The organism is Ensifer sp. ZNC0028 (genome assembly GCF_000799055.1).
Classification (GTDB): domain Bacteria; phylum Pseudomonadota; class Alphaproteobacteria; order Rhizobiales; family Rhizobiaceae; genus Ensifer.
Map to the genome: position 1 here is coordinate 115,343 of NZ_JTLA01000030.1, position 57,671 is coordinate 173,013.

General features: G+C 63.5%; 51 protein-coding genes (2 of these 51 running past the window's edge). 18 read left to right on the forward strand and 33 right to left on the reverse strand.

The annotated features are described in order from the left end of the window. From L981_RS07540 to L981_RS07570, 7 genes are all read right to left on the reverse strand, one after another. On the reverse strand, positions 1–374 hold the start of the coding sequence (locus L981_RS07540; protein ID WP_043613505.1) for an ABC transporter ATP-binding protein. It extends 391 nt beyond the left edge of the window; the window shows 374 of its 765 coding nt (coding positions 1–374); it begins with the start codon at positions 372–374; its stop codon lies beyond the left edge, outside the window. 35 nt (positions 375–409) lie between these two features. Then, positions 410–1,111: an ABC transporter permease gene (locus L981_RS07545; protein WP_043613507.1), complete on the reverse strand. Its 702-nt coding sequence runs from the start codon at positions 1,109–1,111 to the stop codon at positions 410–412. Then, the gene (locus L981_RS07550; RefSeq protein ID WP_043613509.1) at positions 1,111–1,824 is read right to left on the reverse strand and encodes an ABC transporter permease; all 714 of its coding nucleotides are present in this window, start codon (positions 1,822–1,824) and stop codon (positions 1,111–1,113) included. The genes L981_RS07545 and L981_RS07550 overlap by 1 nt, the downstream gene beginning before the upstream one ends. Before the next feature lie 164 nt (positions 1,825–1,988). Continuing rightward, a complete protein-coding gene (locus L981_RS07555; protein WP_043613512.1) occupies positions 1,989–2,789 on the reverse strand; it encodes a transporter substrate-binding domain-containing protein in 801 nt (266 codons plus the stop codon). Positions 2,790–2,817: 28 nt separating this feature from the next. Next, complete coding sequence (locus L981_RS07560; protein WP_043613513.1) at positions 2,818–3,621, reverse strand: dimethylarginine dimethylaminohydrolase family protein; 804 nt, start codon at positions 3,619–3,621, stop codon at positions 2,818–2,820. A 31-nt stretch (positions 3,622–3,652) separates the two neighbouring features. Then, a complete protein-coding gene (gene ctlX, locus L981_RS07565) occupies positions 3,653–4,624 on the reverse strand; it encodes a citrulline utilization hydrolase CtlX (protein WP_043613514.1) in 972 nt (323 codons plus the stop codon). A gap of 1 nt (position 4,625) precedes the next feature. Continuing rightward, complete coding sequence (locus L981_RS07570) at positions 4,626–5,708, reverse strand: ornithine cyclodeaminase (RefSeq protein ID WP_043613604.1); 1,083 nt, start codon at positions 5,706–5,708, stop codon at positions 4,626–4,628. 92 nt (positions 5,709–5,800) lie between these two features. On the opposite strand from L981_RS07570, the gene L981_RS07575 reads away from it, so the two are divergent. The 5 genes from L981_RS07575 to L981_RS07595 all read left to right on the forward strand — a co-directional run bounded on the left by L981_RS07575 (position 5,801) and on the right by L981_RS07595 (position 9,284). Beyond that, on the forward strand, positions 5,801–6,226 hold the full coding sequence (locus tag L981_RS07575) for an Lrp/AsnC family transcriptional regulator (protein ID WP_043613515.1): 426 nt from the start codon (positions 5,801–5,803) through the stop codon (positions 6,224–6,226). A gap of 50 nt (positions 6,227–6,276) precedes the next feature. Beyond that, positions 6,277–6,798 (forward strand): hypothetical protein, encoded by a 522-nt coding sequence (locus tag L981_RS07580; RefSeq protein WP_043613605.1) that lies wholly within the window; start codon positions 6,277–6,279, stop codon positions 6,796–6,798. Continuing rightward, a complete protein-coding gene (locus L981_RS07585) occupies positions 6,788–7,339 on the forward strand; it encodes a GNAT family N-acetyltransferase (RefSeq protein WP_245281602.1) in 552 nt (183 codons plus the stop codon). Before L981_RS07580 ends, L981_RS07585 begins: the two co-directional genes overlap by 11 nt. Before the next feature lie 68 nt (positions 7,340–7,407). Next, positions 7,408–7,803 (forward strand): MarR family winged helix-turn-helix transcriptional regulator, encoded by a 396-nt coding sequence (locus L981_RS07590; RefSeq protein WP_043613607.1) that lies wholly within the window; start codon positions 7,408–7,410, stop codon positions 7,801–7,803. A gap of 185 nt (positions 7,804–7,988) precedes the next feature. Next, positions 7,989–9,284, forward strand: coding sequence for an MFS transporter (locus L981_RS07595; protein WP_043613608.1), 1,296 nt, complete (start codon positions 7,989–7,991; stop codon positions 9,282–9,284). A gap of 84 nt (positions 9,285–9,368) precedes the next feature. Here L981_RS07595 and L981_RS07600 read toward each other — a convergent pair whose 3' ends face one another. The 3 genes from L981_RS07600 to L981_RS07610 all read right to left on the reverse strand — a co-directional run bounded on the left by L981_RS07600 (position 9,369) and on the right by L981_RS07610 (position 12,206). Next, positions 9,369–9,797, reverse strand: a complete 429-nt coding sequence (locus tag L981_RS07600) for an OsmC family protein (RefSeq protein WP_043613516.1) — start codon at positions 9,795–9,797, stop codon at positions 9,369–9,371. Positions 9,798–9,922: 125 nt separating this feature from the next. Next, positions 9,923–11,512, reverse strand: coding sequence for an ABC transporter substrate-binding protein (locus L981_RS07605; RefSeq protein ID WP_043613609.1), 1,590 nt, complete (start codon positions 11,510–11,512; stop codon positions 9,923–9,925). A 10-nt stretch (positions 11,513–11,522) separates the two neighbouring features. Next, positions 11,523–12,206, reverse strand: coding sequence for a helix-turn-helix domain-containing protein (locus tag L981_RS07610; protein ID WP_043613517.1), 684 nt, complete (start codon positions 12,204–12,206; stop codon positions 11,523–11,525). Between the two features lie 212 nt (positions 12,207–12,418). Here L981_RS07610 and L981_RS07615 point away from each other — a divergent pair, with 212 nt between their 5' ends. The 5 genes from L981_RS07615 to L981_RS07635 all read left to right on the forward strand — a co-directional run bounded on the left by L981_RS07615 (position 12,419) and on the right by L981_RS07635 (position 16,471). After that, a complete protein-coding gene (locus L981_RS07615) occupies positions 12,419–13,408 on the forward strand; it encodes an ABC transporter permease (RefSeq protein ID WP_043613520.1) in 990 nt (329 codons plus the stop codon). Positions 13,409–13,421: 13 nt separating this feature from the next. Then, on the forward strand, positions 13,422–14,327 hold the full coding sequence (locus L981_RS07620) for an ABC transporter permease (protein WP_043613522.1): 906 nt from the start codon (positions 13,422–13,424) through the stop codon (positions 14,325–14,327). Next, complete coding sequence (locus L981_RS07625) at positions 14,327–15,160, forward strand: ABC transporter ATP-binding protein (protein WP_043613524.1); 834 nt, start codon at positions 14,327–14,329, stop codon at positions 15,158–15,160. The genes L981_RS07620 and L981_RS07625 overlap by 1 nt, the downstream gene beginning before the upstream one ends. Further along, a complete protein-coding gene (locus L981_RS07630; RefSeq protein WP_043613610.1) occupies positions 15,157–15,897 on the forward strand; it encodes an ABC transporter ATP-binding protein in 741 nt (246 codons plus the stop codon). The genes L981_RS07625 and L981_RS07630 overlap by 4 nt, the downstream gene beginning before the upstream one ends. 67 nt (positions 15,898–15,964) lie before the next feature. Next, positions 15,965–16,471, forward strand: coding sequence for a GAF domain-containing protein (locus tag L981_RS07635; protein ID WP_043613525.1), 507 nt, complete (start codon positions 15,965–15,967; stop codon positions 16,469–16,471). 148 nt (positions 16,472–16,619) lie between these two features. Here the strand turns inward: L981_RS07635 and L981_RS07640 are convergent, their stop codons facing one another. The 15 genes from L981_RS07640 to L981_RS07710 all read right to left on the reverse strand — a co-directional run bounded on the left by L981_RS07640 (position 16,620) and on the right by L981_RS07710 (position 34,654). Beyond that, positions 16,620–17,711 (reverse strand): ABC transporter ATP-binding protein, encoded by a 1,092-nt coding sequence (locus L981_RS07640; protein WP_043613527.1) that lies wholly within the window; start codon positions 17,709–17,711, stop codon positions 16,620–16,622. Positions 17,712–17,795: 84 nt separating this feature from the next. Beyond that, positions 17,796–19,253: an extracellular solute-binding protein gene (locus L981_RS07645; protein ID WP_043613529.1), complete on the reverse strand. Its 1,458-nt coding sequence runs from the start codon at positions 19,251–19,253 to the stop codon at positions 17,796–17,798. A gap of 40 nt (positions 19,254–19,293) precedes the next feature. Beyond that, complete coding sequence (locus tag L981_RS07650) at positions 19,294–20,322, reverse strand: carbohydrate ABC transporter permease (RefSeq protein ID WP_043613530.1); 1,029 nt, start codon at positions 20,320–20,322, stop codon at positions 19,294–19,296. Next, complete coding sequence (locus tag L981_RS07655) at positions 20,319–21,194, reverse strand: carbohydrate ABC transporter permease (RefSeq protein ID WP_043613533.1); 876 nt, start codon at positions 21,192–21,194, stop codon at positions 20,319–20,321. Before L981_RS07655 ends, L981_RS07650 begins: the two co-directional genes overlap by 4 nt. Next, positions 21,191–22,123, reverse strand: coding sequence for a ribokinase (rbsK, locus tag L981_RS07660; protein ID WP_043613535.1), 933 nt, complete (start codon positions 22,121–22,123; stop codon positions 21,191–21,193). Before rbsK ends, L981_RS07655 begins: the two co-directional genes overlap by 4 nt. Before the next feature lie 101 nt (positions 22,124–22,224). Next, the gene (locus tag L981_RS07665; protein WP_043613536.1) at positions 22,225–22,677 is read right to left on the reverse strand and encodes an RbsD/FucU family protein; all 453 of its coding nucleotides are present in this window, start codon (positions 22,675–22,677) and stop codon (positions 22,225–22,227) included. A 135-nt stretch (positions 22,678–22,812) separates the two neighbouring features. After that, the gene (locus tag L981_RS07670) at positions 22,813–25,197 is read right to left on the reverse strand and encodes an aldehyde dehydrogenase family protein (protein ID WP_043613539.1); all 2,385 of its coding nucleotides are present in this window, start codon (positions 25,195–25,197) and stop codon (positions 22,813–22,815) included. Positions 25,198–25,202: 5 nt separating this feature from the next. Continuing rightward, on the reverse strand, positions 25,203–26,216 hold the full coding sequence (deoC, locus tag L981_RS07675; protein WP_043613541.1) for a deoxyribose-phosphate aldolase: 1,014 nt from the start codon (positions 26,214–26,216) through the stop codon (positions 25,203–25,205). Positions 26,217–26,389: 173 nt separating this feature from the next. Continuing rightward, entirely contained in the window at positions 26,390–27,121 is a 732-nt protein-coding gene (locus L981_RS07680; protein WP_043613542.1) for a DeoR family transcriptional regulator, read from the reverse strand. A 232-nt stretch (positions 27,122–27,353) separates the two neighbouring features. Beyond that, on the reverse strand, positions 27,354–29,156 hold the full coding sequence (locus L981_RS07685; protein ID WP_082005929.1) for an aminopeptidase P family protein: 1,803 nt from the start codon (positions 29,154–29,156) through the stop codon (positions 27,354–27,356). 24 nt (positions 29,157–29,180) lie between these two features. Next, positions 29,181–30,188, reverse strand: a complete 1,008-nt coding sequence (locus tag L981_RS07690) for an ABC transporter ATP-binding protein (protein WP_371258845.1) — start codon at positions 30,186–30,188, stop codon at positions 29,181–29,183. Positions 30,189–30,190: 2 nt separating this feature from the next. Continuing rightward, positions 30,191–31,204 (reverse strand): ABC transporter ATP-binding protein, encoded by a 1,014-nt coding sequence (locus L981_RS07695; RefSeq protein ID WP_043613545.1) that lies wholly within the window; start codon positions 31,202–31,204, stop codon positions 30,191–30,193. Position 31,205: 1 nt separating this feature from the next. Continuing rightward, the gene (locus L981_RS07700) at positions 31,206–32,075 is read right to left on the reverse strand and encodes an ABC transporter permease (RefSeq protein ID WP_043613547.1); all 870 of its coding nucleotides are present in this window, start codon (positions 32,073–32,075) and stop codon (positions 31,206–31,208) included. After that, positions 32,072–33,013 carry an ABC transporter permease gene (locus L981_RS07705; RefSeq protein ID WP_043613549.1) on the reverse strand — a complete coding sequence of 314 codons (942 nt, stop codon included), beginning with the start codon at positions 33,011–33,013 and terminating at the stop codon, positions 32,072–32,074. Before L981_RS07705 ends, L981_RS07700 begins: the two co-directional genes overlap by 4 nt. A gap of 63 nt (positions 33,014–33,076) precedes the next feature. Then, entirely contained in the window at positions 33,077–34,654 is a 1,578-nt protein-coding gene (locus tag L981_RS07710) for an ABC transporter substrate-binding protein (protein WP_043613551.1), read from the reverse strand. Positions 34,655–34,881: 227 nt separating this feature from the next. Here L981_RS07710 and L981_RS07715 point away from each other — a divergent pair, with 227 nt between their 5' ends. Next, positions 34,882–35,502 carry a helix-turn-helix domain-containing protein gene (locus tag L981_RS07715; protein WP_082005931.1) on the forward strand — a complete coding sequence of 207 codons (621 nt, stop codon included), beginning with the start codon at positions 34,882–34,884 and terminating at the stop codon, positions 35,500–35,502. Positions 35,503–35,572: 70 nt separating this feature from the next. Here L981_RS07715 and L981_RS07720 read toward each other — a convergent pair whose 3' ends face one another. Beyond that, on the reverse strand, positions 35,573–36,604 hold the full coding sequence (locus L981_RS07720; RefSeq protein ID WP_043613553.1) for a proline racemase family protein: 1,032 nt from the start codon (positions 36,602–36,604) through the stop codon (positions 35,573–35,575). Between the two features lie 290 nt (positions 36,605–36,894). On the opposite strand from L981_RS07720, the gene L981_RS07725 reads away from it, so the two are divergent. The 3 genes from L981_RS07725 (at position 36,895) to pbpC (ending at position 45,318) form a co-directional block, all read left to right on the forward strand. Beyond that, positions 36,895–37,560: a GntR family transcriptional regulator gene (locus L981_RS07725; protein ID WP_052201650.1), complete on the forward strand. Its 666-nt coding sequence runs from the start codon at positions 36,895–36,897 to the stop codon at positions 37,558–37,560. Between the two features lie 217 nt (positions 37,561–37,777). Beyond that, positions 37,778–43,228, forward strand: coding sequence for an alpha-2-macroglobulin family protein (locus tag L981_RS07730; RefSeq protein WP_043613614.1), 5,451 nt, complete (start codon positions 37,778–37,780; stop codon positions 43,226–43,228). 8 nt (positions 43,229–43,236) lie between these two features. Then, positions 43,237–45,318: a penicillin-binding protein 1C gene (gene pbpC, locus L981_RS07735; RefSeq protein WP_043613557.1), complete on the forward strand. Its 2,082-nt coding sequence runs from the start codon at positions 43,237–43,239 to the stop codon at positions 45,316–45,318. Here pbpC and L981_RS07740 read toward each other — a convergent pair. Then, on the reverse strand, positions 45,308–47,017 hold the full coding sequence (locus L981_RS07740; RefSeq protein ID WP_245281603.1) for an ATP-binding protein: 1,710 nt from the start codon (positions 47,015–47,017) through the stop codon (positions 45,308–45,310). The genes pbpC and L981_RS07740 overlap by 11 nt on opposite strands. Positions 47,018–47,177: 160 nt before the next feature. On the opposite strand from L981_RS07740, the gene L981_RS07745 reads away from it, so the two are divergent. The 3 genes from L981_RS07745 to hpaH all read left to right on the forward strand — a co-directional run bounded on the left by L981_RS07745 (position 47,178) and on the right by hpaH (position 49,541). After that, on the forward strand, positions 47,178–47,837 hold the full coding sequence (locus L981_RS07745; protein ID WP_043613561.1) for a response regulator transcription factor: 660 nt from the start codon (positions 47,178–47,180) through the stop codon (positions 47,835–47,837). A gap of 213 nt (positions 47,838–48,050) precedes the next feature. Next, positions 48,051–48,665: a LysE family translocator gene (locus L981_RS07750; RefSeq protein WP_043613564.1), complete on the forward strand. Its 615-nt coding sequence runs from the start codon at positions 48,051–48,053 to the stop codon at positions 48,663–48,665. A 72-nt stretch (positions 48,666–48,737) separates the two neighbouring features. After that, a complete protein-coding gene (hpaH, locus tag L981_RS07755; protein ID WP_043613567.1) occupies positions 48,738–49,541 on the forward strand; it encodes a 2-oxo-hept-4-ene-1,7-dioate hydratase in 804 nt (267 codons plus the stop codon). 42 nt (positions 49,542–49,583) lie between these two features. On the opposite strand, the gene L981_RS07760 is transcribed toward hpaH, so the two are convergent. From L981_RS07760 to gcl, 4 genes are all read right to left on the reverse strand, one after another. Next, positions 49,584–50,852: a glycerate kinase gene (locus L981_RS07760; RefSeq protein ID WP_043613569.1), complete on the reverse strand. Its 1,269-nt coding sequence runs from the start codon at positions 50,850–50,852 to the stop codon at positions 49,584–49,586. 173 nt (positions 50,853–51,025) lie between these two features. Continuing rightward, positions 51,026–51,910 carry a 2-hydroxy-3-oxopropionate reductase gene (locus L981_RS07765; protein WP_034799385.1) on the reverse strand — a complete coding sequence of 295 codons (885 nt, stop codon included), beginning with the start codon at positions 51,908–51,910 and terminating at the stop codon, positions 51,026–51,028. A gap of 5 nt (positions 51,911–51,915) precedes the next feature. Beyond that, complete coding sequence (hyi, locus tag L981_RS07770; protein WP_043613571.1) at positions 51,916–52,731, reverse strand: hydroxypyruvate isomerase; 816 nt, start codon at positions 52,729–52,731, stop codon at positions 51,916–51,918. A 76-nt stretch (positions 52,732–52,807) separates the two neighbouring features. Continuing rightward, positions 52,808–54,592, reverse strand: coding sequence for a glyoxylate carboligase (gene gcl / locus L981_RS07775; protein ID WP_043613573.1), 1,785 nt, complete (start codon positions 54,590–54,592; stop codon positions 52,808–52,810). A 170-nt stretch (positions 54,593–54,762) separates the two neighbouring features. Between gcl and L981_RS07780 the strand changes: the two genes are divergently transcribed. Next, entirely contained in the window at positions 54,763–55,584 is an 822-nt protein-coding gene (locus tag L981_RS07780; RefSeq protein WP_043613575.1) for an IclR family transcriptional regulator, read from the forward strand. Positions 55,585–55,677: 93 nt separating this feature from the next. On the opposite strand, the gene guaD is transcribed toward L981_RS07780, so the two are convergent. Continuing rightward, positions 55,678–57,030, reverse strand: coding sequence for a guanine deaminase (gene guaD / locus L981_RS07785; RefSeq protein ID WP_043613577.1), 1,353 nt, complete (start codon positions 57,028–57,030; stop codon positions 55,678–55,680). Further along, positions 57,027–57,671, reverse strand: partial view of a urate hydroxylase PuuD gene (locus tag L981_RS07790; protein WP_043613579.1) — the 3' portion only. 594 nt of this gene lie beyond the right edge of the window; the window shows 645 of its 1,239 coding nt (coding positions 595–1,239); the start codon falls outside the window, past its right edge; its stop codon occupies positions 57,027–57,029. Before L981_RS07790 ends, guaD begins: the two co-directional genes overlap by 4 nt.

A 57,671-nucleotide genomic window follows, 5' to 3' on the forward strand; every position in this document is an offset into this window, starting at 1 on the left:
TTCGTCATGCCGAGAACATGGATCGGCCCTTCGATGATGTTTTCAAGGATGGTCTTGTGGGACCAGAGATTGAAGCTCTGGAACACCATGCCGAGACGGGTGCGGATGTGTTCGAGCTGTCGCTTGTCGACGGCATGGAACTTGCCGTCCTTACCTTTGGCTGTCCTGATCACCTCGCCCGAGACGGAGATCTCCCCCTCGTCCGGCGTCTCCAGATAGTTGATGCAGCGCAGAAGCGTGCTCTTGCCGGAGCCGCTGCTGCCGATCAGCGAGATGACGTCGCCGGACTTTGCCTCGAAGGAGACGCCTTTCAGCACCTCGACGGACCCGAAGCTCTTGTGAATATTCTTCACCGAAAGCGCTGATGCGACCATGTTCGTTCCTCTCGCGCGCCTTGGCGCGCCTCCTCTTATGCCTTCGCCGTGCGGTAGCGGGTGAGCCGCTTCTCGACGACGCCCATGATGCGCGTCAGGATGAAGACGACGGTGAAATAGATGATGCCGGCGGCAATCAGCGGCTCGAAGGTCAACAGCGACTGGCGCTGCAGGATGCGGGCGGTGCCCATCACCTCAAGCACGGTGATCGTCGAGGCGAGCGACGTCGTCTTCAGCAGGATGATCAGGTCGCCCGTCAGCACCGGCAGGCAGGAGCGGAACGCCTGCGGCAGGGTGATGCGGCGAAGGATCATCGACGAGCGCATGCCGATCGATTTTGCCGCTTCGATCTGTCCGCGCGGGATTGCCTTGATCGCGCCGCGGATAACCTCTGCGTTATAGGACGCCTGGTTGAGGCTGAGCGCAAAGATCGCATACCACAGACCATCACGCAGATAGGGCCAAAGGAAGCTGTGGCGCACCCAGGTGCCGGGCAGGACCTGCCCGAGGCCATAGTAGATCAGATAGATCTGCACGAGCAGCGGCGTGCCGCGGAAAGCGAAGGTGAAAACATAGGCCGGGACCGAGAGCACACGGCGGCCGGACAGCCGTGCGAGCGCGACCAGCGTGCCGAGGACGAGACCGAAGACGCCGGCGACCGCCGTCAGCAGCAGCGTCAGCGGGGTGGCCTTGAGCAGCGCCGGCAGAAAGCCGAGGACGTTGGAGATCGTATCCATCAGTGGTGCCCCCGGTTGAGGCGGCGTTCGATCTGCGCGATCACCAGCACGGAAACGAGCGTGATCGCCAGGAACAGGATGGCCGTCAGCCCATAGAAAAAGATGTACTGCTTGGTGCCGGCAGCAGCGCGATAGCCGGTGTAGAGCAGCTCGCTGAAGGAGCCGAGCACGCTGATGATGGCGCTTTCCTTGGTGATCGACAGCCAGAGATTGCCCATGCCGGGAACCGCGTGGCGCATCATCTGCGGGAAGACGATACGGGTGAAGATCTTCTGCCTGGACATGCCGATCGAGACCGCCGCCTCGATCTGGCCCGGCGGCACCGAAAGGAAGGCGGAGCGCAGCACCTCGGTCATGAAGGCGCCGGAAACGAAGGCGAGCGCGATGATCGCCGCCCAGAACGGGCTGAACTGGAAGCTCTCGGCAACGAGGCCGAAGTGTTTCAACAGCCGTTCGGCGCCGCTTGCGACCGAGAAATAGAGAAGCAGAATGACGAGCAGCTCAGGAAGCGAGCGCACGACTGTCGTGTAGATGTCGGCGAGAAACCGCGGGACGCGGTGTTTCGACAGTTTACCGGCAGCCCCGAGGAAACCGAAGAGAACCGCAACCGCATAGGCGACCACGGATACCTGCAAGGTCATCAGCAGGCCCCAGGCGAAATCGTCGCCCCAGCCCTCGCCGCCCCAGGCAAGCAATTGCCAGTAATAGTCCATCCGTCGTTACCTGTTCCCGAGTGTCTCGTCAGCCCAGGCGCCGCCCGCCCTCAGGTCGGGAAGGTGCTGTCGCGCCTGCTGCGATGGTGCCCCGACGCTGCGGCCGGTTTGGCGATCGAGGCCGGCAGCGATCCAAGACCGCCGCCGGCTTCCAAGTCATGCGATCACTTCTTGCCGAAGATCCACTTGTCGACGAGCTTCTGCGTCGTGCCGTCCTTTTCGAGCGCTGCAAGGCCGGCATTGACCTTGTCGAGCGTTGCGGCATCGCCCTTGCGCACGGCATAGGCGACACCTTCGCCGAGCGTGACGTTCTTCGGCACTTCGACCTTGACCTCGTAGTCCGCACCTTCAGGCGTCTTGAGGAACGTCTGGATGTAGAGGTCGGGGATCAGCACATAGTCGACGCGACCGGCAATGAGGTCTGCGACCGAATTGTCGGCGGTATCGTAGCTCTTGGCTTCGGCGCCGGTCAGGTACTTGGTGACATAGGCCGACTGGACGCTCGACGCCTGCACGCCGATGATCTTGCCCTCGACGCTTTCCGGATCGATGATCTTGCCGGAACCGTCAGCCGCGTCGATCGTCTTGATCTCGCTGGTATCACCCTTGGAGCCGACGAAAGACGTGCCCTCGGTGTAGTACGGCGCCGAGAAATCAACGACCTGACGACGCTCGTCGGTGATCGAGAAGGCGCCGATGATGAAGTCGATCTTGTTTTCCTTGAGCGACGGGATCAGTCCGTCCCAGGCCATCTGGTTGATGTCGCACTTGACGGCCATCTTCTCGCAAAGCGCACGGGAAAGATCGGCTTCCAGGCCCTCCCACTCACCGCCGGCGTTGACCTGGGTGAAAGGCATGTAAGGCTCCGGCGTCATGCCGAGGCGTAGCGTGTCCTCGGCAAGGGCGCTGCCCGCAGCCATGGAAAGGGCGATCCCTGCGAACAGGGCGGTCTTCAACGTCTTCATAATGTTCCTCCTCGGGGATTGCGTCGGATCAGAGCGTGTTGCTGAACCAGCGCAGCGACATGCAGGACAGACCCGCGTCGATCTTGCCGATCTCCGTCGTCTTCATGGGCACGACCTTGTAGCCGAGCTTGTCGAGCATCTCGATCGTGCGCGGGAAGTCCGAGCCGACCATGACGACGTCGTTGACGCGCAATGCATTGGCCGCAGGCTCTTCGCCCTCGGGAATGATCACCTGCTTGAAACGCTCAAACGCGCCGGACTTGGCAAGGCGCGCGGTCGACAGCACGGTCTCGTCGTCGAGCAGCGAGCAATCGGTCTTGAAGTGCAGCACGCCTTCCGGCGTCGCGACGATCTCGCTCTTGCGGCCAAGCTTGGTGAGGCAAGCCTGAAGGGCTTCGGCGCCGACCTTGTTGGTGCGGGCCGAAAGGCCGATCATCACGCTTTCGCGGGTGGTCAGCACGTCGCCGCCATCGGCAAAGCCTTCGCCCGGCAGATCGAGCACAGTCTCGAACATGGCGCGCAGCGTCGGCTCGATCTCCGGCGTTTCCTTGACGCGGGTCTCGGCGCCCGGACGCAGAAGGATTGCGCCTTCGGTAAAGACCAGCGCCGGATCCTCGACGAAGATCGAGTCCGGGAAGGCTTCGAGCGCCGGCAGCACCGTGACCTTCACGCCAGCATCCTTCATCGCCGCGATATAGGCGTCATGTTCAGCCTTCACGCCCTCAAAGGTTGGGTTGCCGCGGTCGTCGGCACGCAGGCCGTTGACGACCGACTTCGACGGGGTGCGCACGATGATGTTGTTGAACTGGTAGACAGGGCGTGACTGCGACATTTGTAATACCTTTGGCTTGGATGAGGTGCTTCTAGCGATCGGACATGGCGGCGTAAAGCGGTTGCTTGTTCACGTTTTCCCGACGGGACAGGTGAACGCCAGCGAGCATGCAGCGCACGGACCCGCCGGCAAGTTCGATGGTCGGAACGTCGAAGGCGAGAACACGCGCCGAGACTTCCAGCGCCTTGATCTGTTCGGCGCGCAGCGAAGCGAGTGCGCGGGCCGACATGACGACGACGCGGCCGTCGGCCCCATCGAGTTCGATGGCATTGCCGGCAAAGTTCTCGATCTGCTTCAGCGTCAGATCGATGACCTGGCGGCCGGTCTCTTCCAGGCGGGCGCAGATTTCCTGGCGGCGGGCCGCATCCGGGATCATGCTCGTGCCGATCAGCGCAAACTCGGTGCCGATGCACATCAGCACGTTGGTATGGTAGATCGAGTTGCCCTGGCGATCGACCGCGCCGAAGATCATCGGCTCGAAATTGAAGTGGGTGCAGAAACGTTCCAGCGCCACTTCATTGGTGCGGTTAGAGCGCGCCGCATAGGCGACGCGGCCGATATGGTCGAGCACCATCGCGCCCGTGCCCTCAAGGTAGACGCCATCCTTTTCGAGGCCGGAATAGTCGATCACGTCCTGAACACGGTATTCGTTCTTCAGCATCTCGATGATGTCGGCGCGGCGCTCGCTCTGGCGGCTTTCCGAATACATCGGATAGATCGCGACGTGACCGCCCGAGTGGGTCGAGAACCAGTTGTTCGGGAAGACAGAATCTGGACGGGTCGTCGTTTCGTCTTCGAAGAGATGGACCGCGACGCCAGCATCGGCGAGCCCGTCAGCCATGCGGCTGACTTCGTCATAAGCCTCCTTGGCGATTGCCGATGGCTGGCGCGCCGCGTCGGTTGCCTGGAAGGCGTTGTCCTCGGCCGTCATCGGGTTTGGGCCGAAATGGTGCGGACGGATCATCACGACGCCCTTCGGCGCCTGTACGGACAGTCTCTTCATCTTACGCAGCGCTCCGCTCGACGGGGGCCGTCGGCTGCTGCCGGAACAGGCCATAGAGATCGCGCGGATGCTCGGGCTGCGTCGTCAGATCGAGCTCGGTGTAGAACGGGGTGCCCTGGATCTTGTCGCGCAGGAAACGCAGCGCCGAGAAGTCCTCGGTGGCAAAGCCGACGGAATCGAAGATGGTGATCTGGGCGCTCGAGCGACGGCCTTCGGCCTCGCCGGCAATGACCTGCCAGAGTTCGGTGACCGGGAAGTCCGGCGCCATCTGCTGGATCTCGCCTTCGATGCGGGTCTGCTCCGGATATTCGACGAAGACGTCGGCGCGGCGCAGGATATCGCCCTGCAGTTCAGTCTTGCCGGGGCAATCGCCACCGACCGCATTGATGTGCACGCCGGCGCCGACCATGTTGTCGGAGAGGATCGTGGCGTTGCGCTTGTCGGCCGTGACGGTCGTGATGATGTCGGCGCCGGATACGGCTTCTTCCGCGGTCGCGGCGACGACGATGTCGAAGTCCATATCCGAGAGGTTGTTGCAGAACTTGGTCGCCGCTTCGCTGTCGATGTCGAAAACCTGCAGCCGCTTGACGCCGAGAAGGGCGCGGAAGGCGAGCGCCTGGAATTCGGACTGGGCGCCGAGACCGATGATCGCCATCGAGCGGGCGTCCGGACGAGCGAGGTACTTCGCGGCCAGCGCCGAGGTCGCCGCCGTGCGAAGACCCGTCATAATCGTCATTTCGGAGACCAGGCAGGGGTAGCCAGTGCTGACATCGGAGAGAACGCCGAAGGCGGTCACCGTCTGCAGGCCGACATTTGGGTTTTTCGGGTGGCCGTTGACGTATTTGAAGCCGTAATGCTCGCCATCGGAGGTCGGCATCAACTCGATGACGCCCGTCTTCGAGTGGCTCGCAAGCCGCGGGGTTTTCTCGAATGCGTTCCAGCGGCGGAAATCGTCCTCGATATATTCCGCAAGACCCACAAGGAACGTCTCAATGCCGATCGATTTGACCAGCTCGATTACGTTGCCGACACCGACATACTGAACCACGTTTAAAACTCCATCGGAGAAATTCGATGAAGTCAGCGTAGGCTCGCAAGAAGTGAGTTGAAATTTTAAACTTGCGTAAAATTGAGGGGCATATTGAGCAATTTGCGCAATCGTAATATACATCTTTCATGCATATCTTCGATGACCTCGATCACCAGCTCATCTCGCTCCTGCGAGAAGACGGCCGCGCGCCCTACTCCAAGATCGCTGCGGTGCTCGGCATATCGAGGGCGACGGTGCAGACTCGCATCGACCGGCTGCTCGAGAGCGGGGCGGTGCTCGGCTTCACCCTGCGCGTGCGGCAGGATTATGACGATCGCGCCATCCGTGCGATCATGATGATCGAGGTCAGCGGCCGCAACACCACCAAGGTGATCAAATACCTGCGCGGCCTGCCGGAACTTTATGCGCTACACACCACCAACGGCGGCTGGGATCTGGTCGCCGAAATCCGCGCCAACAGTCTCAGCGATTTCGATCGCATCCTGCGCGAAGTGCGCGACGTCGATGGCGTGTCGAACAGCGAAACGAGCATCCTGCTCAGCACCGTCTAACGCTTCTAACCATCATCTGCGCAGCTCGCGCCACCAAGACAGGCATGACCATGAGCCATATCCCCCAGATCGACTACGACACCGCTTCCGACGATATCCGCTCCGCGCATGACGAGGAGGTCCGCGTACGCGGCCGCATGACCAACATGAAGCGCACGCTCCTGCATTCACCGGTCGCGCACCGCATCTATGCGGAATGGTTCACGTTGCGCGAGGAACTGCGCCCGGCCCTCGACGACAGGGCGATCTGGTTCCTTTCCCATTCCATCTCGGAAGCGATGAAGTCGCCGATCGCCATGGGCTTCTTCCGCCGCGCCTTTGCCAATGCCGGCATCGATTTTCATACCGTCGTGCCGAGCGAAGACGAACAGCGCCTGATTGCCTTCGGTCGCGCGATCGTCGCCGACAGCAATGCCGTTGCGGAGGAAATCTGGACGGGCCTCAAGGCGCGCTACGACGCCAAGGCGCTGGTCGACCTCGTCGCCTTCGCCGGCATCATGGTGGCGACGGCGCTCTTCAACAACGTCGTCGAGGTCGAGTTCGACAAGGAACTCGAAGCCTTTGTCGATTGAGATCGAGAACAGCCGCGTGACGAACGAGACGACGATCAGACGTGCGACCATGGCGGATGCATCCAGCCTTGCGGCGATCAGCCTGGAAGTCTGGCTGCATACGTACATCAGGGAAGGCGTCAACGCATTCTTCGCCGACTATGCGCTGGAGCAGTTTACCACCGCGCGCTTCGACGAGATCCTGCGCGACGGCAACGAGACCGTCTGGGTTTCGCAGAACGCCGTCGGCATCGACGGCTTCTTGCGCATGTCGGCGAGTTCGCCAGCGCCGGTGGACATCGCCTCCGACCTGGAAATAACGACGCTCTACGTCCAGCTCCGCCACCATGGTCGCGGCCTCGGGAAAGCTCTCCTGAAAACCGGCCTGCAATTCTGCCTGGACACTGGCCAGCCAAACACGTGGCTGGCGGTAAACGCAGAAAATGAAAAGGCCACGGCCTTCTACCTCGCGAACGGTTTTGAGAGGGCAGGACAAACCCATTTCATCATCGGCGACCAGGCTTATCCCAACCACGTTCTTCAGTTTCGGTTGAACCGCTAATCGCTCCGAACCGGGCCTCGCGCCACGGAACGCTTGACGTCAATCATTTGCGTGTATATACACACATCATGTCCCGTTGTTACTGTGCCCTCCTACGCAAAGCCACTCGCAGAGTGACGTCCGTCTATGACGATGCACTTCAGCCGATTGGCCTCAACCTTGCTCAGTTCAGCCTGCTTCGGCACATCGCGCGCGATGAACCGATCTCGATGACCGAGCTTGGCCGGAAGATCGAACTCGAGCGATCGACGGTCAGTCGCAACGTCAAGGTGTTGGAGGGAATGGGATTGGCCGCGACGGGAAGCGGAAAGGACCAGCGGGAGGCCATCGTCGAATTGACGGAGAGCGGCCACCGGATACTGGCTGACGCTGCACCGCTCTGGCAGGCCGCCCAGGACAAGATCGAGGGTCGGCTGGGAGCCGATGCCACCGCCCAGCTGGAGGACCTGCTGCTGGCGCTTTAGCGCCTCGTTTCCAGATCAACTTTCTGGTCGCGCTCTGCGACTTGTGGCCAGGATAATCCAGGCAGCCTGCGCTGCCCGGAACCGGAAGAATACTGCCAAACAACGGTTCAATCTGCGACCTGCGCTCCCAACCGCCCGCGCAGCGCTGTCGCATGCCCGAAAACATGGACGAAAGGAAATCGACGATGCTCGGTCCGGCGCTTGCGCGTTATCTTGCCAAACGCAATATCCATTACGGCTGGGCTGTCGCCGCCGTCACATTTCTGGTCATGCTGTCAACCGCCGGCGCCATGGGCTCGGCCGGCGTACTGATCAAGCCGCTCGAGACTGAATTCGGCTGGACCAACGCGCAAATCTCGCTGGCGCTCGCCATCCGGCTTTGCCTTTTCGGTCTTCTCGGTCCGTTTGCTGCATCCTTCATGAACCATTTCGGCGTGCGCCCGGTCGTCTCCACGGCACTGATCCTGATCATCTCCGGCATCGCCGCCTCCTTCTACATGACGGAACTCTGGCACCTGGTCGCTATCTGGGGCGTGGTGCTCGGCGTCGGCACCGGCATGACGGCGCTTGTGCTCGGGGCCACGGTCGCGACGCGCTGGTTCGACAAGCGACGCGGGCTCGTCGTCGGGCTAATGACCGCCAGCAACGCCACTGGGCAATTGGTCTTCCTGCCGCTTCTTGCATCCCTCACCGAAACGATCGGCTGGCGCTCGGCGCTGACGCTGATCATCGTCATCCTGCTTGCGGCCTTCACGCTGGTCCTATTGTTGATGCAGGATCGCCCTGGCGACCTCGGCCTTGCGCCCTTCGGCTCGCAGCAGATGGCCCCGGCGCCGCCAAAGGCGAAGAGCTTCGGGGAACTGCTGATCGCACCGATCCGGGCGCTCGCCGACGCCGCCAGGACCAACACCTTCTGGGTGCTGTTTGCCACCTTCTTCGTCTGCGGTTTCAGCACCAACGGGCTCATCCAGACCCATTGGGTTTCGATCTGCGGCGACGTGGGTATTGCCCCCGTTGCCGCGGCCAGCCTGCTGGCACTGATCGGCGTGTTCGACCTCATCGGCACCATCGGCTCCGGCTGGCTGTCGGACCGCTACGACAATCGCTGGCTGCTCTTCTGGTTCTATGGTCTGCGCGGCCTGTCGCTGATGTTCCTGCCGTTTAGCGGCTTCAACATCTACACGCTGTCGATTTTTGCGATCTTCTACGGCCTGGATTGGGTCGCCACGGTTCCGCCGACCGTGAAGCTCTCGGCTGAACGCTTCGGACCGGAGCGCGCCGCCCTTGTCTTCGGTTGGGTTTTCACCGGCCATCAGCTCGGAGCCGCCAGCGCGACCTTTCTCGCCGGCGCCAGCCGGACGTCGCTGGAGACCTATACGCCGGCCTTGATCGCGGCCGGCATGCTCTGCATCGTCGCGGCCCTCTTGGTGTTGACCATCGGCCGGCGCCAACCGGAGGCGCTCACCCCGCAGCCGGCCTGAATGGGTCTCAGCAGTGGATGCATCAAAAGGGCGGGCTGCCAATGGCAGCCCGCCCTTTTTGTTTAGATCTGGAGACCCCGAAGATCAGTGGCCAAACGTCGTGACGAATTCCGGATTGCCGCGGATCGTGTTGCTGACGGTGCAGATTTCGTTTTCGGCCGCTTCCGCGATCGCATGGCGGACCGTGTCGTCGAAATCGCCCTTGATATCGAAGACGATGTTGAACTTCGCCACACGGGAGGGCTCGTCGTAGGCCTTCTCACCGGTCACCTTGGCGCTCACTTCCGTCAGCCGGTCGAGCACGCCAAATCGGCTGGCGGCAATGCGGGCGCTTAGCACCAGGCAGCTTGCGAGCGACGCGTAAAGCAGGTCGAGCGGGCCGTAGCCCGCCTGCGACGGGCCGGTGACGATATCGAGTTCGCCGCCGGTCACCGACGTCACATGCGGAAAGCCGGTCTTGCCGACGACCGCCGTCGCACCGGTTTCCCGCGTTCTCACCTTCACATCCGCCATTTCGCAAACCTTCCCAGAACTTGATCAAACCAATCGGTAGAAACACGTCGCCCCGGGCCGGAAGGCCCAGGGCGTTTTGATATGTGCGCCTTTTTCTCATCGGCGCAAGGGCGATCGCTGGCCGATCAGTTCTTCTTCACCAGGCGGTAGAAGACGAAGTCGGAGGTGGCGCCGTTGACGTAGCCTTCAACCTTGTCCTTCATCGCGACCTGGGTCGCGGCCTGGAACATGATCACGATCGGCGACTTTTCCTGCACCTTGCGCTGCAGGTCGACATAGAGCGCGTCGCGCTTGGCCGGATCGGCTTCCTTGAGTGCTGCCTTGGTCGCCTCGTTGAGTTCGGCCGGAACCGCCCAGCCGTTACGCCAGGTGGTCGTCGACTGATATTTGTCGTCGGCGTTGTCCTCGTTATAGGCGAAAGCCTTTGCGTTCGAATGCGGGTCCATGAAGTCCGGGCCCCAGTAAAGCAGCATGGCTTCGTGCGTGCGGGCGCGGTACTTGGTGATCACCTGGCTGCCGGTGCCCGGGATGATCTCGAAGTTGATGCCGGCTTCGGCAAACGATGCCTGCAGCGACTGCGCCATGTCGGTGAACGGCGTCGAGTTGATGACGTCGAGCGTCACCTTGATCGGCGTCTTGATGCCGGCATCGGCGAGAATCTTCTTCGCCTTTTCAACGTCGTAGCTGTAAGGCGTTTCATCGAGCGAACCCGGGAAGCCCTTCGGCCAGAAGGCCTGGTGAACATCCATCTGGCCCTTGAGGAAGCTGTCGGTCATGCCCTTGTAGTTGACGAGGTAGCGCGCGGCTTCCCAGACGGCCGGCGGCTGCAGGGCAGCGTCCTTCTGGTTGAACGACAGGAAGTGCACGGCGGCCTGCGGATAGGATTCGACCTTCACGCCGTCCTTGCCTTCGAGGCCCGACACCTGGTCCGGCGTCAGGTTCTTCGCCATGTCGACGTCACCGGTCTGCAGCATCAGCTGCTGCGTCGCGGCTTCGGCCACGTGGCGGATTATGACGCCCTTGATTGCCGGAGCGCCGCCGAAGTAGTTCGGGTTGCTGGCAAGGTTCAAGAGTTCGCCGGCGCGGAAGGCCTTGAGAACGAACGGACCGGAACCAGCCGAGTTGGCCTTCAGCCAGGCATTGCCGAAGTCGCCGTCGGCTTCGTTGGCCTTAACGGTTTCAGCGTCGACGACCGAGGCCGGACGGGCGGCGAGAACGTTGAGAACGAAGGCTGACGAGAAGTCGCCTTCGTACTTGATCGTGACCTTGTTGCCGTCGGCGGTCACCATCTTGTCGATGTTCTCAGGGGTCCAGCCGAGCTGCGTCAGGATGAAGGCAGGCGCCTTGTTGAGAACGACGACGCGCTTGAAGGAGTAGACGACGTCTTCGCCGCGCAACGGGTTGCCCGAGGAGAAGGTGACGCCATCACGCAGCGTGAAGGTGATCGTCTTTGCCGCATCGTCGGCCGTCCACTCGGAGGCCAGACCCGGCGCCAGCTTCTTGACGTCGGGCGCATCGTACTGCACCAGGCGGTCATAGGTCTGGGTGACGTATTCGCCCGAGGAGAACTCGTAGGCCTCGGCCGGATCGATGCTGACGATGTCGTCGATGTTCTGGGCGACGACCAGCACATCCGCTGGCGTTTCGGCGAGTGCGGCCGGCGCCACGCTCATCATCAGGGACGCCGCGAAGACCGCGGCCTTGAACATTCTCATCATCATTCTCCTATTTTCGATGAGGCTTGGTTTTTGTGGGTGCCGGCTTCAGCGCCGATTGCGGCGCGCCGGTCTCGTTGAATTGGGAAGCGCGCAGGCGGAAGAGCGGCAACGTGCCGGTCCAGATCAGCCGCACGGGCCTGTCTGTCTTGTTCCACCAGTAGTGGGGCTGAATGCCGCGAAAGTGCAGACCGTCTCCGGGCGAAAGCATGGTGTCGTCGCCATCGAGCCCGAAGAGGATCTCGCCTTCGAGCATGTAGACAAGCTCTTCGCCTTCGTGGCTGAAGACCTCGGACCGGTGTCCGGGCGGGATGGTGATGACGAAACTCGAAAGCTGGTTGCCGGCGAAGTCCGCGCCGATCCGCTCGTAGGAAACCGGCGAGCCGCCGACGGAAAACACCATGCGGCCTTCAGCACGCGAGAGCCCGGTGTCGATCGCCGGGGCGAGGATGAAATGGTTGAGTTCGGCGCCGAGCCCTTGGGCGATTTGCGCCAGGGTGCCGAGTGACGGCATGGCGAGATCGCGCTCGATCTGGCTGAGGTAGCCGACCGAAACGCCGGCCGCATCGCTGAGCGCCTGCAATGTCATATGCATCTGCCGGCGCCGCGCACGCACCAGCGCGCCCACCTTCGGCTGCCCTGCCCCGGCCGATTTGCCCGAAGCGGCTTGCGTATCCTCAGACGGATCGCTCACAGCGGTTATTCCTCCCGTTTCCGCCCAGTAAAATTTTTTTGATTTAAGCAAACTTATTTATATACTCCAAGCGAATTTTTGCGGTATCGACAATTCAGACCGCAAGCGAAGAGGGATGGAATCGCCACGTGGCAAACAACAGCACCACAGCAGCAGCGCCTGTACGACGCGCCGCTCGGCCCAGCCGGGCACGCCAGCGCCTTTTCTCGTTCATGGGCTTCCTGGTTACGCTTGCGATAACCTTCCTCGGCCTGCTTGCCATCACCTTTTTCATCGGCCGCATTGTCCCGATCGACCCGGTCCTGGCCGTCGTCGGCGACCGCGCGCCCGTCGCCGTCTATGAACGCGTGCGCCAGGAGATGGGTCTCGACCAGCCGCTCATAACCCAGTTTGTCAGCTACGTACGTGACGTCGCCACCTTCAATTTCGGCACATCGGTCTCGACCGGCAAGCCCGTGCTTGAGGATCTCGCGCGCGTCTTCCCGGCGACGCTCGAGATGGCGACGCTCGGCATCATCCTCGGCGTTCTGATCGGCGTGCCGCTCGGCGTGTTTGCCGCCGCCCGGCGCGGTTCCTGGCTCGACCAGGGCATCCGCGTCATCGGTCTGCTCGGCTATTCGGTGCCCGCCTTCTGGCTCGGTCTCGTCGGCCTGGCGATCTTCTACGCGAAGCTGAAATGGGTCGGCGGTCCCGGCCGGGTCGATATCTTCTACGACGGCATGGTGTCGCCCGTGACCGGCCTGATCCTCGTCGACAGCATCATCGCCGGCGAATGGGAGATCTTCCGCAACGCCGTCTGGCACCTGATCCTGCCGGCCTCCTGCCTCGGTTTCTTCTCGCTCGCCTATATCGCCCGCATGACGCGCTCCTTCATGCTGGACCAGCTGAGCCAGGAATATGTGACAACCGCCCGCGTCAAGGGCGTGCCGGAGCGCCTCGTCATCTGGCGCCACGCCTTCCGGCCGATCCGCGTGCCGTTGATCACCGTCATCGGGCTTTCCTATGCCGGCCTGCTCGAAGGCTCCGTGATGATCGAGACGATCTTCTCCTGGCCCGGCATCGGCAACTACCTGACCGTCGCTCTGCTCAACGCCGACATGGCGGCCGTGCTCGGCTCGACCCTCGTCATCGGCGCGGTCTTCATCGGCATCAACAAGATTTCGGACGTGCTCTACCGCGTGCTCGATCCGCGTGCACGCTAAGGGAGGAGCGACCATGACCGCACTTCGTGAATGGCTGATAGACGACAGCCCCGCTTCGCCGATGCAGGCGCGCCTCGGGCGCTTCTACCGCATCTTAGGCGCGCTGATGCGCAATCCGCTCGCCGTCGTCGGCGCCGTCATCATCCTCGTTCTGGTACTGACCGCGCTCTTTGCCCCGTGGCTCGCCACCCATGATCCGCTGCGCCAGTCATTGGGCGAACGCCTGCTGCCACCGAGTGCGGCCCACTGGATGGGAACCGACGAGCTCGGCCGCGACATCTGGTCCCGTGTCGTCTACGGTTCACGCATCACGCTCGCCATCGTCACACTGGTCGCCGTGCTCGCAGCACCCGCCGGCCTGGTGATCGGCGTTGCCGCCGGCTATTTCGGCGGCTGGGTCGATCGCATCCTGATGGGCATCACCGACATCTTCCTGTCGCTGCCGAAGCTCATCCTGGCGCTTGCCTTCGTCGCAGCCCTCGGCCCCGGCATCGAGAACGCGATCATCGCCATCGCGATCACCTCCTGGCCCGGATACGCCCGGGTCGCGCGCGCCGAAACGCTCACCTTCAAGAACTCCGAGTTCATCTCGGCGGTGCGCCTGCTCGGCGCATCGAGCCTCCGGGTCAATCTCGGCCATGTACTGCCGCTCTGCACCTCCTCGATGATCGTGCGCGTCACGCTCGACATGGCCGGCATCATCCTGACGGCCGCCGGCCTCGGCTTCATCGGCCTTGGCGCGCAGCCGCCGCTTCCCGAATGGGGCGCGATGATCTCGCGCGGCCGCTCCTTCATCCTCGACCAGTGGTGGGTTGCGACCATGCCGGGTTTTGCCATCATTCTGGTTAGCCTCGGCTTCTGCTTCCTCGGCGATGGCCTGCGTGACGTGCTCGATCCGAAAAGCGGGGAGCAACGCTGATGAGCAATCTTCTCGAAGTCGAAAACCTGCGCGTCACCTTCCCGACGCCCCGCGGTGATCTCGAAGTGGTGCGCGGCATCTCCTTCACCCTCGGCCGCGAGCGCCTCGGCATCGTCGGCGAAAGCGGCTCGGGCAAGTCGATGACCGGCCGTTCGATCCTACAGCTGATCCGCGCGCCGGGTCGCGTCACCGCCGACAAGCTCGTCTTCGATGGCATTGACCTCCTGAAGCAGTCCGAACGACAGATGCGCGCCATCCGCGGCGCCCGCATCTCCATGGTGATGCAGGATCCGAAGTTCTCGCTGAACCCGGTCATGACCATCGGCGAGCAGATCGCTGAGGCGCTGCTGACGCACCAGAAGCTGCCGCGCCGCGAGGTCAATGCCCGCGTGCTCGCCATGCTCGAATCGGTGCGCATCGCCGATCCGGAGCGTGTCGCCAAGCTTTATCCGCACGAAGTCTCCGGCGGCATGGGCCAGCGCGTGATGATCGCAATGATGCTGATCCCCGAGCCGGATCTGCTGATCGCCGATGAGCCAACCTCGGCGCTCGACGTCTCGGTCCAGGCGCAGGTGCTCGACATCATCGACGAACTGGTGAAGCGCAAGGGCATGGGTCTGATCTTCATCAGCCACGACCTCAACCTCGTCTCCAGCTATTGCGACCGCATCCTCGTGATGAACACCGGCGAGGTGGTCGAGGAATGCAAGGCCGGCGAGTTGATGGCGGCAAAGCATCCCTATACGCGCGGGCTGATCGCCTCTATCCCGCGCCTCGATGAAACACGCGACGAGCTGCCGGTTCTCGACCGCAGCGCATGGGCCAAGGCATGACCGCGCTTTCTCTGAAAAACCTCGACATCTCCTATGGCGACGTGCAGATCACCCACGACGTCAATCTCGACATCGCCGACGGCGAGAGCTTTGCCCTTGTCGGCGAAAGCGGATCGGGAAAATCGACCGTGCTGAAGGCGATCGCCGGCCTCGCACCGGAATGGTCAGGTGGAATCACCGTGCTCGGCTCGCCCCGTGGTCACGGCATCGACCGCGCCTTCTCACGCCAGTGCCAGATGGTGTTCCAGGATCCCTACGGCTCGCTGCATCCCCGCAAGACCGTCGATGCCACCCTTGGCGAAGCGCTGACGATCCACGGGATCGGCGACCGCAACGCGCGCATCGAAGAGGTGATGACCTCGGTCGGCCTCGACCGCAAGTTCCGCTTCCGCTTCCCGCACCAGCTTTCGGGCGGCCAGCGCCAGCGCGTGGCGATCGCCCGCGCCCTGATGCTGAAGCCGAAAGTGCTTTTGCTCGACGAGCCGACCTCGGCGCTCGACGTCTCGGTCCAGGCCGAAATCCTCAACCTGTTGAAGCGCCTCAGGCGCGAGCAGAACCTCACCTTCCTGATGGTCACCCACAATCTGGCCGTCGTCTCCTTCCTCTGCGATCGCCTTGCCGTCATGCGCCAGGGCCGTATCGTCGAGATTGCCGATGTCGCCGACCTCAAGCGCGGCGACCTCAAGGATCCCTATTCGCGTGAGCTGATGCAGATCAGCGCCGCGCATGCCAACTAGGATGGGACAACAGGACGATTTCTCGTCCGTCCCCTTCTAAGATATCGAGTAACCCCAAGGACATAGCATGAACAGTGAACAGATCGCTGCCGCGCTGGCGGAATTCGACGCGGCGATTGCCAAAGCCACCGATGCCGATACGGTATGGACCGCATTGCAGACGCTTAGCCGCCAGGTGATCGGCGCCAAGCTCTTCACCATCATGACGGTCGACATGGTCAACGAAGTCGCCCGCCGCGCCTACACCTCGCATCCCGAGGAATACCCGACCTCCGGCACCAAGCCGATCCGCTACGACAGCTGGTTCGACATCGTGCACAAGGCGCACCAGACCTTCGTCGCCAACACCATCGTCGACATCTCCAAGGTCTTCGGCGATCACGAAACGATCTGGTCGCTCGGCTGCGGCTCGGTCGCCAACATCCCGGTTGTGGTCGGCGGCGAGCTGCTCGGCACCGTCAACTGCCTCGACGTCGAGCACCACTACACTCCGGAACGCGTGGCGCTCTCCAAGCACCTGGAACTGCCGGCGAAACTCGCATTCCTCGCCGCCGCGCGCGCCGAGCAGAAGTAAGATTTAGAGACCGAAGGCGTCACCGCCTTCGGCTCCCTCCTTCCGGTTCGTCAGTTTCATTGCTTCTTCGAAACAGTGAAACTGTCTATCTCTTTTGAAGAACGCAATTCCGGACGGAAAACCGTTTCACACTTTTCCTAGAACTGCTCTACCGGCCGATGGCCTTGCCGGTTTCCTTCAGGAAGAAGTGCATCTTCTCCGCCTCGATCGGCACTTCGATCTGGTCGTCGGGGTCAATGCGTGACGCCGCGTGAACCTGTGCGGTGAACGCACCCTGCCCCACCCTGCCGAGCGCCAGCGTATGCGGCCCGAGCGGCTCCACGTCACGCACGGTGAGCTTCACGGTTGGTGCCGCGGCATCCGTCGCCATCGTATGCTCTGGACGAATGCCAAGCACGACGTCCTTACCGGCAAAAGCACCGAGCTTCTCGGCACGCGCCGGCGGAACCGTGATCGCGACATCGCCTTCCGCCCGGAAGGCGAGTCCGCCATCGCCGCGCTCAAGCCGACCTTCGATGAAATTCATGCTTGGCGCACCGATGAAGGCGGCGACGAAGAGGTTGGCCGGCTGCTCGTAGAGCGTGATCGGATCGGCCGCCTGTTCGATGCGCCCCTGGTTCATGACGACCACCCGGTCTGCCATGGTCATGGCTTCCACCTGATCGTGCGTGACGTAGACGGCGGTCGTCTGAAGACGTCGGTGCAACAATTTGATTTCCGTGCGCATTTCGATGCGCAGCTTGGCATCGAGATTGGACAGCGGTTCGTCGAATAGAAAGACATCAGGCTGGCGCACGATGGCCCGGCCGATCGCGACGCGCTGGCGCTGGCCGCCCGATAGCGCGCTCGGCTTGCGGCCGAGATAGGCGCCGAGATTGAGGATGCGCGCCGCGTCCGCCACCGCCTTGTCGATCTCCGCCTTGGGGGTGCCACGGACCTTCATACCGTAGCCGATGTTTTCGGCAACGGTCATGTGCGGATAGAGCGCGTAGTTCTGAAACACCATCGAGCAATTGCGCAGGCCCGGGCGCAGATCCGTGACGTCGCGGTCGCCGATCCGGATCGAACCCGAGGTCGCCGTCTCGAGACCCGCGATCATCCTGAGCGTCGTCGTCTTGCCGCAGCCGGACGGCCCGACGAGCACGACGAATTCGCGATCGGCGATCTGAAGATCGAGCGGCGGAATGACCGTGACGCTCCCGAAGGACTTGGTGATCTGCTCCAGTCGGACCTGTGACATGCGATAACCCTTGCTGCTGTCTGTGCCCGGTCTCGCCGGGACGGTGGCGCCCGCCCCGATCGTCTCGGAGCGGGCGTGGTTTCGTTACTGCTGCGGAAGGCCCATCGACGCGCGATAGGCGGCAAGCTGCTTGTCGCGGCCAAACTCGTCGGTCAGCTTGTTCCACTGCTCGGCGACGCTATCGAGCGCCTGTTGCGGCGTCACCTCCCCGGCGAGCGCCTTGGAAAGCTCGATCTCCAACACTTCGGTGTAGGAGAAGTAGCCGGGCAGGCGCATGTCGAGCGCGATGTTCTTGGCGGTCACTGCCTCCTTCTGCGCGCCCAGATATTCCTTCGCTTCACGCTCGGAGAAGATCTTCGACCAGAGATCGAGGTTCGTCGTATGCGAGATGCGGTAGGGATTGACCCCGGTGCCGCCGGTGATCGCCGCCTGGCCGGATACCGCCGGGCTCGTCAGGAACTGGATATAGTTCCAGGCTGCTTCCTGCTTGGTCGAGGTCGCGGGCACTGCCGCCTGCCAGCCGCCGAAAGCCATGAAGGAGGTCTGGACGACGTGGTCGAACTTGTCCCACTTCTTGGTCTTGTAGTTCCAGATCTCGTCCGATCCCGGCAGCGACGCCGAGCCGACATTGCCGGCGACCTTCGACTGCTTCGGGTCGGCGCCGATGACGCCCGTGTCGCCCCAGCCGATCGATTCCGCCACCTGGCCACCGGCAAAGGCGGCGTTCACTTCGCCGAAGGAGAAGTTCAGCGCGTTCGGCGGCGCAAGCTTGGAGGCGCGGATATATTCCTCAAGGCCGCGAACCCAGCCGGGATTGTTGACCTGCGCGTCCATCGTCTCCGGATTGAAGAACATCGCGCCGGGATTGTCCGGATGGCTGGTATAGCCGGCGACATGGCTGAACAGGAACCAGAACTGCTGACCGCCGCGACGGAAGGCTTCCGCCGTACCCCAGAGGTTGTTGGTCGGCTGGTTGAAGTATTCGGCGATGTCGAGATACTGTTTCCAGGTCTTCGGCGGCGCCAGGTCGTATCCGTATTTAGCCTTGAAGGCCTTCTGGTTGTCGGCGTTTTCGAAGAGATCGATGCGGTAACTGTAGGTATGGGCGTCGCCATCCATCGTCTGCGACAGCACCTTGCCGTTCCAGACCATCAGTTGTTCGCGGTAAACCGGGGCGATGTCGTCCCAGTCTGCGCCCTTCTGCATGTCCGCCGGCATTTCCGACAGGAAGTCGGTAAAGTCGGGCGCCCACGCCGGAGCAAAGGCGATGACGTCGAAGGCGTCTTCACCCGATGTCAGCGACGTGACGATCTTCGGATAGAGTTCCGACCACGGGAACTCGACGACCTTGACCTTGCCGCAGGTCTTTTCTTCCCAGCCCTTGGCCGCAAGCTGCAGCGCCGAGGCAATGTAGGGGCCGGTCTGTGTCGTCGCCGTCAGTTCGACGCCGGTATAATCCGGATCGCAGGCAGCAAGCGCCGTTCCGGCACTCCCCGTCGCGAGTGCGGCAAATGATGCAGAAGCCAGTAGCAATTTCCTCATTCTATCCTCCTGTTGAATGAATTCATGCCAAAGCGGTTGCTTACTTGATTGCCCCCAGAAGTAGGCCGGAGCGCATGAGCCGGCTCAAAAGTCCGGCCATGACCATCATCGGGATGATGGCAACGAGAGCGGCAGCGGAAATCGCCCACCATTCATCGCCGCGCTGGCTGTTCTGGCCGGCAACGAGAATGGGCAGCGTCTGCCATTTGGAATTGGTGAGAAACAGCGCGAACAGAAACTCGTTCCACACGAAGGCGAGCGTGATCATGAAGGTGGCGATCAGCCCTGGCTTCGACATCGGCAGCACGATGCCGAAGAAGATCCGCCAGGACGGCACATTGTCGACCATCGCCGCTTCCTCGACCTCGACCGGAAGCGCTTCGAAGAAGTCGCGCATCAGCCAGATGACGATCGGCAGCGAGAAGGCGATATAGGCGAAGGTCAGGCCGATATAGCTGTCGACCAGCTTGAAGCCGAGTTTGCCCATTTCCGTGTACATCAGGTAGAGCGCGAAGGCCGCGACGATCGGCGGGAACATGCGCTGGCTGACGAACCAGAAGACGATGTCGTTGTTGCCAAGTTCGGGTCCGGGCAGACGGAACCGGCTGGATATAACCGCAAGCGCCAGGGCTGCGACGAAAGAATAGATCAGCGAGATGCCCTGGCCGTAGCCAAGCACATATCGGCCGAGAAGGAAGCCGCCGAAGGCGATCACCACGAAGATCAGTGCCGACAGCAGGCGGAAGCGGAAGGTGAAGCGCACCAGCGCATAGGCTGCCATCGCACCGATGAAGGTCGCGGCGATCGACGCCGAAAGGCCGATGATCGTCGATGCCCAGAAGGTGTTGAAGAACTGTCCTCGCTGGCCCGACAGAAGCTCGCTCCAGGCCGTCAGGCTCGGTTCGAAATCCACGAACGGCAGATAGGTCGGGCCGCCGACGACGGCGATCGGCGTCTTGAACGAGGTGATCAGCACCCAGTAGAGCGGAAAGAAGGTGATGGCGAGCCAGATGAGGCAGCCGCCGAGCGCCAGCCAGCGTCGTTTTCCCTTGAGAGTGCGCACGCTCATTTGTGCTTCTCCAGATAGGGCTTGAGGATGGCGAGATAGACCAGGCCGATCACGGTGATGACGATCAGGAACAGGAAGGAGAGCGCCGAGGTGTAGCCGAGATTGAACTTCTTGAAGCCTTCCTGGTAGGCAAAGAGCGTCAGCGTTTCGGTCGAGATCCCCGGCCCGCCGCCGGTCATGACGAAGACGGTGTCGATGATCTTGTAGCTCTCGATCAGGCGGATGAAGACGACGGCGACCGAGATCGGTAGCAGCATCGGGAAGGTGATGTCGCGGAACTGCTGCCAGGGCGTGGCGTTCTCGAGAGCCGCCGCCTCATAGACATCGTCGGGCAGGGTCTGAAGGCCGGCGAGCATCATGAGGATGACGAAGGGTGTCCACTGCCAGACCTCGACGGCGATGATCGACCCGAGCGCCCAGCTTGTCTGCGTCAGGAATGGCAGATTGGGAAATCCGAGCGCGGACATCACTTCGTTGAGCGGCCCCATGGTCGGATTGAGCACCTGACGGGCAATCAGGGCGACGGCAACCGGCGCCACCAGCATCGGCAAGAGAAAGCTTACGCGAAAGATGCCTTCGCCCGGCACCCGCGAATTCAGCGCCAGCGCCACCGAAAGGCCGATCACATATTGCAGCCCGACGGAGATGAAGGCGATCAGCGTCGTCGTGCCCGCCACATGCCAGAAACGCGGGTTCTGCAGGAGGTCGATATAGTTGCCGAAGCCGACGAAGCGCGCCGGCGTCGGCGGCACCAGCCGCATGCTCATGAAGCTGGTGGTCAGCGAATAGACGAGCGGAAAGATCGAGATCAGAAGGACGATCAGCAGCGCCGGCCAGATGAAGAAGTGCTTGATCGGATCGTTGCGCGTCATGCGGCCGAACCTCTGGCAAGCAGCGCCTCGATCTCGACAAGCGTCGGCATGGCAGGCGCGGTGCCGCGGCGGGTGACGGCGATGCCGGCGGTGGCGCAGCCGAAGCGCACCGCATCAACAGGCGAAAGATCCCGCGCCAGCGCTGCCGAGAAGCCGCCGACGAAGGCGTCCCCTGCCCCGGTCGTGTCGATCACCGGGCCGCTGGCGATCGCCGGGACCAGCACAGACTGGTCGTGGTTGTGGTAAAGCACGCCGCGTTCACCGAGCGTGATCAGGGCCGTCTTTGCGCCCTTCTTGAGCAGCGCGTCGCCGGCGCGACGAACATCGTCCTGCGTCGAGAGCGCAAAACCAACTATCGCCGCCGCCTCGGTCTCGTTCGGCACGAGATAATCGCAGAGCGGATAGATCGCATCGGGGAAAGGTTCGGCCGGCGCCGGGTTGAAGACGGTGGTGACGCCCGCCGCGTGGGCAATCTCCAGTGCGCGCTGGGCTGCGGCGACCGGCTGCTCCAGCTGGGTGACGAAGATGCGCGAGCCCTCGATCGTCTCGCGCGCGGCCTCGACATCGTCGACGCCGATCGAGCCCGCAGCACCCGGATAGACGATGATGGCGTTTTCACCGTTCTGGTCGTTGACGTAGATGAAGGCAGCCCCCGTCGGCAGGTCGTCCATCTCGACGATCTTCGGCGTCACCCCCGCTTCGGCATAGGTGCGCATGGCCATCTCGCCAAACGTGTCACGGCCAAGCTTGGAGATGAAGGAAACCGGGCTGCCGGCCCGAGCGCAGGCAACCGCCTGGTTCGAGCCCTTTCCGCCGGGACCGACGGAAAAGCCGCTGCCGGTAATCGTTTCACCGACAACGGGCATGCGCCGCGCCAGATAGGCCGTGTCGGCCACGAAGATACCCAGGATCGAAACACCAACCTTCATTCAAGCCTCCCCCTGCAACCGCACCGGTGTGAAACGGTGTGCCCAGGCAATCTCTCGCGATTTCAATCATTTATTCGAACGCTGCGTTGCGCAGCGGATCGTCAGGTCTTCGGCGGTATGACGCCCTTGGTGAAGAGGAAGCAGCCGTAGAAGCGCGTCTCGCCCGTGGTGATGACGCAATAGGCTTTCTTCGCTTCCTCGTAGAACTTGAAACGTTCGATGCCGTACATCGGCGCCGATTTGCCCTCGGCGCGATCGATCGCAGCCTGGACTTCCTGCTGCACAGGCAGCACTTCGTCGGGCGCACCCATCACCTCCATGCGGCCGGCGGAGGGCTGCAGCGGCGTATCGAGCGGCAGCACGGAAAGCACCGCCTCGACGGCACGCGCGGCCGAGACGTTGTCGATGCGCAAAAGCGTGCCGAGCGTGGTCTTGCGGGCAATGGCGTCGGACGGGAAATTGGTGTCGGAAATGACCAGCGTGTCGCCGTGGCCCATGGACCTCAGCGCGTGCAGCACGTCGGCATTCAGCGCCGGATCGATATTCTTCAGCATGCAGTCCTCCTCCTGGCGCGCTCCGGTTTCCGTGGCGCGCAATGCATTCCCCTTACAGGCGAATGCGTCTCCCTAACTGTTCACGTTCCTCCACCGCGCGGACCGGCTCCCCCCGCCCCGCGCGTGGTGGGTCCCCTACTCGCCGTAGGGGATCCAGATGTTCTTGACGTCCGTCGCGCGGCGCAGATAGGCCGGGCCTTCCGCCGCCTCGCGGTCGAGCCAGTTCGTTGCCTTGCCGTAGTCGACGAAGGTGCGCTTCAGGTTGCCGACCGAGAGCTTCTCGACAAGGGTCGAGAGTTCCGCCGAGCCGAAAGCCCAGAGCGCATCCACGTCGTTGTGGCTTGCGAGCGTCTTTGCCAGTTCGATCGTCGAACCGGTGACGATGTTGACGACACCGGCCGGAACGTCGGATGTTTCCAGAACCGTATAGAAATCGGTTGCTGCCAGCGGATGCTGTTCGCTCGGCACGACGACGACGCGGTTGCCGGTGGCGATCAGCGGCGCGACGAGACTGATCATGCCGAGCAGCGGCGCTTCCGGCGGGCAAACGACGCCGACGACGCCGATCGCCTCGGGGATCGCAAGTGCGACGCCGCGAAGCGGCGGCTGGTGGATCGCGCCCTCGTACTTGTCGGCCCAGGCACCATAGGTGAAGAGCCGCGCGATCGAGGCTTCGACCTCTGCCTTGGCGTTCGTTGAGGACGCACCGGTCATGTCGGCAATGCGATCGGCGAATTCGCCTGCGCGGCCGCTCAGGTTTTCAGCGATGTAATAGAGGATCTGGGCACGGTTGTGCGTCGTTGCCGAGGACCAGGCGGATGCGGCTTGCGCTGCGACGACCGCGTTGCGGATGTCCTTGCGGTTGCCCTCACCGACCTCGCCAAGCACCTTGCCCTTCGGCGAAAGCACGTTGCGGTTATAGTTGCCATCCGGGCGCGCCTGCTTGCCGCCGATGAAAAGCTTGGCGGTACGGTCGACGTCAGGCATGGCGAAATCGCCGGCAACGGGCTTCAGCACCGGTTCGGCGACGGCGGGACGCAGCTTGCGACCGAGCCATGCCTTCGGCTTCAGGTATTCGTAGCAGCCCTCACGACCGCCCTCGCGGCCGAAGCCGGATTCGCGCTTGCCGCCGAAACCGGCAGAAGCATCGAAGAGGTTGGTCGCATTGACCCAGACGACGCCGGCGGCGAGCTTGGCCGCGACATGCAGAGCCAGGCCAATCGTCTCGCTCCAGACGCTGGCGGCAAGGCCGTAGCGCGTGTGGTTGGCAAGCTGGATCGCCTCTTCCGGGGTGCGGAAGGTCATGGAGACGGCGACGGGCCCGAAGATTTCTTCAGTGGCAACGATCGAGGTCGGCTGCACACCGGTCAGAAGCGTCGGCGGATAGAAACTTCCGCCCTTCGGCAGGTCGATGTCAGGTTGATGCAGGGCTGCCCCTTCGGCGACACCCTTGGCGACCAGCTCTTCGATGCGCTGCAACTGCACAGGCGCAACGATTGCCGCCATGTCGATCGCCTTGTCGAGCGGATGGCCGACGCGCAGCGTCTGCATGCGACGCTTCAGCCGCTCGTAAAAGAGCGGCGCCACGCCTTCCTGCACGAGGATGCGCGAGCCGGCGCAGCAAACCTGGCCCTGGTTGAACCAGATGGCGTCAACCACGCCTTCCACCGCGCCGTCGATATCGGCATCGTCAAAGACGATGAACGGCGACTTGCCGCCGAGTTCGAGCGTCAGCGACTTGCCGGTTCCGGCAGTGCGCTCACGGATGAGGCGGCCGACCTCCGTCGAGCCGGTAAAGGCGATCTTGTCGATATCGGCGTGCTCGACGATCAGTGCGCCGGTTTCACCTTCGCCGGTGACGACATTGAGCACGCCGGCCGGAAGGCCCGCAGCAGCGGCGAGTTCAGCAAAGAGCAACGCCGTCAGCGGCGTAAATTCCGCTGGTTTCAGGATCACGGTGTTGCCGAGCGCTAGCGCGGGTGCAACCTTCCAAGCGAGCATCAGGAACGGGAAGTTCCAGGGGATCACCTGGCCGACGACGCCGACCGGCACCTGATCGGCAAACTCGGTTTCCTGCAGCTGCGCCCAGCCGGCGTGGTGATAGAAATGGCGGGCCGCGAGCGGTACGTCGATGTCGCGGGTCTCGCGGATCGGCTTGCCGTTGTCGATCGCCTCGACCACGGCGATCAGGCGCGCATGGCGCTGGATCATGCGGGCGAGGGCATAGAGATGACGGGCGCGGGCATGGCCCGGCAGCTTCGCCCAGGGGCCTTGCGCCTTGCGGGCCGCGGCAACCGCATCGTCGACATCCTTGGCACCGCCGAGCGCGACCTTGGCGAGCAGCTTGCCGGTTGCCGGCTCGTTGGTCTCGAAGGTCTTGCCGGATGCGGAAGCGACGAAGGCGCCGTTGATGAAGTGGCCGAACTCGCCCTTATGGCGCGCCAGCCACTGACGGGCTTCGGTGTCGGCCTCGGGTGCTGGACCATAGGACATTTCGTCAAAATACCTTGCGACAGTCATCGGGATCATCCAATCGGGTGACGGTTGAGGGCCGAGTAGGCGCCGGTAACGTGATGTTCGAGCTGACGCTCGATATCGGCAAGCAGGCTCGATGCGCCGATGCGGAAGAGATCCGGCTCAAGCCATTCACGGCCAAGCTCGTCCTTCATCAGGAACTGGTAGTTCAAGATGTCCTTGGCGGCAGAAATGCCGCCGGCCGGCTTGTAGCCGACCTTGAGGCCGGTTTGCTCCTGATAGGCGCGGATCATGCGCAGCATGATAAGCGTTACCAGCAACGTGGCATTGACGCCTTCCTTGCCGGTCGAGGTCTTGATGAAATCGGCGCCAGCCATCATGCAGACGAGCGAAGCGCGCGCGACGTTGCGCAGCGTCTTCAGGTCGCCGGTCGCAAGGATCGCCTTCACATGGGCGTCGCCGCAGGCGGCACGGAAGTCGCGCATCTCGTCATAGAGCGCCTGCCAGTTGCCGGTCAGCACATGCTCGCGGGTGATGACGATATCGATTTCCTTGGCGCCATCGGCAACGGAAGCCTCGATCTCGCGCAACTTGACGTCATGCGGGATAAGACCGGCCGGGAAGCCGGTGGAGACGGCAGCAACGGGGATACCGGACCCTTCGAGCGCCTCGACGGCGGTCGAGACGAAGCGATGATAGACGCAGACAGCGCCGGTCGTGATGCCGCGGCCGCCCATGCCGAGCGCGTCGAGCAGATCCTGGCGCACCGGCTGGCGGGCCTTGGCGCAGAGGCGCTTGACGCGCTCCGTCGTGTCGTCGCCGTTGAGCGTCGTGAGGTCGATGCAGGTGACGGCCTTCAAGAGCCAGGCAGCCTGCGCGTCCTTCTTCACCGTGCGGCGACCGGGCAGCGTCGCAACGCGACGCTCGGCGGCCGACAGGTTGACGCGCTGGTCCAGCACCCAGCCAAGGTCGAGATCGATGCCGTTATTGCGCGGCCAGTTATGGCCCGCCGCCGGCGAATGCGCGGCCTTCGGCGCGCCAGTTTTCACAGCAAGGTCTTCCAAGCGATGGCTCCTTGAACTCCCTGTCACGACCAGCCGCACTCGAGCACAGCCGCCGAGAACTCATTTTTGTTATTTTTCTATCGAATTTTTGTGACTATTCCATCAAGAACAGAGGGTGTCAAGCGAGACACTCCCGTTTTGACGATTTCGTAATATTTTTGCGAATGCCGCCATCACAGGCCCGGCAGGTGCGTTTCGCCCTCTTCGGTGATGATAGAGCGAAAAACGCCGATTGGCGCGAAAAAAGCCGGCTTCAGCTTGCCGATCTTGCTGAGGTCGACAACCAGATGGCTCTCGCGCGCCAGCGAGATGACCTTCTGCTTCACCGAAACTTCGTGGAAATGCACACAGGTCGCGCCACGCGCCGGGTCGACGCCGGCGGCCGAAAGGAAGGCGATGTTGATGCCGAGCGAATCGAGCGTCTCCAGACCGGAGTTGCCGGAGAAGGACGCCGACGAGGGATGATAGACGCCTCCAAGCATGACGATCCGCACATTCGGCTTATGGGTCAGCTTCTCCGCCACGTTTAGAGAGTAACATACTGCCGTTATTGAATAATTCTCGGGAATGAGGTCGACGAGATATTCGAGCGTGGTGCCGCAATCGATGAAGATCGTCTCGTCCGGGCGGATGTGGCGCGCCGCGTGGACGCAAGCCTCGCGCTTGGCGGCTGCGTGGCTGTCGGCCTCGCGTGCCAGCTCATAGGGCGCGTCGCCTTCGATCTCGGACGCCGGGACGATATGTCCGCCGAGAAAGGCGAACTGGCCGGGATTGTCGGCAACGTCGCGACGGATCGTCATTTCCGAGACGCCAAGCAGGGCTGCGGCATCGCGCAAGTGCAGGACTCTTCGTCCTGAAAGGGCATCGGCGAGTTGGATGATGCGGGCTGTCTTGCGGCTGACCATGATTTCTTCCGTGTCCGACGTGTTCTGCTGCCTTACACGGCCCGAACAGATTTTGTGAAAAATATCACAAACACTCTTCTCTAAGCAAGAGGAGTCACATTGATTGAAAGCGACCGCTGTGCCGAGAGCGCCGCCAGAGGGCCGATCGCCAAGAAATGACAACGGCGGGCCAACCGGCCCGCCGCTCCACTGACGTCATGTCAAGCCGCGAGAAGAAGCGGACGAAACGCGATCACGCGCCGATCGGCGCGGTCCGCTCGGCAAGCCAGCCGACCGCCTCCGGCTCAAGCAAGCCGTCGAGCTCCTGCGCGACGCGACGGTGATAGGCATCAATCCAAGCCCGCTCAGCCGTCGTCAGCAGGCCGAGATCGGCGAGCCGCAGATCGATCGGCACCAGCGTCAGGCTGCGGAAGCTCAGGAACCCGTCGCCGTCGTCCACCACCTCCACCTGGTTTTCGATGCGGATGCCGTAGGCGCCGGCCTTGTAGTAGCCCGGCTCGATCGTCGTCACCATGCCCGGCTTCAGCTCGATCTCGTTGACGCGCCGATCGAAACGTTGCGGCTGTTCGTGAACCGAGAGAAAGTGACCGACCCCATGGCCGGTGCCGTGGTCATAGTCGAGACCTAGATCCCAGAGCGGGCGGCGGGCAAAGGCGTCGAGCTGGTGGCCGAAGCTTCCCCTGGGGAATTTCAGCGATGCCATGGAGATCAGTCCCTTGAGGACGGCCGTGTAGGCGCGGCGGATCTCGTCGCTGACCGGACCGGTCGCCGTCGTGCGCGTGGCATCGGTGGTGCCGGTCAGATACTGCCCGCCGGAATCGAGCAGATAGACACCGTCCTTGCGGATCAGCCCGTTGCTCGCCTCGGTGGCAGCATAGTGGCACATGGCCGCGTGGCCGCCGGCCGCCGAAATCGAGCGGAAGCTCGGCTCGACGAAGCTTTCGGCCATCTGGCGATAGGCGAGGATGCGCTCTTCCGCTTCCAGTTCGGTTACCGGTTTGCCGCTCGCCTCCCGTTCGGCGGCGTGCCGCTCGAGCCAGGCAAAGAAGCGAACCCAGGCGGCGCCATCCAGACGGTGACAAGCCCGGAAGCCCGCAAGCTCGGTCGCGTTCTTGTGCATCTTGGCGAGCGTAATCGGGCTCTTCGCGAGCTGCACGGTGCCGCCTGCGGCGCGCGTGGCATGGGCCGTTGCCGACGGGGCGAAGCCGGGATCGATCAAGGCGGTGCGCCCCGCCGCCATCGCCTTGACGCGGTTAAGCAGCTGGCCTGGCTCGGCAATCGCAACATCGTCGAGCTCGAAGTCCGAGAGGTCGTTCGGAAGCTTGCGATGATCGACCAGCCATTCCGTTTGCCCGGCGCTGTCGAAGATCAGGAAGGACTGCGGCATCGGGTTGAAGGCGACGTCGCGGCCACGGACATTGAGGAACCAGGCGATATTGTCCGGCTGCGCCTCGATCAGGAGGTCGGCGCCCTGCTCCGCCAGCAGGGCGGCGATGCGGCGCTTCTTCTCGGCAACGCTCTCGCCGGCATTGGCGACCGGAAAGGCGGTGATCTTGCCGAGTGGCTTTTCCGGTTGGTCCGTCCATACCGCATCGACGAGATCCCCATCGACAGGCATCCAGACGCCGCCGGCCAGTTCGACCGAACGGCTGCAATCGGCATCCCAGGTGGACGGCAAAAGCATGGCGTTGAAGCCGACACGTTCGCCCTTGCGCAGATTGTTCTTCAGCCAATCCTTGAGCGGAGCGTCATAGAAGTGCTCGATCGTGAAGGTACCGAGATCCACTTCGTCGCGCACCTGCACCTGGTAGCGGCCATCGACGAAGATCGCTGCGCGGTCGCGCATGACGATCGCCACACCGGCTGAACCGGTGAACCCGGAGACGAAAGCCAGGCGATGGTCGTGCGGCGCGCAATACTCGCCCTGATGTTCGTCGAAGCGCGGCACGACGTAGCCGTCGAGCCCGGTTTCCGTAAGCTTGCGGCGCAGCGCGCCGATGCGGCCGGAGATATCCGGCCTTGCTCTCGTATCCATGATGTCTTTCCTATCGAGTGAGTTTCAGGCGTCGCCGATCGTTTCGGCGAAATGGCAGGCGGTCATGCCCGATCCGACCGGACGTAGCGCCGGCTTTTCGCGGCGGCAAAGTTCGGCGGCGTGCGGGCAGCGCACATGAAACGGGCAGCCGGGTGGGATGGCGAGCGGGCTCGGCAGTTCGCCCGACAGTGCCGGCGCACGACGCCTGGCGCCCGGATCGAGCGACGGTGCAGCCGCAAGCAGACCCTTGGAATAGGGATGCATCGGTTTCGAAAACAGCGCCTCCGATGGGCCGATCTCGACGATCGCGCCGAGATAGATGACGGCGACGCGATGCGAGACATGGCGCACGAGGCGAAGGTCGTGCGCGACGAACAACACCGTCAGGCCGAGCTCGTCCTGAAGCTCGATCAGCAGATTGACGACCTGAGCCTGGACAGAAACGTCGAGCGCCGAGACCAATTCGTCCGCGACGAGACAGGTCGGCTCCAGCGACAGCGCCCGCGCAATGCCGATGCGCTGCCGCTGGCCGCCGGAGAATTCATGCGGGAACTTGTCCGCGGCTCCATCGGGCAGCCGCACCAGATCCAACAGCTCGTCCACCCTTCGGTCGATCGCCGCACCCTCGCGCATGCGGTGCACCGTGATCGCCTCTCGCAGCGTATCGCGCACGGTCATGCGCGGATTGAGCGAGGTATAGGGGTCCTGGAACATCATCTGGACGCGCCGGTTATAGGCGCGCCGTCGTGCCCCCTTGAGGCCGACGACGCTCTCGCCCTCGAACAGGATATCGCCGGATGTCGGCCGGTGCAGGCCGGCGATCAGGCGCGCGAGTGTCGACTTGCCGCAGCCGGACTCGCCGACGATCCCGAGCGTCTCGCCGGGCATCACGTCGAGATCGATGCCGTTAACCGCCGAGACGACCTGCTGCGGACGGCGGGCGAGCGTGTCGGACAGTGATCGCCGTTTCTCGAACTGGATCGACAGCGCACGGAGCGAGAGCAAGGGAGTGGCGCTGGTTGACATGGGCATAGTCATTGCGCCGCCTCCCGCGGTCCGAAATGCGCTTGGGCATCCTCAAGATGATGGCAGGCAACGAGCCGCGACGAGCCGATCGCTTCGAGCGACGGGCGACGATCGGGACATTCGCGCCCGGCGACCGGACAGCGGGCGCTGAAGGCGCAACCCGATGGAAGCGCGTTCAGTGCCGGCGGCGCACCGGGGATCGAATAGAGCGGTGTTCGCGGCGCAACGTCGCGCGGGATCGAGCGTAGCAAGCCCAGGGAATAGGGGTGGCGCGCGTCGGCGATCACATCCGTCGTCGTGCCGACTTCGCAAAGCCTGCCGCCATACATGACCGCGACGCGATCACAGGTTTCGGCGACGACGCCCATGTCATGGGTGACGAGGATGACCGCCATGCCGAGATCGCGGCTCAGCGACTGGATGAGGCGCAGGATCTGGTCCTGGATGGTGACGTCGAGCGCCGTCGTCGGCTCGTCTGCCAACAGCAGCTTTGGGTTGGAGGCGAGCGCAATCGCAATCATCACCCGCTGGCGCATGCCGCCGGAGAACTCGTGCGGGAAATCGTCGAGACGATTGCGCGCACCGGGAATGCCGACGAGATCGAGCAATTCGATCGCGCGCGCCTTGCGCGCCCTCGCATCGAGATCCGTATGGGCCACGAGGTTTTCCTGGATTTGCAGGCCGACGGTGAGCAGCGGATTGAGCGACGACATCGGCTCCTGAAAGATCATCGCGATCTCGCGGCCCCGGATGCGCCGGAGACACGTCTCGTCGAGCGGAACGAGATCGCGGCCATTCCAGAGGATTTCACCCGAGACACGCCCGCGTGGCCTTATGATACCGAGGATCGAGCGCAGCGTGATGCTCTTGCCCGAGCCGGATTCACCGACCAGCCCAAGAATTTCCCCCTGCCCCACCTGGAACGACACATCGTCCACTGCCACCAGCGGCCGCTCGCGCGCGCCGAACTCGGTGCGAAGGTGCCTGACGTCGAGTACGAGGGGCTTTTCTGTGGTTCCCATCTCAGCGCCCCTTCGGTCGAAGCAGATCGGCCAGCGCGTCGCCGACGAGGCTGAAGCCGAGCCCGGTCAGAACGATGGCAATGCCCGGCATCAGGCTCATCCACCAGGCCGTCATCAGGAAGTTGCGGCCCTCGGCGATCAGGACACCCCATTCGGCGGCCGGCGGCTGCGCGCCGAGGCCGAGATAGCCGAGCGACGAGCCGAGCAGGATCGCGAGCGCCATGTCGGTCATCCAGTAGACGAGGATCGGCGAGATCGCGTTCGGCAGAAGATGGCGGAAGATGATGCGGCGATCAGAATAGCCGAGCACCCGGCCGGCGGCCGCATAGTCGTTGGCCTTCTGCGCCATGATTTCGGCGCGCGTCAGCCGTGCGTAATAGACCCAGTTCACCGCGGTGATCGCCACATACATGTTGACGAGACCGGGGCCGAGGACCGCGACGATCGCGATCACCAGCACCAGGAAGGGAAAGGTGATGATCGCGTCGACGCAACGGCCGAAGATCACGTCGGCGATACCGCCGTAATAGCCGACGAAAGCGCCGACGGTCAGTCCGATCAGAAGCGCAAAGATGGTCGCGAAAAAGGCCATCTGCATATCGACCCGATAGGCCCAGATGACGCGCGAAAGCACGTCTCGGCCGAAATTGTCGGTGCCGAAGGGATGCGCAAGGCTTGGCCCCTGCTGGATCGCCTGCAGATCGAAGGCGAGCGGATCATAGGGCGCAAAGAGCTGAGGAAACAGCGCAAAGGCCAGCGACAGGCCGAGAATGGCGATGCCGATCACGAAGGACGGGCGGGCGAAGGCGCGCGCCAGAAAGGCGGCCAGCCGTCCCTGCGTCCGCGGATGGGTTTGGGTCAGGACCGTCATGATTGGCGAAGCCTCGGATCGAGCCAGGATTGCACGACATCCGTCAAAAGGAAGACGACGGAGACGAGCACGGCAAAGGTGAGCGTAAGGCCCTGGATCAGCGGATAGTCGCGGGCAAAGATCGCCTCCAGCATCAGCCGCCCGACACCGGGAATGGCAAAGACCGTCTCGGTCACCAGCGTGCCGCTCATCAGGTTGCCGATCGAAAGGCCGAGCAGCGTCACCGTCGAGACCAGCGCATTGCGCAACACATGCCGGGTCATGATGATGCGCGGCGACAGGCCCTTCGCACGGGCGAACTGCACGTATTCCGCGTCGAGCACCTCGATCAGAGAGGCCCGGAGATTGCGCAGGATGATCGCCGAGGTATAGAGCGCGACGCTGAGTGCGGGCAGGATCAGGTGGTAGAGGTTTGCAAGAAAGGTCCTGCCGTAGCCGCCGACCGGAAACCAGCGCAGCTGCGCCGCAAGCACCGTCAAAAGCAAAAGCCCGATATAGAAGACCGGCATGGACAGGCCAACCTGGAAGACGCCACGGATGGCGACATCGGCCGGACTGTTGACGCGCGATGCCGCGAGAAAGGCCAGCGGTCCCGCGAGAAAGACCGCGAGCACGACCGAATAGAGCGCCAGGAATATCGTCGTCGGCAACCGGCTCAGAATGACCTCGGTCACCGGCGCCTTCAGCATGATCGAGCGGCCGAGATCGCCGGTCAGCGTGTTCTTGACGAAGACAAGGAACTGCATCGGCAGCGGCTGGTCGAGACCGAGATTGTGCCGGATCTGTTCGAGCTGGGCGTCGGTCGCCTTGGCCTCGGCCATGGCGATCGCCGGGTCACCCGGCAGCATGCGCACGAGCAGGAAGATGAAGATCATTACCAACAGGAACGTCGGGATGATCTGCAGCAGCCGTGCCACGAGATAGGAAAGTGAGGGCATGGTTCCAACCTTCAACGGAAAACCGGGCGGCTTGCCGCCCGGCTCTTGCAGATCGTTCCGCTATCAATCGGCGCGCCAGGCTTCAGAGAAGTCGTTGGCGCCGAGCGGCGTCTGGACGTAGCCTTCGATCGACTTCGAGACGGCGACGGCAAAGGGCGTTTCGAACAGGAAGAGCAGCGGCGCTTCCGCCGCGTAGATTTCCTGCATGCGCTTGTATTCGTCCTTGCGCTTGGCCGGATCGGTCTCGACGTTGGAGGCCTCGAACAGCGTGTTGAATTCCTGGTTGTTCCAGCCCGTACCGACGGCCTGGCGCTGCTTGTAGTAGCCGAGCCAGCCGGTCACCTGTGCGGGGTCGTTGACGTCGTTCGCCCAGCCGTAGGTGTGGATATCGAAGTCGCCGGACCGGTTCTTCTCGCCGCGGGTCGGGTTGTCGACCTGCTCGACCTTGAGGTTGACGCCGAGCGGCGCCCACATCTGCTGAAGTGCTGTAAACAGCGTCGCATCGTCGGCGCTGCCGGCAAGCGTGGTAAGCTTCACCTCGAAGCCGCCGCTGAGACCGGCTTCCGCCAGCAACTGCTTGGCCTTTTCCGGATCATAGGGATAGAGCGGCTCGGGGCCATAATGAAGCTGCGTCGCTGCCGACATCAGCGAGGTCATCGGCTTGCCGGTATCGAAAGTGACGAGCTTGATCAGCACGCTCTTGTCGGTCGCATAGTTCAGCGCCTGGCGCACCTTGACGTCGGCAAGCGGGTTCTTCGCTCCGTCCTTCTTCGCCTCGCGCGTATTGATCGGCGCATAGACGATGCGGGTCGAGGGGAAGAGCTCCATCTTCAGGTTCGGATCGGCGCCGAGTTCGCCGACGCGGGCAAACGGAATGAACTCGGCGGCGTCGACCTCACCGGCCTGCAGCTTGAGGATGCGGGTCGCATCGTCGGGAATGACGAGGAATTCCACCCGGTCGAGATAGGGCAGCGGCTTGCCGTCTTCGCCCTGGCGCCAGTAGTTCGGGTTGCGCTCGAAGCTCATGCTCGAGCCCTGCACGTGGCTTTTCATGACGAAAGGTCCCGAAGTGACTGGACCGGCCGAGAAGAAGGCGCGCGCCTTTTCCTGATCCGTGGCACCTGCCGCCTTTTCGAAGGCTGCCTTTGGCATGATGCCGGTGTTGAAGGTCGCAAGGATCGAGATGATCGTCGGGTCGGGGTTCTTCAGCGACACAGTGATCTTGCTGCCATCGGCCGTGACCTTGTCGACCGCGCCGAGCAACCCGGCCCAGGGGCCGAGTTCGGCATTGCGCGCCCGGTCGAGCGAGAAGACGACGTCGGCGCCGGTGAGGTCCGAGCCGTCGGAGAACTTGAGCCCGTTTCTGAGAGTAAGGGTGATGGTCTTGCCGTCGGCCGAAACCTCGTGAGCCTCGGCGAGACCCGGCACGATCGAACCGTTAGGCCCGTTGCGCAGCAGCGTTTCATAGAGACCGTTCACCATCCAGAGATCGGGATTGCGGTCGGCATACACGGGATCGATGACGGTCGAGTCGTCGTAGCGCGCGAAGGTCATTGCGCCGCCGCGTTCGATCGCAAAGGCCGAGGTGGCCGCAAGCAGACCCAGCGTCGTGCCGAGCAGAATAGGCAATATACGTTTCATCTCACTCCTCCTTTTGACCGCAGCCGTCATCGATCGTGCGCCAAACACGCTTATTGGATATTGGATCCAATTTTTCTTAGTGTTTTTTGCCGTCGACGGATTGCCGCGAAGACGTTCTTGTAGTTCCCCTTTTCAAGAAGGCCGGCACGCGATCTGATCGGCTTGCCGAACCAACTTTAGCTGGACTAAAGTACATCGATAGACGTGAGTCAAGCGGAAAGAAAGTCATGCCCCTGAAGATCGAAGAGGCGCCCGAAGCCCATGAAGGCGGCTCCCTCCCCGAAGCCTCGACACCCGCCTCGCTCGGGCAAATGCTCAGAGCTCGCCGCAAGGAAATCGGCAAGACCATGAAGGACGTGGCGCGCGAGGCCGGGCTGACGGAGGGCTTCATCAGCCAGATCGAGCGCGGCATTTCCACCCCGTCGCTGATCTCGCTTTACAACGTCGCCAACGCGCTCGGCACCAGCGTCGATACCTTCCTGTCGCAGCCGCCGCAGCATTCGCATTCGATGGTCTCGCATGCCGGCGAACGCCCCGGATACAATGTCGAGACCAAGGAGCGTGTCTACGAACTGATCGAGCGCGGCTTTCCGGGCGCTGCCCTCAATGGCTGTATCACCCATATGCCGCCCGGTTACGCGTCGGAATTGACCAGCCACGAGGGCGAGGATTTCCTCTACCTGATCGAGGGCGAGATGCTCTACCAGATCGACGGCAAGGACTATCTCTTAAAGGCTGGCGACACGCTGCACTTCCCCGCCTCGCTGCCCCACCGTGCCCGCAATGTCGGCGCGGGACCAGCCCGCGAACTCTGGGTCGGCACCACCCGGATCATCAAGGAAGACTGAACCGCCGGAACTATCCAAAGGACAGGGCCGAAAGGTACGGGCCGCACAAGGCGGCCCGTAAGGTCAGGCATTACTGCTTGCGCGGCCAGGTGTCGGCAAGGCGGTAGCCGGCCGGCCACGGATCGGCCGGATCGAGCATCACCTGATGAGTGCCGGTGATCCAGGCACGACCGGAGATTTCGGGCACGATCGCCGGGCGGCCGCCGACAGTGGCTTCGCCGGCGATGCGGCAATTGAACGTCGAATCGATGATCGAGTGGCCGTCGAAACGCTGGCCGACCTTCATCACGCCGCGGGCATGCAGCACCGCCATGCGCGCAGAGCAACCGGTTCCGGTCGGCGAACGATCGAGCTTGGCCGGCTGGATGACGACGGTGTTTCGGCCATGCAGAACGCCGTCTTTCTCCTCAACCGGCAGCGTCAGCTGGCAGAAGGAGATGTGGTTCCATTCCGGGTTTTCCGGATGAGTAAAACCGAGCTGCTCGTTGGCCGCGCGGGTGATCTTGATACCGGTTTCCGCAAGTTCGCGGGCCTCGTCTGGCGTCACCGAGAAACCAAGAGCGCGGGCGTCGGTGATGACGAAGCTGTCGCCGCCATAGGCGGTATCGACGGTCAACGTGCCCAGGCCCTCGACCTCGAGCTTGGCGTCCAGTTTGTCGGCAAAGGAGGGAACGTTGGTGACGGTGATGCGTTCGGCCTTGCCGTTGCGGCATTGGGCGACGACGTTGACCAGACCGCCCGGCGCTTCCAGCACCATGCGCGTTTCCGGCTCCTGCATCGGCACGATGCCGCTGTCGAGCAGGACGGTCGAAACGCAGATGGAGTTGGACCCCGACATCGGCGGCGTATCTTCGGGCTCCATGATGATGAAGCCCATCGTCGCGCGCGGGTCCTTCGGCGGCACAAGCAGGTTGATGTGGCGGAAGACGCCGCCGCGCGGCTCGTTGAGCACGAAATTGCGCAGCGTCTGATCTTCGGCAATGAAGCGGCGCTGTTCCCAGAGCGTGTTTCCGGGCGGCGGCGCGACGCCGCCGACGATGACGTCGCCGACTTCCCCCTCCGCGTGGCAGGAAACGATGTGAACGACCTTGTTGCTGCGCATGCCCTTTCTCCTTCCGTGCTGGTGGACGGGCGCCACCCGGGCGCGCCATGCTTTCGCACCGGCTACGCTCCGCTCTTCGCCGGAGATGATAGCGCGTCCGCGCCCGCCCGGCGAAAACAGTCATAGAAAAATTGGATCCAATATACAATCTGAAATATTCGAATTTGCTGCGAGAACCGAAGCCGTCTGTTGCCCGGCGCGTGAATTGGACCTATGACCAATGGCCAAGCGCGCGAAAACGCTTCCGAATTCGCCAGGCCACAAGGTTTGGCCAGCAGGGTTTGAACAGGATGAAACTCGACGCCGTCGATGTCAGGCAAGCCGCCTCAGCGGCCGATATCGTCTATGAGGCCTTGCGCAAGGCGATCATCGAAGGCGACCTCGCCGAGGGCGAGAATTTGCGTCAGGACCACATCGCCCAGATGTTCAACACCAGCCGCATTCCGGTGCGCGAGGCGCTCTCGCGGTTGGAGCAGCATGGGCTGATCACCACGGAGCGCTACAAGGGCGCCGTCGTCGCCGGCCTCTCGATCGAGGAAATCGAGGAGATCTTCGAGTTCCGAGCGCTCATCGAGGCGGAGGTCATCCGGCTTGCGATACCCAATCTCGACCGCCGCACGCTCGACCTTGCACGCCAGCATTGCGAGGAGTTCGAGCGGGAGGAAAATTCCGACCGTTGGGGCGAAATCAACCGCAATTTCCACTACAGCCTCTACGAGGCAGCCCGTCGCCCCTATTACCTGCAGATTGTCCGCGCCTCGCTCGATCGCATCGACCGTTACCTGCGGGCGCAGCTGACGCTGACCTCGGGCGTTGCGCGCGCGCGCCGCGAACACAAGGCGATCCTCGATGCCTGCATTGCGCGCGACGCGGAGCGAGCCAGCGCCTTGACGCGTGACCATATCCTCGACGCCGGTCGCTCGCTGACCGTCTTCCTGAGAGACCAACGAGGCTAGTGGCGCGGTTTTCCAGCGGCTTTGGCCGACCGTCATAATAGTTTGATTTACATATCGTTTTATCGTGTTTCATTCCGGATCGATGCTCGATCCTTCACTTGAGTGCTCCCGCTGAAATTGCGCCGTACGTCGACTGCTCTTCGGTTGACAAGCGGGGCGGAAGCCTGAAAAGTGAAGCCCCTATCGAGACCGGCAGCGTTGGGAGGACTTGATGTCTGTGCGCGCGTTTTTCGGCCTTTCCACACTTTTCCTGTCGCTTGTGACCGCCGGCGTCCCCGCCGTTGCCCAGGAGAGTGGACGGCAGATCGAGATCACCAAGGACGGCGACTATTTCGGTTTCGACCTCAGAACCGAACAGAATGTCTCGCTCGACGAATGCCAGCAGACATGCATCGCGGACCAGTCCTGCCGCGCCTTCACCTACAATCCCAAGGTGAAGTGGTGCTTCCTCAAGTCCGATTATAACCAGCTCAACACCTTCCCCGGCGCGATTGCCGGCAAGGTCGTGCAGCCGCAGGCCACACAAGCCGATATCGGCGCACCGCCGCGCCTGAATTTCCTGTCGGATCAGCTGCTGCAGGACGCCCGCAACACCAAGGCCAATCTGGCGCTCTCCGACGACCAACAGGGCATGGGCGTCAATACGCTCATCGACATGGCGCGCGGCCAGGCCGGGATGGGCAATATCGAGAATGCTTTGAAGGCCTTCCAGGGCGCGCTGGCGATCAATCCGGATGACGGCGAACTCTGGCTGGAGGCGGCGCGCACCGCGAACCGCATCACCAACAATTCAAGCGTATCGATCCAGGCGGCCATCGCCGCGATCAACGGCTATGAACTCACCCGCACCACCGAGAGCCGGGCACATGCACTCGCCGTCATGGCGAAATCGCTGGAAGGCGCCGAGAATTTCCGCGCCGCGCTGAACGCCTACAAGGCGAGCCTGGAATTGGTGAAGGCAAAATCGGTCGAGGCGGCCTATCTCGACCTCAAGCAGCGCAAGGGCTTCCGCGTCGTCGAACATACGATCGATTCCGACGCCGCGACGCCGCGCGCCTGCGTGCAGTTCTCCGAGCAGCTTCTAAAGAGCGGCGCCGACTATGCCTCCTTCGTCACCGTCAATGGTGCTGCGCCAAAGGCGCTTGAGGCGAAGGGCGACCAGATCTGCATCGAGGGGCTTTCGCATGGTGAACGCTACAAGCTGACCGTTCGCAGCGGCCTGCCTTCCACCGTCGACGAAGTGCTCGAAGCGCCCGTGACCCTCGACATCTATGTCGCTGACCGCGCGCAGATGGTGCGCTTCACCGGCGACAGCTTCGTGCTGCCGTCGACCGCGCGCCGCGGCATCCCGCTCGTCTCCGTCAACACCGACAGCGCCAAGCTGAAACTCTACCGCGTCGGCGACCGCAGCATCGCCCAGGTGCTGCAGAGCTCGCAGTTCCTGACGCAGCTCGATGGCTACAGCGCCCAGCGCATCGAGGATGAGATCGGCGAACTCGTCTGGCAGGGCTCGATCGATATCGAGCGTGACGTCAACAAGGAGGTTGTCACCAGCTTCCCGGTCGACGAGGCGCTGCCCCAGCGCAAGCCCGGCGTCTATGTGCTCACCGCCGCGCCGACCACCGGCGTCAGCCAGGAATGGGACGCGCGCGCGACACAGTGGTTCGTCGTTTCCGATATCGGCCTCTCCACCTATGCCGGCACCGACGGGTTGAACGTCTTCGTGCGTTCGCTTGCCACAGCCGAGCCGATCGAAGGCGTCGAACTGCAGCTCGTCGCCAAGAACAACGAGATCCTCGGCACGGCCGTGAGCGATGACGACGGCCGCGTCACCTTTACCGCCGGCCTGATCCGTGGCACGGCCGGGCTGACGCCTGCGGTGATCACGGCCAAGAAGGGCGAAGACGATTACGTCTTCCTCGACATGAGCCGCGCCGGCTTCGACCTTTCCGACCGCGGCGTCACTGGACGCGCGGCTCCGGGCGCCATCGACATTCTCGCCTGGACCGAGCGCGGCATCTATCGCGCCGGCGAAACCGTGCATGCGGCAGCGCTTGCCCGTGACGTCGACGGCATGGCGATCGAAAACCTGCCGCTCACCTTCGTCTTCCTCCGCCCGGATGGTGTCGAATACCGCCGCATGACCAGCACCGGCGGCAAGCTCGGAGGCCATACACTCGACCTCGACACCCAGGCAAACGCCATGCGCGGCACCTGGACGATGCAGATCTTCACCGATCCGAAGTCGCCTGCGATCGGCGAGAAGCAGTTCCTCGTGGATGACTTCGTGCCGGATCGCACCGAATTCGATCTGACCAGCGACGCCAAGGAAATCGCTGTCGGCGAGACGGCGAGTGTGGCGGTCGACGGGCGCTATCTCTATGGCGCGCCGGCTGCCGGGCTCGAACTTGAAGGCGAAGTGACGATCAAGCCGACGCGCGAAAATGCGGCCTTCAAGGGCTACTCGTTCGGGCTTGCCGACGAAGAGGCAAGCGAGGACACGCGCCTGCCGCTCGAAGAACTTTCGTCGCTCGACGAGGAAGGCAAATCCAGCTTCGACGTGCTCATCGACGAAGTGCCCTCGACCACGCAGTTGCTTGATGCCACCGTGACCGTCCGCATGCGCGAAGCCGGTGGCCGCGCCGTCGAGCGCTCGCTGAAACTGCCAGTGCGCGCCGAAGGTCCGATGCTCGGCATCAAGCCGGAATTCGAAGGCGAACTGGCTGAGAACTCGGTCGGCAAGTTCCGCGTCATCGCCGTCGATCCGGCCGGCGCCAAGATCGCCATGCCGGGGCTCCTCTGGAAGCTGATCAGCGTCGAGCGGAACTATCACTGGTATCGCGACGGCAGCGCCTGGAAGTACGAACCCGTCGTCACCACCAAGCAGGTGGCCAACGGCAGCGTCGACCTGACGGAAGACGGCGGCGACATCTCCGTGCCCGTCGGCTGGGGGCGGTATCGCCTGGAGGTCGAGACGGCCGCGGTCGATGGTCCGACCTCGAGCCTCGAATTCGACGCCGGCTGGTACGTTGCCGCCACCTCGACGGAAACCCCTGATGGTCTGGAAATCGCGCTCGACAAGGAGAAATACGCGGTCGGCGACACGGCCAAGCTCAAGGTCTCGCCGCGTTTTGCCGGCGAGCTGCTGGTGACCGTCGGTACCGAGAACCTGATCACGACGCAGACGGCATCGATTGCCGCGGAAGGCGGCGAAGTCGAGCTGCCGGTCACCGACGCCTGGGGCGCCGGGGCCTATGTCACGGCCACGCTCTATCGCCCGGGCGACGCCCAGGAAAGCCGCATGCCGATGCGCGCCATCGGCATCAAGTGGCTTTCGGTCGATCCGGCCGAGCGCGCACTTGCCGTCACGCTCGCAGCGCCCGAGAAGATGGAGCCGCGCCAGCCGCTCGATATCAGCCTTCAGGTCGCCGGTGCCGGCGCCAATGAAGAAGCCTATGTGACGATCGCCGCCGTCGATGTCGGCATTCTCAACCTCACTCGCTACGAGCCGCCGAACCCCGAAGCCTGGTATTTCGGCCAGCGCCAACTCGGTCTTGAAATCCGCGACCTCTACGGCCGCCTGATCGACGGCTCGCTTGGCGCGACCGGAAAACTGCGCACGGGCGGCGACGGCGGCCAGGTGGCACTTCAGGGCAGCCCGCCCACCGAAAAGCTGGTCGCCTTCTTCGAAGGGCCGGTACAGCTCGACGGCGACGGCAAGGCAACGGTCAGCTTCGACATCCCGCAGTTCAACGGAACGGCGCGGCTGATGGCCGTCGCCTGGACGAAATCCGGTGTCGGCCATGCCACGCGCGACGTGGTGATCCGCGATCCGGTCGTCGTCACCGCCAGCCTGCCGCGGTTCCTGGCACCCGGAGACCGGTCGGACCTCAGGCTCGATATCGCCAACACCGACGCACCGGCCGGCGACTACCAGATCCATGTGACGACCAGTGGCCAGGCGACCGTCGAGCAACCGGGCTCGGGCAGCACGGTCACCCTGGACCAGGGCGGCCGCTCCGCCATTACCTTGCCGGTGGTCGGGCAATATCCCGGCAACGGCGTGGTCACAGTGGCGCTGACCGGCGCCAACGGCCTTTCGCTCGAGCAGTCGCTCGACTTGCTCGTGCGTCCGGCAACCCTGCCGGTGACTGAGCGGCGGGTGGTATCGATCGCGCCCGGCAGCAGCCTGACGGTCGACGGGCAGTTGCTTGCCGACAGCATCTTGCAGGGCGCCTCGGTCAACCTCAGCGTCACCCGCTCCGCCGCCTTCGACATGCCGGCGCTGCTGATGACGCTGGACCGCTATCCCTACGGCTGCACGGAGCAGACGACCAGCCGCGCGCTGCCGCTGCTCTACCTGAGCGAACTCGCCAAGCAGTCCGGCCTTGCCGACGACGAAGGCGTGACGAAACGGGTGCAGGAGGCGATCTACCGCGTGCTCTCCAACCAGTCCTCGTCGGGCAGCTTCGGCCTTTGGGGGCCGGGCTACGGCGACCTGTGGCTCGACGCCTATGTCACCGACTTCCTGACCCGGGCGCGCGAGCAGAAATACGACGTGCCGGAGGCCGCGATGGTTCAGGCGCTCGAAAACCTGCAGAACGGCGTCAGCTACGACACCAATGCCAAGGATCGCGGCAACGAGATCGCCTATGCGCTCTACGTGCTTGCCCGCAATCGCAAGGCGGCGATCAACGATCTGCGCTATTACGCCAACACGCTGATCAACGACTTCCCGACGCCGCTCGCCAAGGCTCATATCGCCGCAGCGCTTTCGCTGTATGGCGATGCTCAAGGGGCGCAGGACACGTTTGCAAATGCGGCGAACATGTCGACGGGTCTCGTCAATGTCAGCCTGTCGCGCTCCGACTACGGCTCGTCGCTGCGTGACGGCGCGGCGGTGCTGGCGCTTGCGGCCGAAAGCCGACCGGTCCCGCCGATCGTTCCGGAGCTGTCGAAAATGGTCGCCCGCGAATGGGAACAGAAGACCTATACCAGCACCCAGGAACAGGCCTGGATGCTGCTTGCCGCCCGCGCCATCCAGAATGGCGACGAGGACATGGCGCTCGACGTCAACGGCGCATCGAAGACCGGCAGCTATGCCGCCCAGATGGCGGGCGACGCGCTCATCACCCATCCGGTGGTGATCCGCAACCAGGGCGCCGACCCGGTTTCGGCCGTGGTCACCACGGTCGCCGCCCCAGCCCAGCCGCTTTCGGCCGGCGGGGACGGCTTCACCATCGAGCGCACCTACTACACGCTCGACGGTGCCGAGGCGAACGTCATGGAAGCGCGGCAGAACGAACGCTACGTCGTCGTGCTGAAGGTCACGGAAGCCAACGACTGGCCGTCGCGCGTGCTGGTTACCGACCTTCTGCCGGCCGGTTTCCAGATCGACAATCCGAGCCTCGTCGACAGCGCCCAGCTCAGCAATTTCGAGTGGCTTGGTGAAATCACCGCGACCCACACGGAGTTCCGCAACGACCGCTTCGTCGCAGCACTCGACCGCAGCATCGGATCCGGCCGCGAAGTCACGCTCGCCTATGTCGTGCGTGCGGTAACGCCGGGCACCTATGATCATCCGGCCGCAACCGTCGAGGACATGTACCGACCGCAGCTTTCGGCCCGCACCGCGACCGGGCGGATGGAGGTGCTGGCGGCGCAATAGGCAAGATCATGTCGATTGGGCGCAAACTGCTGATCGCCTTGCCCGTCTGCCTGCTTCTGACGGGGCTGACGGGCTTTGCGATCGAGAAGGCTGACGAGGCCTTCCCGCCGCCGCTTGGCGAGGCGGACGTCGTCTCGCGCGAGGTGGACGACGCCAACGGACAGCTGTTGCGCGCCTTCGCAACACCCGATGGTCTCTGGCGGTTGAAGACGACCGTCGACGATGTCGATCCGCAGTTCCTGAAGATGCTGATCGCCTACGAGGACCAGCGTTTCGAGGAGCATTCCGGTGTCGATCTGCTGGCGCTCGGCCGCGCTGCTTTGCAGTTCGTCAGCAACGGCCGGATTGTCTCGGGCGCTTCGACGCTCTCCATGCAAGTCGCCCGCCTCATCGAGCCACGGCAGCAGCGCTCGATCACCGCCAAGCTGCTGCAGATCGCCCGCGCGATCCAGATCGAGCGACGGTTATCCAAGGACCAGATCCTCAATCTCTATCTCACCCACGCGCCCTATGGCGGCAACATCGAGGGCGTGCGCGCCGCAAGCCTCTCCTGGCTCGGCAAGGAGCCGAAACGCCTGACGGCCGGCGAAGCGGCCTTGCTCGTGGCGCTGCCGCAATTGCCGGAAAAGCGCCGACCGGACCGCAACCATGCCGCCGCCGTCGCCGCCCGCGAACGGGTCCTGACGCGCCTGGCGGTTGCCGATGTGATCGGAGACGGCGAAGCGGAGCGCGCGATCGCCACCTCCGTCCCGTCGCGCCGGCTGCAGCTTCCCGCCTATGCCGCCCATCTCGCCGAACGCGCGTTGCGCAAGGACCCGAAGGCAGTTCGGCATGAGACAACCTTGCGCCTTGCCGTCCAGCGCAACCTCGAAGCCGTGGCCAAGGAAGGGGCTGCCAAGCTCGGACCGAAAGTTTCGGTCGCTATGCTGATGGCCGATGCCAAGACCGGCGAGATCGTCGCTTCGGTCGGATCGGCCGACTATTTCGATGCGAGCCGCTCCGGCTGGATCGACATGACCCGCATCACGCGTTCGCCAGGCTCCACCCTCAAGCCCTTCATCTATGGTCTTGCCTTCGAAGAAGGACTCGTCAGCCAGGAGACGATCATCGAGGATCGACCGGCCGACTTCTTCGGCTACCGGCCGCGCAATTTCGACATGAGCTACCAGGGTGATGTCAGCGTGCGCGAGGCGCTGCAACTGTCTCTGAACGTACCGGCAATCCGCCTGCTCGACGCCGTCGGTCCCGCCGAACTGATGATGCGCTTTCGCCGTGGCGAGGTGAAGCCGGCGCTTCCTGCCGGCGAGGCACCCGGCCTTGCGATCGGTCTTGGCGGCGTCGGGCTCTCGTTGCGCGATCTCGTGCAGCTCTATGCGGCGCTTGCCAATCGCGGCTTCGCGCTCCGGCTCGGCGACGGCGTCGAGGGCAAGGCCGGCCTGATCGAAGCGGAGCCGGTGCTTTCGCCGGTTGCCGTCTGGAATGTCTCCGACGCGCTTTCTGGTGTCTTGCCGCCCGCCGGCAGCCGCCAGCGCGGCATCGCCTACAAGACCGGCACCAGCTATGGCTATCGCGATGCCTGGTCGGTCGGCTACGACGGCCGCCATGTGCTCGGGGTCTGGGTCGGACGACCCGACAACGGTGCGGTTCCCGGCCTGACCGGCTATGGCAGCGCCGCTCCCATTCTCTTCGAAGGCTTCGCCAAGTCCGGCTTCGGCATCACGCCGCTGCCCGATGCGCCGGCCGGCGCGATCCGCATTTCTCAAGCCGAACTGCCGATCAGCCAGCGCCGCTTCTCATTGACGGCAAGCGGCCTCGTCAATGCTTCGGCCCGCGAGCCGGCCCCGCAGATCGTGTTTCCGCCCGAGGGTGCGCGCGTCGAGCTCGGCGCGGATCATCAGACGCTCTCGCCGCTGACGCTCAAGCTCCAGGGCGGACGCGCGCCGTTCCGCTGGCTTGCCAACGGCAAGCCGCTGCCGGAACTCACCCGCCGGCGGGTGACCCAGTGGCAACCGGACGGTGCCGGCTATTCGACGCTGACGGTGATCGATTCCGTCGGCCGCGCTGCCAGCGTGCGCGTCTTCATCGAGTGACGGTGCGGACCTCGCGCGCCGCGTTGCCAGGCCGCTCGGCGAGAAGCGCTTCGATCTCGTCTTTGAGCCGCACCGCATCGAGCGGCTTGTGCAGGAGACGGTGGCCGCTTGCGGTCACTTCCTTCAGCCGCGCCGGCGACGTATCGCCGGAAAGGATCAGCGCCGGCACCTCCCACCCAAGATAGGCCCTGATCTCCCGGATTGCTTCGATCCCGGTCTTGCCGGCCTCAAGACGGTAGTCGGTGATGACGAGATCGACCACCGGCGCCTCTCCCAGGCGCGCAGCCTTCTCAAGCTCCGTTCGGGCCGCCGCCGCCGAACGCCCGGCATAGACCGCATAGCCGAGCGTGCGGAGCAGCAGCGCCGTGGCATCCAACGCGTCGCGTTCGTCGTCGATGACGACGATGCCCCCATGCTGGGTCGCGGCGGTCGGGTGGGCGCGTCCGGGCTTTGCCAGCGACGGCGACGCGACCACCGGCAAAGTGATGGAGAACATCGAGCCGCGCCCCTCTGTCGAGACCACCTTGACCGGATGGCCGAGCAGTGCGGCGGTACGCTGGACAATGGCAAGGCCGAGCCCGAGCCCCTGCGACCGGTCGCGCGCCGGGTTTTGAAGCTGTACGAACTCCTCGAAGATCGCCTCCTGCTCGGACGCCGGGATGCCGACGCCGGTGTCCCAGACCTGCACTTCCACCGCAGCACCGCGCCGCCTGCAGCCGATCAGGACCGTGCCGGTGCTGGTGTAGCGGAAGGCGTTGGACAGCAGGTTGTCGAGAACGCGCTTCAGCATCATCGGATCGGTATCGACCCAGATATCCGTCATGACCACGCGCCAGCCGAGACCCTGGTCTTTGGCGATGCCGGAGAACTCGGCCTTGAGATCGGAGAGCAACCGCCGCAAGGATACCGGCTCGCGCGCGACGGTGACGATGCCTGCATCGAGCTTGGAAATGTCGAGCAGCGCGTCGAGCAGACCGCCGAGACTGCCGACGACCGAGCGCGCGCGGTCGGCGAGATCGCGGGCGTTCCTCGCCGGAACATCACCGTTTCGGCCGAGCGCTGCCAGCGTCGAGATGAAGAGGCTCAGCGCGTGGATCGGTTGGCGCAGATCGTGGCTTGCAGCAGCCAGGAACCGTGACTTCGAACGATCGGCACTTTGCGCCTTGTCGCGCTCTTCCTGGAGGCTGGTGATCAGCGACAGGTTCTCGAAGCGCAGCCGCACCGTTTCGGCGAGCGTCCTGTGGGTGACCCGGCTGTAGTAGAGGTCGACGCCGAAGAGGCAGATGGTGAAGATCAGATAGGTGTCGTAGATCGGCCCCTCGCCGAGGAAGCAACGGATGGCGAAAGGCAGCAGGATCGCGACCAGCGAACCGGCATAGGCGAGCGGAAACGCCGACAGCGACGGCACCGCGCCGCTGGCAATGCCGGTGATCACGATGCAGATGAAAGCGAGCGTCTGCGGCTCGTCCGGATGGAAGGCAAACCATCCGAGTGCGCCCCAGAGGCCGCTGGAAGCCCACGAAAGCAGCGTGAAGCGCCAAGCCCATAGCCTCCAGTCCCGCGTCCGCCCTTCATCCCCCTGCCGCCTGTATCGCCAGTCGAGAAGAATGCGGGCGAATGTCAGCAGATAGAGTGCGGCACCCCAGGAAAGCAGCAGATCCCAGGATACGAGGTCGCGCAGAACATAAGCAACCGGCAATGGAATTGCGAAATTGGCAAAAAGCACCGCGTAAGATTGACGAAATAATAAGCCTATCAGGAGAGGTTGCAGGTGTTCGCGAGTCTCCATTGCCGCTCCTATCTCGATGCAACGCGGATATCCGCGGAGAATTGCCTGAATTCGATGAAGGATTGCTTACATGCGCAAACTGCTGACGATTGTGGTGGCAGACGATCACGCCATCGTTCGCGAGGGCCTGAAGCTGCTGCTCTCCACCATGGGGCACGTATCGGTGGTTGCAGAGGCCGCCGACGGCGAGACGCTTACGACCGTCGTGCGCGCCAGCAGTCCTGATCTGGTGATCCTCGACCTCGGCATGCCCGGCGTTGCGGGCGTACAGTTCATCAGCGAACTGAGGACGGTCGCGCCGCGCATGAAGATCCTCGTGCTGACAGCAAACATCGAGCCGCGAACCGTGCGCGCCACGATCGCCGCCGGTGCCAGCGGCTACCTGACCAAGAGCGGCGATCCGGCCGAACTGAATGCGGCGCTCGACGCAATGCTCAGAAACGAGATCTATCTCAGCCAGTCGGTTCGCTTCGCCGTCGACGATCCCCGCAGCCACCAGCCGCCGCCGACAATCGATGCGGCGCTCTCCCCTATTCCCCTCACCCGCCGCGAGATGCAGATCCTCTCTCTCGCCGCGCAAGGGCTGACAGCGCGCGAAACCGCCGACCGCCTTGGCATCAGCCCGCTGACCGCCCGCAAGCATCGCGAAAACCTGATGCGCAAGCTCAGCCTGCACAATGCGGCGGAGATCGCCGCCTACGCGGTCCGTATCGGCCTGCCGATCGGCTGACGTCCCGCCTTCTTTCCTCAATCCGCGACGGTCATCTTCCCTTAACCACGGCAAAACGGACCGGCCTTCGCCAACGCCGAAATACGGCACCTGCCGTATGTCAACCGGACACAACCAAGCGTAGTTCTCCCGCCACATCGCGCCAGGGACAAGCCTGGTTCGACGTTACGACGTCGGCCGAAGGGCGCGCCGGCTAATTTGGGAGGAGCAGCCATGCCTTCGCTGGAGCATTGGTTTTCGTTCGCACTGGCAACGGCGATCTTCGCCTTCATGCCGGGTCCTGCCATTCTCTATATGACGGCGCAGACCTTGGCGCATGGCCGCAAGGCCGGCCTTTTGGCGGCGCTCGGCATCCATATCGGCTGCTACGTCCACATCGCCGCCGCGACGCTCGGGCTTGCCGCCCTGCTTCACCATGCACCGCTTCTCTATGGTGCAATCAAGCTTTCCGGCGCCGTCTATCTGGTCTGGCTCGGCGCGACCATGCTGCTCGGGGTCGGCAAGCACGCCACCCATGCCGAAGCCGCCAAGCCCGGCGTCCTGCGCGACAGCATCGTGGTGGAGATCCTCAACCCCAAGACCGCCGTGTTCTTCGTGACCTTCCTGCCGCAGTTCGTGGACCCGACCGTGGCGATGCCGACGTCGTTGCAGTTCCTGATGTTCGGCCTGCTGGTGAACCTTGCCTTGTCGGTCGCCGATGTCGCCGCGGTCTTCCTGGCCTCCTTCACGCTCGGTCGGCTGGCCTCAGGCGCCGGCAATCTCGTGCCGCGCGCCTGCGGCTCGATCCTTATCGGGCTCGGCCTGATGCTGGCGAGCCAACCGATCTGATCGCCCAAAGACGGTACGCGCGCCGGGCGCCACCTTGGTGTATCCTAAAAGACGCTGAAGTCGGGGGGCACCATGCTGAATGCAACCGAGATCGCCAAGGCCGCCGAGAGCCTACATCAGGCCGAGCGCGATCGAAAACAGATCGGGCTCCTCTCGCTCAAGCATCCCGAAATGACGGTCGAGGACGCCTATGCGATCCAGGCCGCCCTGGTCCGGCGCAAACGCGACGACGGCCACCGCATCATCGGCTGGAAGATCGGGTTGACCTCCAACGCCATGCAGCAGGCGCTCGGCATCGACACGCCGGATTCCGGCGTGCTCTTCGACAACATGCTGTTTGATGACGGCGCAAGCATCCCCGCCGACCGCTTCATCCAGCCGCGCGTCGAAGCGGAGATCGCCTTCATCATGAAAACCGGGCTCAAGGGTCCGCGCGTCAACATCGTGCAGGTGCTGAACGCCACGGATTATGTGATGCCGGCGCTGGAGATCCTCGACAGCCGCATCGTCCGCACCGATCCGAAGACAAAGAAGGCGCGCATCCTCGTCGACGCGATCGCCGACAACGCCGCCAATGGCGGCCTCATCCTCGGCGGCCGGGCCGTGCGTCCCGATACGGTCGACATGCGCTGGATGGGGGCGATCGTGTCACGCAATGCGGTGATCGAGGAGACCGGGCTTGCGGCCGGCGTGCTCAACCATCCGGCCCGCGGCATCGCCTGGCTTGCCAACCGGCTGGCGCAATGCGGCGACGCGATCGAGCCCGGCCAGATCGTGCTTTCAGGGTCGTTCGTCCGCACGCTCGAAGCCAGGAGCGGCGACACGATCGTCGCCGATTTCGGCGTCTACGGCTCGGTCAGTTGCCACTTCGCGTGAAGTGGCTAGCGACAGGCAGGCTATGCACCCGCCACGCGCGTATCACTGCACCAGGATGGCGCGAAAATCGTTGACGTTGGTGCCGGTCGGCCCCGGCTTGAAGAGATCGCCGAGCGCGTCGAAAGCCGACCAGCTGTCGTTCTTCTGCAGAAATGCCGCCGCATCCAGCCGTTGTGCCACAAGGCGGGCAATAGTGGTGTCGTCCGCAAAGGCGCCTGCATTGTCCTCGGAGCCGTCGATGCCGTCGGTATCAGCGGCCAGCGCCGAGACGCCCTTGGCGCCATCGATGCCAAGCGCCAGCGCCAGCAGGAACTCGCTGTTGCGGCCACCCTTGCCCTTGCCGCGGATGGTGACGGTCGTCTCTCCACCCGAGAGCACGACGACCGGTTTGGTGAACGGCCGACCGCGGCCGGCGACTTCCCGGGCGATCGCCGCATGCACGCCGCCAACGTCGCGCGCCTCGCCCTCGATCGCATCGGAAAGAATGATCGCCTCGATGCCAGCGGCACGCGCCTCGGCAGCCGCAGCCTCAAGCGAGACGGAAGCGGATGCGATCAACCGGACTTCGTTGCGGGCAAAACGCGGATCGTCAGGAGATGGGGCGGCGCTATCCGGGCTGTTGATCCAGGCCATAACCTTGGCCGGCAGGTCCAGGCTGTAGCGCTCGATCAGTGTCAGTGCATCTTCGCGCGTGCTGGCGTCCGCCAGCGTCGGGCCGGAGGCGACCAGCGCGGGATCGTCGCCCGGAATATCGGAAACGATCAACGAGACGACCTTGGCCGGAAAGGCTGCAGCGGCCAGGCGGCCGCCCTTGATCATCGAGACGTGCTTGCGCACGGCATTCATGGCGCTGATCGGCGCGCCGGAGGCAAGCAGCGCCCGGTTGACGGCGATCTCGTCTTCGAGCGTCAGGCCGGGTGGCGGCGAAGGCAGGAGTGCCGAGCCGCCGCCGCAGACAAGCGCGACGACAAGATCATCCTCCGTCAGGCCACTGACTTCAGCGAGCAAACGGTTCGAGGCCAGCAGGCCGTTTTCATCCGGCAGCGGGTGCGACGCTTCCAGAACTTCAATCTTCTCGCAAGGGGCAGCATAGCCATAGCGGGTGACGATCACGCCCGAGAGTGGGCCATCCCAATGCCGCTCGAAGGCGGCCGCCATCTGGGCAGCCCCCTTGCCCGCGCCGACGACCACCGTGCGCCCTTTTGGTCGCGCCGGCAGGTTGGCGGCAATCACCTTCTCCGGATCAGCCGCGGCAACGGCCGAGGTGAACAGCGCTTCGAGGAAACGGCGTGGATCGGTGATGGCTGGCATTGGTCTCCCCCTGGAGGATGTCGCGTTGCTCCATCCATACATGTCATCCCAACCCAAATCACGGTTGGAACCTAATGAAAGTCTCGGGCGGCGGTTCCTCCAACCGCCGCCCGGACGCATGACCGGCCCGGAACAATGGGACGCCGGACGAGTCATGCGCATTCAAGGTCGTGTCACGCGACCTGGTGGTTCGCCATGCGCTCCAGCGCCCGGACGAGGCCGGAGTGGTCGAGGCCGCTGTCGCCATTGGCGGCGCAGTTGTTGAAGAGTTCCTGCGTTGCCGCGGTGTTCGGCAGCGAGATGCCGAGCGACTTGGCTCCCTGGAGCGCCAGGTTCAGGTCCTTCTGGTGCAGCGAAATGCGGAAGCCCGGATCGAAGGTGCGCTTGATCATGCGTTCGCCGTGAACTTCGAGAATACGCGAGGAGGCAAAGCCGCCCATCAACGCTTCGCGAACGCGCGCCGGGTCAGCGCCGGCCTTCGACGCAAAGACGAGGGCTTCCGAAACCGCCTCGATCGTCAGTGCAACGATGATCTGGTTGGCGACCTTGGTGACCTGGCCGTCGCCGCAGTCGCCGACGAGCGTGATGTTCTTGCCCATCAGCTTCAGGAGCGGCAGGGCGCGGTCGAAGCTTTCCTGGGCGCCGCCTGCCATGATCGAAAGCGAGGCGTTCTTGGCACCGACTTCGCCGCCGGAGACCGGAGCGTCGATGTATTCGGCGCCGGTCTCGCGAACCTTCTTGGCGAATTCCTTCGTCTCGATCGGCGAGATCGAGCTCATGTCGATGACGAGCTTGCCCTTGGAAAGGCCGTAGGCGACGCCGTTTTCGCCGAAGAGAACGTCCTTGACCTCAGGGGTATCCGGCAACATCAGGATGATGGTGTCGACGGTTTCGGCCAGCGCCTTCGGCGAGTCAACGAACTTGAGGCCGTTGTCGAGCAGCTCCTGGCGCGGCGGGATGACGAATTTCGAGGTGACGATGGTGTGGCCGGCATCCTGCAGGTGGCGCGCCATCGGCGTGCCCATGATACCCAGTCCAATGAAACCGATTGTTGCCATGGTGCTTAGCTCCTGATCTTGATGATGTCTGCGGATTGGGTGCGCTGGCGCTCTGCGCCGAGCCAGGAAAGGCCCTCGGCCGTCGTGGTGCGGGGCTTGTATTCGCAACCGATCCAGCCGTCGTAGCCGGCCGCTTCCAGCGCGTCGAACACGAAGGGATAGTTGATCTCGCCGGTGCCAGGCTCGTTGCGGCCGGGGTTGTCGGCGAGCTGGACGTGGACGATGCGATCGGCAAAACGCTTGTAGGTGCCGATCAGCTCACCCTGGGTACGCTGCTGGTGATAGAGGTCGTACTGGATGAACAGGTTGTCGCTGCCGACCTCCTCAATGATCGAAGCCGCCTGCTCGACCGTGTTGAGGTAGAAGCCGGGAATATCGAAGTCGTTGATCGGTTCGATGAGCAGGCGAATGCCCTGCTTGCCGAGTTCGCTCGCCGCAAGCTTGAGGTTGGCGACCAGCGTGCTGCGAAGCACACCTTCGGAGACACCGATCGGCGCAATGCCGACCAGGCAGTTGACCTGTTTGCAATCGAGTGCCGTCGCATAGTCGATGGCGCTGGCGACACCCTTGCGGAACTCGTCGACCCGATCCGGCAGGATCGCGATACCGCGCTCGCCGCTCGCCCAGTTGCCGGCCGGCAGGTTGTGCAGAACCTGGGTCAGGCCGTAGCGCTGAAGCTCGGCGCGCAGGCTCACCTTCTCGAATTCGTAGGGAAACAGATACTCCACGCCTTCGAAGCCGGCCTTGGCAGCAAGGGCGAAACGGTCGAGGAACGGCACCTCGTTGAACAGCATTGTCAGGTTCGCAGCGAACTTCGCCATGCGATGTTTCCTCCTTGTGTTGTCTTGTGAGAGACGCGGGCGGCGGAGCGCCCACATCTCCTCAGTCATTCGGGGCTCAGTCGAGCAGGGCCGTGATCGCGGTCGGCACATCCTCGCCGCGCAGCGCCAGTTCCTCGAACTCGACGACGGCATTGATGTCGGCGCCCATGGAGATGTTGGTGACGCGCTCCAGGATGAACTCGATGACGACGGGAACCTGGTGCTCGTCCATCAGGGCACGGGCGCGGTCGAAGGCTTCCTGGAACTCGTTCGGGCTGCGCACCCGGATCGCCTTGCAGCCGAGACCTTCGGCGACCGCGACGTGGTCGACGCCGTAGCCCTTCTCCGCATCACCCGACGCATTGATGTTGTCGAAGGCGAGGCTGACCTCGAAGTCCATGTTCAAGCCGCGCTGCGCCTGGCGGATGAGGCCGAGATACGAATTGTTCACGACCACATGCAGGTAGGGCAGCTTGTGCTGGGCACCGACGGCGAGCTCTTCGATCAGGAACTGGAAGTCGTAGTCGCCCGAAAGTGCCACGATCGTCCGGTCCGGATCGGCGGCGCGAACACCGAGCGCTGCCGGCAGGGTCCAGCCGAGCGGGCCAGCCTGGCCGCAGTTGATCCAGTTGCGCGGCTTGTAGACGTGCAGGAACTGTGCGCCGGCGATCTGGCTGAGACCGATGGTCGAGACGTAGCAGGTGTCGCGGCCGAAGGCCTTGTTCATCTCTTCATAGACGCGTTGGGGCTTGAGCGGCGTCTGGTCGAAGTGGGTCTTGCGCAGCATGGTGCGCTTGCGCTCGCGGCACTCTTCCGCCCAGGCGGACCAGTCACGCAGCTTGCCGGCCGTCTTCCACTCGGTCGCAACGTCAAGGAACAGCTTCAGCGCAGCGCCAGCATCCGAGACGATACCGAAATCAGGCGCGAAGACGCGGCCGATCTGGGTCGGCTCGATGTCGACGTGAACGAATTTGCGGCCCTCGGTGTAGGTCGGAACGTTGCCGGTATGGCGGTTTGCCCAGCGGTTACCGACGCCGAGAACGAAGTCGGAGGCGAGCATGTTGGCGTTGCCGTAGCGATGCGAGGTCTGCAGACCGCACATGCCGGCCATCAGCGGATGGTCGTCCGGGATCGTGCCCCAGCCCATCAGTGTCGGGATAACCGGGATGCCGGTGATTTCGGCAAATTCGGTCAGAAGATCGGACGCGTCGGCGTTGATGATGCCGCCGCCGGCGACGATCAGCGGACGCTCCGCTTCGTTGAGCATCGCGATCGCCTTCTCGGCCTGGGCGCGGGTGGCCTTCGGCTTGTAAGCCTCGAGCGGCTGGTAGGTGTCCGGATCGAACTCGATCTCGGCAAGCTGGACGTCGACCGGCAGGTCGATCAGGACCGGGCCGGGACGGCCGGAGCGCATGATGTGGAACGCCTTCTGGAAGACGAAGGGAACGAGCGCCGGCTCCATGACCGTGACCGCCCACTTTGTGACCGGTGCTGCGATCTTGGCGATATCGACCGCCTGGAAATCTTCCTTGTCGAGACGGGCGCGCGGTGCCTGGCCGGTGATGCACAGGATCGGGATCGAATCCGCCGAGGCCGAATAGAGGCCGGTGATCATGTCGGTGCCGGCCGGGCCCGACGTGCCGATGCAGACGCCAATGTTGCCGTGCTTGGCGCGGGTATAGCCCTCGGCCATGTGGGAAGCGCCTTCGACGTGGCGCGCCAGGATGTGGCGAACCGAGCCGCGCGCCTTCAGCGCCGAGTAGAACGGATTGATGGCGGCACCCGGTACGCCGAAGGCGCAATCGATGCCTTCCTTCTCCAGAACGTAAACAGCCGCGTCAACGGCACGCATCTTTGCCATGGGAACTCCTCCTATTTCCTGAAAACATAATCCATAATTCTCGATACGCAACACGCAAATGGAATTCATTTCCATCATGTGGAAATAAAGATTTTCAACAATTCGGAGAAAATCGCAGCGGGGCCTGATAGAGGATGATGGGCAGAGATGTGATTTGCAGAGAGGCTTCGATGGACGGCAACGGCAGGGGAAAACGCGGGCGCAAGGCGGGTGAGAATGCCGCCCCTTCATCCGTCCAGGTGCTGGACCGCAGCCTCGCTCTGCTGACGGTGGTGGCTGAAGGCGACGGCTCGACCTTGACGCAGCTCGCCGACGAGACGGGCATGGCGCCGTCCACGGTTCACCGCCTGCTGACGACGCTTTCCGGCCACGGCATGGTGATGAACGACCCGGATACGGGCGCCTGGACAGTCGGTTTAAAGGCATTTGAGATCGGCAATGCCTATCTGCGTTTTCGCAAGCTCGGAACCATCAGCCGCCCGTTTCTGAAGGGCCTGATGGAGGAAAGCGGCGAGACGGCGAATATCGGCATCGAGGAGGGGGGCGATGTCGTTTTCATCTCGCAGGTCGAAAGCCACGCGCCCATGCGCGCCTTCTTCCGTCCCGGCCGCCGGGGTCCGGTGCATGCCTCCGGCATCGGCAAGGCAATCCTGTCCACCTGGTCCGACAAGGACATCGCCCAGCTGCTCCACGGCCGCGAGCTTGCCCATTTCACCGACAAGACGCGCGATACGCTGCCGGCGCTCTTGAAGGATATCCAGGAGATCCGCCACCGCGGCTGGTCGGTCGACGACGAGGAGCACACGCTCGGCATGCGCTGCGTCGCCGCCCCGATCTTCAACGAATATGGCGAAACGATCGCCGGCATATCCATCTCCGGTCCGTCGGTCCGCGTGAGCGACCAGAAGCTCTCGACCTTCGGCCCCATCGTTCGCGAACGCGCCGATGCGCTGACCAAGGCGATGGGCGGCAAGCGACCGGAAGAGCTTTAATCCCCGACCAACAGAAACGCCGCGCGTCCAATCCGGACACGCGGCGTTCTAGTAAGCTATGCTGGCGAGCCCTGCAGTAAGGGCGAATGCGCCTTAGGCGGTTTCGAGGCTCTTTGCCGTGGTCGTGGCTGCATCCTTCGAAGCGCGTGCCGTTCCCTTCATCGCCTTTCCGGCGACATAGGTCTCGGCGACACAACGGTCGTCACCCATCGTTTGCAGGATGAAGAGTTCCTCGACAAGCGAACCGGCAACCCGCATGCGCAAGTCCATCGACGGCTTGGCGCGGCTGTCGAGCACGACGATGTCGGCATCGGCGCCGACATGCAGCGAGCCGATACGGTCATCGAGGTCGAGCGCCCGGGCGTTGCCGAGCGTCATGCGGTAGAAGGAGTTGAACGGCGTCAGCCGCTGTCCCTGCAGGTGCAGCACCTTGTAAGCCTCGTCCATCGTTTCAAGCATCGAGAAGCTGGTGCCGGCGCCGACGTCGGTTGCGACCGACCAGCGGGCGCCGAGCTTGTCGAAACGATCGCGGTCGAAGAGACCCGAGCCGAGGAACAGGTTCGACGTGGGGCAGAAATTGCCGACGGCACCGGTTTCGGCCAGCACCGAGATCTCGCGATCGCTCAGATAGATGCAGTGACCGAGCAGGGTCTTGCGCGTCAGCAGGTCGTAGCGCGCGTAGATGTCGGTATAGTCCTTCGCCTCCGGATAGAGCGAGGTGGCGAAGGCGATTTCGTCTCTGTTCTCAGAGAGATGCGTCTGCACGTAGCACTCCGGATGCTCGGCAACGAGCGTGCGGCTCGCCTCCATCTGCTCCGGCGTCGAGGTGATGGCGAAGCGCGGGCTGATCGCGTAGTGCGCGCGGCCACGGCCATGCCACTTGGCAATCAGCGCCTTCGTCTCGTCATAGCCCTGCTGCGGCGTGTCGCGCAGCGCGTCGGGCGCGTTGCGGTCCATCATTACCTTGCCGCCGATCATCAGCATGCCGCGCGCTTCCGCTGCACCGAAGAAGGCATCGACGCTTTCCGGATGCACCGAGCAATAGGCCGCGGCCGTCGTCGTGCCGTTGGCCAGCAGTTCGTCCATGAAGCGGCCGGCGATGTGGTCGGCATGCTCCGGTTTGCGGAACTTCTGTTCCTCGACGAAGATGTAGGTGTTCAGCCATTCGAGAAGCTGGGCGCCATAAGAGGCGATCGCCTGCGTCTGCGGGAAATGCAGGTGCGTGTCGATCAGGCCGGGCAGCACCAGATGGGGGCGATGGTCGGCGACCTTGACGCCGGCGCCGGCACGGCGGGCGACCTCGGCATGTTCGCCGATATCGGCGACCTTGCCGCCGCGCACCAGCACGGCACCGTCTTCGAAGTAGCGATAGGAGGCGGTGTCGTCGATGCCCTTGGGCTCATCGACGAAAGTGAGGACGCGGCCGCGGATCAAGAGATCGGTCATTGGGTCTTTCCTCCATTCACCACGGATTCGTACCAGGCGACGAGCAGTTGGCGCTCCTCGTCCGACACCGCGGTCACGTTGGCGGGCGGCATCGCGTGGCTGCGGCCGGCCTGCAGGTAGATTTCACGCGCGTGATTGGCGATCTCGGCGTCGGTCTCGAGCGTCACGCCCTTCGGCGGAACGATCATGCCCTCCCAGCCCGGCTCCTTGGCATGGCACATGGAACAGCGGCCAAGCACCGTGTCGCGCACCTTCGGGAAGGCTTCCGCCGTCACGAACGGCTGCTGCGCGGCGGAAATCTTTGTCTCATCGCCGCCCGAGAGAATCTTCGGCACGGTCGAAAGCCACATGATCGCAACGAAGAGAAGTGCGGTCACAAGCCAGGTCCAGGTCGGGTTGCCCTTGTTGGCGTGGCGAGTGTTGAAATAGTGGCGGATGGTGACGCCCATCAGGAAGACCAGCGAGGCGATGATCCAGTTGTACTGGGTACCGAAGGCCAGCGGGTAGTGGTTCGACAGCATCAGGAACAGAACCGGCAGCGTCAGGTAGTTGTTGTGGGTCGAGCGCTGCTTGGCGATCACGCCGTACTTAGCGTCCGGCGTGCGGCCGGCGATCAGGTCGCCGACGACCACCTTCTGGTT

What these genes read in the sequence shown, in the direction of transcription:
- L981_RS07545 (WP_043613507.1), bottom strand. Translation starts at nt 1,111, where the DNA reads ATGGATACGATCTCCAACGTCCTCGGCTTTCTGCCGGCGCTGCTCAAG.
- L981_RS07550 (WP_043613509.1), bottom strand. Translation starts at nt 1,824, where the DNA reads ATGGACTATTACTGGCAATTGCTTGCCTGGGGCGGCGAGGGCTGGGGC.
- L981_RS07555 (WP_043613512.1), bottom strand. Translation starts at nt 2,789, where the DNA reads ATGAAGACGTTGAAGACCGCCCTGTTCGCAGGGATCGCCCTTTCCATG.
- L981_RS07560 (WP_043613513.1), bottom strand. Translation starts at nt 3,621, where the DNA reads ATGTCGCAGTCACGCCCTGTCTACCAGTTCAACAACATCATCGTGCGC.
- ctlX (WP_043613514.1), bottom strand. Translation starts at nt 4,624, where the DNA reads ATGAAGAGACTGTCCGTACAGGCGCCGAAGGGCGTCGTGATGATCCGT.
- L981_RS07575 (WP_043613515.1), top strand. Translation starts at nt 5,801, where the DNA reads ATGCATATCTTCGATGACCTCGATCACCAGCTCATCTCGCTCCTGCGA.
- L981_RS07580 (WP_043613605.1), top strand. Translation starts at nt 6,277, where the DNA reads ATGAGCCATATCCCCCAGATCGACTACGACACCGCTTCCGACGATATC.
- L981_RS07590 (WP_043613607.1), top strand. Translation starts at nt 7,408, where the DNA reads ATGTCCCGTTGTTACTGTGCCCTCCTACGCAAAGCCACTCGCAGAGTG.
- L981_RS07595 (WP_043613608.1), top strand. Translation starts at nt 7,989, where the DNA reads ATGCTCGGTCCGGCGCTTGCGCGTTATCTTGCCAAACGCAATATCCAT.
- L981_RS07600 (WP_043613516.1), bottom strand. Translation starts at nt 9,797, where the DNA reads ATGGCGGATGTGAAGGTGAGAACGCGGGAAACCGGTGCGACGGCGGTC.
- L981_RS07605 (WP_043613609.1), bottom strand. Translation starts at nt 11,512, where the DNA reads ATGAGAATGTTCAAGGCCGCGGTCTTCGCGGCGTCCCTGATGATGAGC.
- L981_RS07615 (WP_043613520.1), top strand. Translation starts at nt 12,419, where the DNA reads ATGGGCTTCCTGGTTACGCTTGCGATAACCTTCCTCGGCCTGCTTGCC.
- L981_RS07620 (WP_043613522.1), top strand. Translation starts at nt 13,422, where the DNA reads ATGACCGCACTTCGTGAATGGCTGATAGACGACAGCCCCGCTTCGCCG.
- L981_RS07625 (WP_043613524.1), top strand. Translation starts at nt 14,327, where the DNA reads ATGAGCAATCTTCTCGAAGTCGAAAACCTGCGCGTCACCTTCCCGACG.
- L981_RS07630 (WP_043613610.1), top strand. Translation starts at nt 15,157, where the DNA reads ATGACCGCGCTTTCTCTGAAAAACCTCGACATCTCCTATGGCGACGTG.
- L981_RS07635 (WP_043613525.1), top strand. Translation starts at nt 15,965, where the DNA reads ATGAACAGTGAACAGATCGCTGCCGCGCTGGCGGAATTCGACGCGGCG.
- L981_RS07640 (WP_043613527.1), bottom strand. Translation starts at nt 17,711, where the DNA reads ATGTCACAGGTCCGACTGGAGCAGATCACCAAGTCCTTCGGGAGCGTC.
- L981_RS07645 (WP_043613529.1), bottom strand. Translation starts at nt 19,253, where the DNA reads ATGAGGAAATTGCTACTGGCTTCTGCATCATTTGCCGCACTCGCGACG.
- L981_RS07650 (WP_043613530.1), bottom strand. Translation starts at nt 20,322, where the DNA reads ATGAGCGTGCGCACTCTCAAGGGAAAACGACGCTGGCTGGCGCTCGGC.
- L981_RS07655 (WP_043613533.1), bottom strand. Translation starts at nt 21,194, where the DNA reads ATGACGCGCAACGATCCGATCAAGCACTTCTTCATCTGGCCGGCGCTG.
- rbsK (WP_043613535.1), bottom strand. Translation starts at nt 22,123, where the DNA reads ATGAAGGTTGGTGTTTCGATCCTGGGTATCTTCGTGGCCGACACGGCC.
- L981_RS07665 (WP_043613536.1), bottom strand. Translation starts at nt 22,677, where the DNA reads ATGCTGAAGAATATCGATCCGGCGCTGAATGCCGACGTGCTGCACGCG.
- L981_RS07670 (WP_043613539.1), bottom strand. Translation starts at nt 25,197, where the DNA reads ATGACTGTCGCAAGGTATTTTGACGAAATGTCCTATGGTCCAGCACCC.
- L981_RS07680 (WP_043613542.1), bottom strand. Translation starts at nt 27,121, where the DNA reads ATGGTCAGCCGCAAGACAGCCCGCATCATCCAACTCGCCGATGCCCTT.
- L981_RS07685 (WP_082005929.1), bottom strand. Translation starts at nt 29,156, where the DNA reads ATGGATACGAGAGCAAGGCCGGATATCTCCGGCCGCATCGGCGCGCTG.
- L981_RS07690 (WP_371258845.1), bottom strand. Translation starts at nt 30,188, where the DNA reads ATGCCCATGTCAACCAGCGCCACTCCCTTGCTCTCGCTCCGTGCGCTG.
- L981_RS07695 (WP_043613545.1), bottom strand. Translation starts at nt 31,204, where the DNA reads ATGGGAACCACAGAAAAGCCCCTCGTACTCGACGTCAGGCACCTTCGC.
- L981_RS07700 (WP_043613547.1), bottom strand. Translation starts at nt 32,075, where the DNA reads ATGACGGTCCTGACCCAAACCCATCCGCGGACGCAGGGACGGCTGGCC.
- L981_RS07705 (WP_043613549.1), bottom strand. Translation starts at nt 33,013, where the DNA reads ATGCCCTCACTTTCCTATCTCGTGGCACGGCTGCTGCAGATCATCCCG.
- L981_RS07710 (WP_043613551.1), bottom strand. Translation starts at nt 34,654, where the DNA reads ATGAAACGTATATTGCCTATTCTGCTCGGCACGACGCTGGGTCTGCTT.
- L981_RS07715 (WP_082005931.1), top strand. Translation starts at nt 34,882, where the DNA reads ATGCCCCTGAAGATCGAAGAGGCGCCCGAAGCCCATGAAGGCGGCTCC.
- L981_RS07720 (WP_043613553.1), bottom strand. Translation starts at nt 36,604, where the DNA reads ATGCGCAGCAACAAGGTCGTTCACATCGTTTCCTGCCACGCGGAGGGG.
- L981_RS07725 (WP_052201650.1), top strand. Translation starts at nt 36,895, where the DNA reads ATGAAACTCGACGCCGTCGATGTCAGGCAAGCCGCCTCAGCGGCCGAT.
- pbpC (WP_043613557.1), top strand. Translation starts at nt 43,237, where the DNA reads ATGTCGATTGGGCGCAAACTGCTGATCGCCTTGCCCGTCTGCCTGCTT.
- L981_RS07745 (WP_043613561.1), top strand. Translation starts at nt 47,178, where the DNA reads ATGCGCAAACTGCTGACGATTGTGGTGGCAGACGATCACGCCATCGTT.
- L981_RS07750 (WP_043613564.1), top strand. Translation starts at nt 48,051, where the DNA reads ATGCCTTCGCTGGAGCATTGGTTTTCGTTCGCACTGGCAACGGCGATC.
- hpaH (WP_043613567.1), top strand. Translation starts at nt 48,738, where the DNA reads ATGCTGAATGCAACCGAGATCGCCAAGGCCGCCGAGAGCCTACATCAG.
- L981_RS07760 (WP_043613569.1), bottom strand. Translation starts at nt 50,852, where the DNA reads ATGCCAGCCATCACCGATCCACGCCGTTTCCTCGAAGCGCTGTTCACC.
- L981_RS07765 (WP_034799385.1), bottom strand. Translation starts at nt 51,910, where the DNA reads ATGGCAACAATCGGTTTCATTGGACTGGGTATCATGGGCACGCCGATG.
- hyi (WP_043613571.1), bottom strand. Translation starts at nt 52,731, where the DNA reads ATGGCGAAGTTCGCTGCGAACCTGACAATGCTGTTCAACGAGGTGCCG.
- gcl (WP_043613573.1), bottom strand. Translation starts at nt 54,592, where the DNA reads ATGGCAAAGATGCGTGCCGTTGACGCGGCTGTTTACGTTCTGGAGAAG.
- L981_RS07780 (WP_043613575.1), top strand. Translation starts at nt 54,763, where the DNA reads ATGGACGGCAACGGCAGGGGAAAACGCGGGCGCAAGGCGGGTGAGAAT.
- guaD (WP_043613577.1), bottom strand. Translation starts at nt 57,030, where the DNA reads ATGACCGATCTCTTGATCCGCGGCCGCGTCCTCACTTTCGTCGATGAG.